General features: G+C 40.3%; 54 protein-coding genes and 2 rRNA genes. 1 reads left to right on the forward strand and 55 read right to left on the reverse strand.

Annotated features, from left to right (window positions below):
• Nucleotides 1-348: 348 nt before the first annotated feature.
• The 42 genes from lysS to metG form a co-directional block, all read right to left on the reverse strand.
• Nucleotides 349-1,839 carry a lysine--tRNA ligase gene (gene lysS, locus JOD45_RS12925; RefSeq protein ID WP_205004318.1) on the reverse strand — a complete coding sequence of 497 codons (1,491 nt, stop codon included), beginning with the start codon at nt 1,837-1,839 and terminating at the stop codon, nt 349-351.
• A gap of 180 nt (nt 1,840-2,019) precedes the next feature.
• On the reverse strand, nt 2,020-3,006 hold the full coding sequence (gene dusB / locus JOD45_RS12930) for a tRNA dihydrouridine synthase DusB (RefSeq protein ID WP_205004319.1): 987 nt from the start codon (nt 3,004-3,006) through the stop codon (nt 2,020-2,022).
• 12 nt (nt 3,007-3,018) lie between these two features.
• Nucleotides 3,019-3,228, reverse strand: a complete 210-nt coding sequence (locus JOD45_RS12935; protein ID WP_205004320.1) for a helix-turn-helix domain-containing protein — start codon at nt 3,226-3,228, stop codon at nt 3,019-3,021.
• Nucleotides 3,180-3,716 (reverse strand): 2-amino-4-hydroxy-6-hydroxymethyldihydropteridine diphosphokinase, encoded by a 537-nt coding sequence (gene folK, locus JOD45_RS12940; protein ID WP_239549274.1) that lies wholly within the window; start codon nt 3,714-3,716, stop codon nt 3,180-3,182. The genes JOD45_RS12935 and folK overlap by 49 nt, the downstream gene beginning before the upstream one ends.
• A gap of 2 nt (nt 3,717-3,718) precedes the next feature.
• Nucleotides 3,719-4,078, reverse strand: coding sequence for a dihydroneopterin aldolase (gene folB / locus JOD45_RS12945; protein WP_205004321.1), 360 nt, complete (start codon nt 4,076-4,078; stop codon nt 3,719-3,721).
• On the reverse strand, nt 4,071-4,922 hold the full coding sequence (folP, locus tag JOD45_RS12950; protein WP_205004322.1) for a dihydropteroate synthase: 852 nt from the start codon (nt 4,920-4,922) through the stop codon (nt 4,071-4,073). Before folP ends, folB begins: the two co-directional genes overlap by 8 nt.
• Nucleotides 4,923-5,004: 82 nt before the next feature.
• Nucleotides 5,005-5,589 (reverse strand): aminodeoxychorismate/anthranilate synthase component II, encoded by a 585-nt coding sequence (pabA, locus tag JOD45_RS12955; RefSeq protein WP_205004368.1) that lies wholly within the window; start codon nt 5,587-5,589, stop codon nt 5,005-5,007.
• Nucleotides 5,590-5,803: 214 nt separating this feature from the next.
• Complete coding sequence (cysK, locus tag JOD45_RS12960) at nt 5,804-6,724, reverse strand: cysteine synthase A (RefSeq protein ID WP_205004323.1); 921 nt, start codon at nt 6,722-6,724, stop codon at nt 5,804-5,806.
• 96 nt (nt 6,725-6,820) lie between these two features.
• The gene (hslO, locus tag JOD45_RS12965; RefSeq protein ID WP_205004324.1) at nt 6,821-7,696 is read right to left on the reverse strand and encodes an Hsp33 family molecular chaperone HslO; all 876 of its coding nucleotides are present in this window, start codon (nt 7,694-7,696) and stop codon (nt 6,821-6,823) included.
• A 27-nt stretch (nt 7,697-7,723) separates the two neighbouring features.
• Nucleotides 7,724-8,491: a type III pantothenate kinase gene (locus tag JOD45_RS12970; RefSeq protein ID WP_205004369.1), complete on the reverse strand. Its 768-nt coding sequence runs from the start codon at nt 8,489-8,491 to the stop codon at nt 7,724-7,726.
• A 90-nt stretch (nt 8,492-8,581) separates the two neighbouring features.
• Nucleotides 8,582-10,519 (reverse strand): ATP-dependent zinc metalloprotease FtsH, encoded by a 1,938-nt coding sequence (gene ftsH / locus JOD45_RS12975; protein WP_205004325.1) that lies wholly within the window; start codon nt 10,517-10,519, stop codon nt 8,582-8,584.
• Between the two features lie 74 nt (nt 10,520-10,593).
• Nucleotides 10,594-11,130, reverse strand: a complete 537-nt coding sequence (hpt, locus tag JOD45_RS12980; RefSeq protein ID WP_205004326.1) for a hypoxanthine phosphoribosyltransferase — start codon at nt 11,128-11,130, stop codon at nt 10,594-10,596.
• Nucleotides 11,130-12,548, reverse strand: a complete 1,419-nt coding sequence (tilS, locus tag JOD45_RS12985) for a tRNA lysidine(34) synthetase TilS (protein ID WP_205004327.1) — start codon at nt 12,546-12,548, stop codon at nt 11,130-11,132. Before tilS ends, hpt begins: the two co-directional genes overlap by 1 nt.
• An 86-nt stretch (nt 12,549-12,634) precedes the next feature.
• Entirely contained in the window at nt 12,635-13,600 is a 966-nt protein-coding gene (locus tag JOD45_RS12990) for a serine/threonine protein kinase (protein ID WP_205004328.1), read from the reverse strand.
• Nucleotides 13,566-14,300, reverse strand: a complete 735-nt coding sequence (locus JOD45_RS12995; protein WP_205004329.1) for a VWA domain-containing protein — start codon at nt 14,298-14,300, stop codon at nt 13,566-13,568. Before JOD45_RS12995 ends, JOD45_RS12990 begins: the two co-directional genes overlap by 35 nt.
• A gap of 64 nt (nt 14,301-14,364) precedes the next feature.
• Nucleotides 14,365-16,866, reverse strand: coding sequence for a stage II sporulation protein E (gene spoIIE, locus JOD45_RS13000; protein WP_205004330.1), 2,502 nt, complete (start codon nt 16,864-16,866; stop codon nt 14,365-14,367).
• Between the two features lie 255 nt (nt 16,867-17,121).
• Nucleotides 17,122-17,529 carry a S1 domain-containing RNA-binding protein gene (locus JOD45_RS13005; protein ID WP_205004331.1) on the reverse strand — a complete coding sequence of 136 codons (408 nt, stop codon included), beginning with the start codon at nt 17,527-17,529 and terminating at the stop codon, nt 17,122-17,124.
• Between the two features lie 68 nt (nt 17,530-17,597).
• On the reverse strand, nt 17,598-17,978 hold the full coding sequence (locus JOD45_RS13010; RefSeq protein WP_205004332.1) for an FtsB family cell division protein: 381 nt from the start codon (nt 17,976-17,978) through the stop codon (nt 17,598-17,600).
• A gap of 10 nt (nt 17,979-17,988) precedes the next feature.
• Nucleotides 17,989-18,558, reverse strand: a complete 570-nt coding sequence (gene yabQ, locus JOD45_RS13015) for a spore cortex biosynthesis protein YabQ (protein WP_205004333.1) — start codon at nt 18,556-18,558, stop codon at nt 17,989-17,991.
• Entirely contained in the window at nt 18,555-18,863 is a 309-nt protein-coding gene (yabP, locus tag JOD45_RS13020; RefSeq protein WP_205004334.1) for a sporulation protein YabP, read from the reverse strand. Before yabP ends, yabQ begins: the two co-directional genes overlap by 4 nt.
• 118 nt (nt 18,864-18,981) lie before the next feature.
• On the reverse strand, nt 18,982-19,242 hold the full coding sequence (locus tag JOD45_RS13025; RefSeq protein ID WP_205004335.1) for an RNA-binding S4 domain-containing protein: 261 nt from the start codon (nt 19,240-19,242) through the stop codon (nt 18,982-18,984).
• Nucleotides 19,242-19,514, reverse strand: a complete 273-nt coding sequence (locus JOD45_RS13030; RefSeq protein WP_205004336.1) for an HU family DNA-binding protein — start codon at nt 19,512-19,514, stop codon at nt 19,242-19,244. The genes JOD45_RS13025 and JOD45_RS13030 overlap by 1 nt, the downstream gene beginning before the upstream one ends.
• Nucleotides 19,515-19,614: 100 nt before the next feature.
• Entirely contained in the window at nt 19,615-21,075 is a 1,461-nt protein-coding gene (yabN, locus tag JOD45_RS13035) for a bifunctional methyltransferase/pyrophosphohydrolase YabN (protein WP_205004337.1), read from the reverse strand.
• Between the two features lie 4 nt (nt 21,076-21,079).
• Nucleotides 21,080-22,687 (reverse strand): putative polysaccharide biosynthesis protein, encoded by a 1,608-nt coding sequence (locus JOD45_RS13040; protein ID WP_205004338.1) that lies wholly within the window; start codon nt 22,685-22,687, stop codon nt 21,080-21,082.
• A gap of 224 nt (nt 22,688-22,911) precedes the next feature.
• Complete coding sequence (spoVT, locus tag JOD45_RS13045; protein ID WP_205004339.1) at nt 22,912-23,448, reverse strand: stage V sporulation protein T; 537 nt, start codon at nt 23,446-23,448, stop codon at nt 22,912-22,914.
• A 149-nt stretch (nt 23,449-23,597) separates the two neighbouring features.
• On the reverse strand, nt 23,598-27,137 hold the full coding sequence (gene mfd, locus JOD45_RS13050) for a transcription-repair coupling factor (RefSeq protein ID WP_205004340.1): 3,540 nt from the start codon (nt 27,135-27,137) through the stop codon (nt 23,598-23,600).
• Nucleotides 27,138-27,191: 54 nt separating this feature from the next.
• A complete protein-coding gene (locus tag JOD45_RS13055; RefSeq protein ID WP_205004341.1) occupies nt 27,192-27,422 on the reverse strand; it encodes an anti-sigma-F factor Fin in 231 nt (76 codons plus the stop codon).
• 63 nt (nt 27,423-27,485) lie between these two features.
• Nucleotides 27,486-28,046, reverse strand: coding sequence for an aminoacyl-tRNA hydrolase (pth, locus tag JOD45_RS13060; protein WP_205004342.1), 561 nt, complete (start codon nt 28,044-28,046; stop codon nt 27,486-27,488).
• 87 nt (nt 28,047-28,133) lie between these two features.
• Nucleotides 28,134-28,769 carry a 50S ribosomal protein L25/general stress protein Ctc gene (locus JOD45_RS13065; protein ID WP_205004343.1) on the reverse strand — a complete coding sequence of 212 codons (636 nt, stop codon included), beginning with the start codon at nt 28,767-28,769 and terminating at the stop codon, nt 28,134-28,136.
• A 59-nt stretch (nt 28,770-28,828) separates the two neighbouring features.
• Nucleotides 28,829-29,779: a ribose-phosphate diphosphokinase gene (locus JOD45_RS13070; protein WP_205004344.1), complete on the reverse strand. Its 951-nt coding sequence runs from the start codon at nt 29,777-29,779 to the stop codon at nt 28,829-28,831.
• A 20-nt stretch (nt 29,780-29,799) separates the two neighbouring features.
• The gene (gene glmU, locus JOD45_RS13075; protein WP_205004345.1) at nt 29,800-31,173 is read right to left on the reverse strand and encodes a bifunctional UDP-N-acetylglucosamine diphosphorylase/glucosamine-1-phosphate N-acetyltransferase GlmU; all 1,374 of its coding nucleotides are present in this window, start codon (nt 31,171-31,173) and stop codon (nt 29,800-29,802) included.
• A gap of 185 nt (nt 31,174-31,358) precedes the next feature.
• Complete coding sequence (gene spoVG, locus JOD45_RS13080) at nt 31,359-31,649, reverse strand: septation regulator SpoVG (protein WP_205004346.1); 291 nt, start codon at nt 31,647-31,649, stop codon at nt 31,359-31,361.
• A gap of 121 nt (nt 31,650-31,770) precedes the next feature.
• Nucleotides 31,771-32,145 carry a Rid family detoxifying hydrolase gene (locus JOD45_RS13085; RefSeq protein WP_205004370.1) on the reverse strand — a complete coding sequence of 125 codons (375 nt, stop codon included), beginning with the start codon at nt 32,143-32,145 and terminating at the stop codon, nt 31,771-31,773.
• A 184-nt stretch (nt 32,146-32,329) separates the two neighbouring features.
• Nucleotides 32,330-33,169, reverse strand: a complete 840-nt coding sequence (purR, locus tag JOD45_RS13090; RefSeq protein WP_205004347.1) for a pur operon repressor — start codon at nt 33,167-33,169, stop codon at nt 32,330-32,332.
• A gap of 95 nt (nt 33,170-33,264) precedes the next feature.
• Nucleotides 33,265-34,134, reverse strand: a complete 870-nt coding sequence (ispE, locus tag JOD45_RS13095) for a 4-(cytidine 5'-diphospho)-2-C-methyl-D-erythritol kinase (protein ID WP_205004348.1) — start codon at nt 34,132-34,134, stop codon at nt 33,265-33,267.
• Between the two features lie 82 nt (nt 34,135-34,216).
• A complete protein-coding gene (locus JOD45_RS13100) occupies nt 34,217-34,399 on the reverse strand; it encodes a small, acid-soluble spore protein, alpha/beta type (RefSeq protein WP_205004349.1) in 183 nt (60 codons plus the stop codon).
• Nucleotides 34,400-34,603: 204 nt separating this feature from the next.
• Entirely contained in the window at nt 34,604-34,861 is a 258-nt protein-coding gene (gene veg / locus JOD45_RS13105) for a biofilm formation stimulator Veg (protein WP_205004350.1), read from the reverse strand.
• 165 nt (nt 34,862-35,026) lie between these two features.
• Nucleotides 35,027-35,905: a sporulation peptidase YabG gene (gene yabG, locus JOD45_RS13110; RefSeq protein WP_205004351.1), complete on the reverse strand. Its 879-nt coding sequence runs from the start codon at nt 35,903-35,905 to the stop codon at nt 35,027-35,029.
• A gap of 192 nt (nt 35,906-36,097) precedes the next feature.
• Nucleotides 36,098-36,970 (reverse strand): 16S rRNA (adenine(1518)-N(6)/adenine(1519)-N(6))-dimethyltransferase RsmA, encoded by an 873-nt coding sequence (gene rsmA / locus JOD45_RS13115; protein ID WP_205004352.1) that lies wholly within the window; start codon nt 36,968-36,970, stop codon nt 36,098-36,100.
• On the reverse strand, nt 36,963-37,523 hold the full coding sequence (gene rnmV / locus JOD45_RS13120; protein WP_205004353.1) for a ribonuclease M5: 561 nt from the start codon (nt 37,521-37,523) through the stop codon (nt 36,963-36,965). The genes rsmA and rnmV overlap by 8 nt, the downstream gene beginning before the upstream one ends.
• A 162-nt stretch (nt 37,524-37,685) precedes the next feature.
• A complete protein-coding gene (locus JOD45_RS13125) occupies nt 37,686-38,462 on the reverse strand; it encodes a TatD family hydrolase (protein ID WP_205004354.1) in 777 nt (258 codons plus the stop codon).
• Between the two features lie 24 nt (nt 38,463-38,486).
• A complete protein-coding gene (gene metG / locus JOD45_RS13130) occupies nt 38,487-40,448 on the reverse strand; it encodes a methionine--tRNA ligase (RefSeq protein ID WP_205004371.1) in 1,962 nt (653 codons plus the stop codon).
• Nucleotides 40,449-40,825: 377 nt separating this feature from the next.
• Here metG and JOD45_RS13135 point away from each other — a divergent pair, with 377 nt between their 5' ends.
• A complete protein-coding gene (locus JOD45_RS13135; protein ID WP_205004355.1) occupies nt 40,826-41,104 on the forward strand; it encodes an AbrB/MazE/SpoVT family DNA-binding domain-containing protein in 279 nt (92 codons plus the stop codon).
• 96 nt (nt 41,105-41,200) lie between these two features.
• Here the strand turns inward: JOD45_RS13135 and rsmI are convergent, their stop codons facing one another.
• From rsmI to JOD45_RS13200, 13 genes are all read right to left on the reverse strand, one after another.
• Nucleotides 41,201-42,076, reverse strand: coding sequence for a 16S rRNA (cytidine(1402)-2'-O)-methyltransferase (gene rsmI / locus JOD45_RS13140; protein ID WP_205004356.1), 876 nt, complete (start codon nt 42,074-42,076; stop codon nt 41,201-41,203).
• Nucleotides 42,054-42,338: a GIY-YIG nuclease family protein gene (locus JOD45_RS13145; protein ID WP_205004357.1), complete on the reverse strand. Its 285-nt coding sequence runs from the start codon at nt 42,336-42,338 to the stop codon at nt 42,054-42,056. The genes rsmI and JOD45_RS13145 overlap by 23 nt, the downstream gene beginning before the upstream one ends.
• A complete protein-coding gene (locus tag JOD45_RS13150; RefSeq protein ID WP_205004358.1) occupies nt 42,325-43,062 on the reverse strand; it encodes a tRNA1(Val) (adenine(37)-N6)-methyltransferase in 738 nt (245 codons plus the stop codon). The genes JOD45_RS13145 and JOD45_RS13150 overlap by 14 nt, the downstream gene beginning before the upstream one ends.
• Nucleotides 43,063-43,143: 81 nt before the next feature.
• Nucleotides 43,144-43,503, reverse strand: coding sequence for a DNA replication initiation control protein YabA (gene yabA, locus JOD45_RS13155; protein WP_205004359.1), 360 nt, complete (start codon nt 43,501-43,503; stop codon nt 43,144-43,146).
• A 13-nt stretch (nt 43,504-43,516) separates the two neighbouring features.
• On the reverse strand, nt 43,517-44,347 hold the full coding sequence (locus JOD45_RS13160; protein WP_205004360.1) for a PSP1 domain-containing protein: 831 nt from the start codon (nt 44,345-44,347) through the stop codon (nt 43,517-43,519).
• The gene (gene holB, locus JOD45_RS13165; protein ID WP_205004361.1) at nt 44,337-45,344 is read right to left on the reverse strand and encodes a DNA polymerase III subunit delta'; all 1,008 of its coding nucleotides are present in this window, start codon (nt 45,342-45,344) and stop codon (nt 44,337-44,339) included. Before holB ends, JOD45_RS13160 begins: the two co-directional genes overlap by 11 nt.
• Nucleotides 45,345-45,357: 13 nt before the next feature.
• Nucleotides 45,358-45,801: a YaaR family protein gene (locus tag JOD45_RS13170; protein WP_205004362.1), complete on the reverse strand. Its 444-nt coding sequence runs from the start codon at nt 45,799-45,801 to the stop codon at nt 45,358-45,360.
• Between the two features lie 54 nt (nt 45,802-45,855).
• Entirely contained in the window at nt 45,856-46,185 is a 330-nt protein-coding gene (locus tag JOD45_RS13175; protein WP_205004363.1) for a cyclic-di-AMP receptor, read from the reverse strand.
• A 14-nt stretch (nt 46,186-46,199) separates the two neighbouring features.
• Nucleotides 46,200-46,853 carry a dTMP kinase gene (gene tmk, locus JOD45_RS13180; RefSeq protein WP_205004364.1) on the reverse strand — a complete coding sequence of 218 codons (654 nt, stop codon included), beginning with the start codon at nt 46,851-46,853 and terminating at the stop codon, nt 46,200-46,202.
• A gap of 28 nt (nt 46,854-46,881) precedes the next feature.
• Nucleotides 46,882-48,321: an aminotransferase class I/II-fold pyridoxal phosphate-dependent enzyme gene (locus JOD45_RS13185; protein ID WP_205004365.1), complete on the reverse strand. Its 1,440-nt coding sequence runs from the start codon at nt 48,319-48,321 to the stop codon at nt 46,882-46,884.
• 103 nt (nt 48,322-48,424) lie between these two features.
• Nucleotides 48,425-48,646 carry a sigma factor G inhibitor Gin gene (locus JOD45_RS13190; protein ID WP_205004366.1) on the reverse strand — a complete coding sequence of 74 codons (222 nt, stop codon included), beginning with the start codon at nt 48,644-48,646 and terminating at the stop codon, nt 48,425-48,427.
• 179 nt (nt 48,647-48,825) lie between these two features.
• Nucleotides 48,826-48,941, reverse strand: a 5S ribosomal RNA gene (gene rrf, locus JOD45_RS13195).
• A 59-nt stretch (nt 48,942-49,000) separates the two neighbouring features.
• Nucleotides 49,001-49,093, reverse strand: a 23S ribosomal RNA gene (locus JOD45_RS13200); the annotation flags it as partial.

A 49,093-nucleotide genomic window follows, 5' to 3' on the forward strand; every position in this document is an offset into this window, starting at 1 on the left:
TTAATCGTTATGATCCTTAGCTGTTTTTGAAAGTTGCCCTTTCAATCACGCTTGGCTTTTGTTTAGTTTTCAAAGAACAATCGTTATTTTTAAGTTGTTGCTGTTTGACAGCGACCTTCTCATTATATCAAACTGATAACATCTTGTCAACAACTTTTTTCTGTATCTTTTTCGCTTCATTTCAAAGCGACAATGTTAATTGTAACAACTTGTTCACAAAAAGTCAACAACTTTTTTCGTTTTTTCAAAAGCTGCTTCAGAAATGACAAGTTATATATTATCACCTGCCTGTTATTTAGTCAACAGCTTTTTTAAGTTAAAAAAAGAGCAGCATAAGCTGCTCTTAAATTAATCTCTTTTACGCATTTGCGGAAATAATAATACATCCCTAATAGATGGTGAATTGGTCAGCAGCATAACAAGGCGATCCACACCAATGCCTAAGCCTCCGGTTGGCGGCATGCCGTACTCAAGCGCTTCTAAAAAGTCTTCATCCATCATATGTGCCTCATCATTTCCTTCGGCCCTTTCTTTTACTTGTGCTTCAAAACGTTCTCTTTGGTCAATAGGATCATTAAGCTCACTAAACGCATTAGCATGTTCACGCCCGACAATAAACAGCTCAAAACGATCAGTGAAGCGAGGATCATCAGCGTTCTTTTTGGCTAATGGAGAAATGGCTACAGGATGTCCGTAAACGAATGTAGGCTGAATTAATGTATGTTCTACTTTTTGTTCGAAAAATTCATTAACGACATGGCCAAAAGTCATATTAGGTTTAACATCGACGCCATGCTGGTGCGCTAATTCACGCGCTTCACCATCAGTCATCTCTTTCCAAAAATCAACGCCCGTTTGTTCTTTGACAGCGTCAACCATATGAACCCGTTTCCACTCAGGTTTTAAATCAATCTCATGCTCTCCGTAAGTGATTTTTGTTGTACCTAACACTTTTTCGGCAATATAAGCAACCAAATTCTCAGTTAATGACATAATATCATGAAAATCGGCATATGCTTCATAAAGCTCTAACATTGTAAACTCAGGATTGTGACGTGTAGATACACCTTCATTTCTAAAGACGCGGCCAATTTCATAGACTTTTTCCAGTCCTCCGACAATTAACCGTTTAAGGTGGAGTTCAATGGCGATCCGCATATAAAGCGGAATATCTAAGGCATTATGATGAGTGATAAACGGACGCGCGGCAGCACCGCCTGGGATATTATGCATCATTGGTGTTTCAACTTCTAAGAAACCTTGTTCATCCAAATATTGACGCATGTATCGTAAAATCTTACTTCTCGTGATAAAAGTATTCTTTACTTCAGGATTCATGATAAGGTCAACATACCGTTGACGATAACGCTGCTCGACATCCTTTAAACCATGGAATTTATCTGGCAACGGGCGCATTGATTTTGTCAACAGTTTAAAATCGGAGACTTTAATTGATAACTCTCCAACTTTTGTTTTAAAGACAACACCTTTAATCCCAACGATATCGCCAATATCAATTGAGTTAAACAAATCGTATTGTTCATCGCCCACTGTGTCTTTACGAACATAAATTTGAATCTGCCCTGTTAAATCTTGAATATGTGCAAAACCTGCTTTCCCTTTACCGCGCTTTGTCATTATTCGTCCAGCTAAAGTAACGGAAACATCCTTTTCAGCGAGTTCCTCTTTTGTAAATTGATCATAAGCTTCTGCAACTTGCTCGGCGGTATGAGATCTCTCATATCGTTCTCCAAACGGATTAAGTTGATTTTCTAGGAGTGTATTTAATTTTTCTCTTCTCGAGCGAAGCAAATCATTTAATTCAACATCCTGACTCATAATAGCAGCTCCTTATCTCGGTCATATGTACGGACCTATTATTTAAAATGGACAATGCCTTTAGATTTCTAAAGCAATATGATTAAAAGACTGCCAGTACGCACCGGCAGCCTTGTATCTAGGTCGAATTATAGTTAAGCAGACAGTTAATGTCAACCTAAAGCGATTATATGATTTTATTTAAGACGCTTGTTCAACTGTTAATTTTTCAACAAAATCATATAAAATTTCTTTAAGCTCATCCGCTTTCTCACAAACATTGACCTTTTTGCGCACATTGTTGCTTCCGCGTATCCCTTTTAAATACCACGCTGCATGCTTCCGCATTTCTTTTACCGCTATATCCTCGCCTTTTAATTTGACTAATCGGTCGAGATGTAAGCAGCAAACATCGATTTTTTCTTTCGGATCCGGATCAGGCAGAAGGACGCCGGATTCTAAGTACTGAACTGTACGATACAGCATCCAAGGATTTCCCAACGCTCCTCTTCCTATCATAACACCGTCAACACCTGTTGTATCAAGCATGCGCTTGGCGTCTTCAGGCGTTACGACATCACCGTTGCCTATAACAGGAATGCTAACCGATTGTTTAACTTCCTTTATAATATCCCAGTCAGCTTGGCCTTCGTACATTTGAACCCTTGTACGGCCGTGAATAGCAACCGCTTGGCCGCCTGCTTTTTCAACGGCTTGGGCATTTTTCACCGCATAAATATGGTCATCATCCCAGCCTTTTCTCATCTTCACTGTAACGGGCTTTTCAACATTTTCTACAACAGCTGAAACCATTTCATAAATTTTATCCGGGTTCAGAAGCCATCTGGCACCAGCGTCACACTTTGTGATTTTCGGTACAGGGCAGCCCATATTGATATCTATGATGTCTGCGTTCGTATATTTATCTACATATTTCGCTGCTTCTACAAGCGTTTCTTTAGACCCGCCGAAAATTTGCAGGCTTAAGGGCTTTTCCCTTTCGTCAACATAAAGCATTTCCAGAGATTTTTTATTTTGATTGATAATCCCGCGGTCAGCAACCATTTCGGCACATACAAGTCCGGCTCCAAATTCTTTGGCAATTAAGCGAAAGGCTGGATTGCACACGCCGGCCATCGGTGCTAAAACCACTTGATTCTTCAATTCAATCGGCCCGATTTTTAACATGTTATCATCCCTTTAATTCTTTATTTCCATTAATTCATCAATAGATACACCGAGAGTATCAGAAATTTTTTTGACTAAATGATCTTCAGGCAAACGGTTGCCCCTTTCAATTTCACCTAAGACAGAGAGCGAGACATTTACTTCTTTTGCCAAATCTGCTTGGGTATAACCCTTTAGCTTTCGAAAAGCCCGAATTCTCCTTCCCCATTGTTCGGCCTCCATATGCGCACTCCTTCTTCACTTTTCAGTTTCTTATATAAGTTTTCGATGGATTCATTAATGTGGGGGACGATTAATTCTGCATTAATCTCTTTTAAAGGGGTTAATACAAATAGTCGTTTTGAAAGTTCAGGATGCGGCACTTTTAGATTTTCCTTCTCAATATTTTCTTTATTATACAATAAAATGTCAAGGTCAATCGTCCGGGGTCCCCAGTGTACATCTCTTTTTCTTCCAAGTGAGCATTCAATCGCTTGACAGACTTTTAGCAATGATTCGGGGGATAGACTGGTATGGACTTCAGCCGCCAAATTCAAAAATTCCCTCTGTTCAACAGGTCCATACGGTTCTGTTTCGTAAATTGAAGAACAGCAAGCGATGCTGATATTAGGATGATGATTTAATTTCTTTAATGCCTGGAATAAATAGCTGTCTCGATCCCCCATATTTGAACCTAGACCAATATATGCAACTGACTCTTCTTCCATCATCATTACCGGCTCCTTGTTAATTCAATAGCTACAGAATCATAATATCCCGGTATAGGCGGATCCGGTTTAGTTACTTTGATATGGCACTTTTGAATGTTCGGGAAAGTGGAAAGCAATGCTTCGGAAATATCTTCTGCAACACTTTCGACTAACTTTTTAGGCGGACCCTCAACAATCTTTTTCGTGATTTCATAAATATCCTGGTAATTGACCGTTTTATTGAGATCATCATTTTTTCCGGCATTTTTTAAATTCAGCTCTAAGATAACATCGACAAAAAAACGCTGACCCAGCTTATTTTCTTCGCTGAAAACGCCATGATAACCATAAAAAGCCATTTTATTAACATAAATCTTATCCAATCGGTTCACCTTCCGAAAGCATGATATCCATCATTTTAGCCATTTGTGCGATTGATTTAACATCATGAACCCTAACCATTTGACAGCCTTTAGTAATCGCTAAGCATACTGTAGCCCCTGTACCTTCCATTCGATCATTGACGGTTGTCCCCAGCGCTTTGCCAATAAACCTTTTTCTCGAAGTTCCCAGAAGCAGCGGATAACCTAGACTATGGAATGCCTCAAGGTTATTCATCACTTTTAAATTATCGTTGTACGTCTTAGCAAAACCGACGCCAGGGTCAATAATAATTTTATCATCAGCCAAACCGGCATTTTTAACCAAATTTATACTTTCTAACAGATCATTTTTCATATCTGTTAAAAGGTCTTGGTAATCTAAGTTATCTCTGTTATGCATGAGAATGATCGGAGCATTATAGCTCGCCGCAATAGAAGCCATGTTCGGATCTTTCTTCGCGCCCCAAACATCGTTAATGATATCGGCTCCGGCTTCTAAAGCTTGCTTTGCTGCTTCAGCTTTATACGTGTCTACGGAAATTGGAATATCAGACACTTTCCGTATCGCTTTAATCACCGGTATAATTCTTTCTAATTCAATATCAAGAGGGATGAAATCACTGCCCGGACGCGTGGATTCTCCCCCTATATCTATAATATCAGCCCCGTCGCGAATCATCTCCAGAGCATGCGACACAGCTACATCAATTCGATTATAACAACCGCCGTCAGAAAAAGAATCCGGCGTAACATTTAAAATGCCCATGATGATTGTTTTCTTGCTGAAATCAAGTGTATGATTGCGAATAATCATTTGATGGTTATGCTGCTTTATTGCTAACATGACTTTCACCGCCTGGCAGGATTTCTTATATATTTCTTTTAAAATGTTTTAATGTTACATGTGAAACAAATTAATGTTTGTTTTAAACATGTACTTTGCCAGCATAGTGCTGTAAAAATTGCTGCAGAACTCTCATGCCATTCTTTGTCATAATTGACTCAGGATGAAATTGAACCCCTTCTATCGGCAATGTTTTATGACGGATACCCATGATATCTCCTTCAGATGTCCAAGCGCTAACCTCAAACACTTCCGGCAATGAAGCTTTATCAACAATTAACGAATGATATCTCATCACTTCAAAGTCGGCGTCCAGATGTTTAAAAATGGTCTTTCCATCATGTGTGATGACTGATGTTTTTCCATGCATAAGTTTCTTGGCTCGGATAATCTGTCCGCCAAAAGCTTGGGCGATAGCTTGATGGCCAAGGCAAACACCAAGTATAGGAACGCTTCCGGCAAATTGACGAATGACTTCAAGACTTACCCCAGCCTCATTAGGCGTACACGGACCAGGCGATATGACAATATAATCCGGGCTCAATTCATTTATTTCTTGAACACTTATTTGATCATTCCGATATACCCTGATATCCTGCATCAAATGACCAAAGTATTGGACAAGGTTATAAGTGAATGAATCATAATTATCAATCATTAAAATCATCAGCTTCTCCTCCTCAGCTCTGCTCTCCTCTTCTTCACTCAACTGCCCTATTCCCAAAACAAATGACATATTATGACTTTACATATAAGCCTAAACCGGATCATGAAAACCGTCAATATCTTATACCAAACTTTTAGTATAAAAAATCAGGCTGTCGCAAAACGATCGACAACCTGACTTCTAAAACCTTCAACTTCAATTGTCTCATTACTGCTTATTCATCAAATTGATAAAGCGGCGTACTTAAATATCTTTCTCCATTACTCGGAAGTACAACAAGAACTTTCTTTCCTTTGCCAAGCTGCTTAGCGACTTGAATGCCGGCATATATCGCAGCGCCTGAGGAAATGCCTCCAAGAACGCCCTCTTTTTTCGCAGCCAAACGTGCATACTCAAAGGCCTGCTCAGTTGTTACAGTAATCACTTGGTCGTAAATTTGTGTATCTAAAGTATCCGGTATGAAGCCCGCGCCTAATCCTTGAAGTTTGTGCGGCCCAGGTTCACTTCCAGACAAAATAGCAGAATCAGCCGGTTCAACAGCGTATAGTTTTATATCTGAATAGTTTTCTTTTAAAACTTTTCCTGCTCCAGAAATCGTTCCCCCTGTGCCGATACCGGCAACAAAGGCATCCAGCTGATCGCCCATTTGTTCAACAATTTCCCTGCCTGTCGTCAGACGATGAACTTCCGGATTCGCCTTGTTTTTAAACTGCTGCGGCATAAAATATCCTTTTGCTTCTACTAACTCTTCGGCTTTTGCGATGGCCCCTTTCATGCCGCTTGGGCCAGGAGTAAGAATCAATTCGGCGCCATAGGCCCGCAGTAAATTCCGCCTTTCCATACTCATCGTTTCAGGCATAACAAGAATGGCGCGGTAGCCCTTTGCTGCGCACACCATTGCAAGGCCGATGCCGGTGTTTCCGCTGGTAGGCTCAATAATTGTATCTCCAGGCTTAATCTTTCCTTCTTTTTCAGCTGCCTCAATCATCGCTTTAGCAATACGGTCTTTGACGCTGCTTCCAGGGTTCATGTACTCAAGCTTTGCATATAAATCCGCTTCATTTTCACCTGTTAATCTGCCGAGTTTGACAATAGGTGTTTGACCGATTAAGTCTATAATCGAATTCGCAATCATATCGTTTCCCCTCTCGCATAAGAAATCCGAGTAATTGAGTTTGTTTTGTTGGAATTATCTTAACAAACCTTTTCACAGGGTGTCAACGAAAATTTACTAAATTGCCCGATAAATTTCCTGCAAATCATCTTCCGAGAAACGATAGGTCTCCCGGCAAAAATGACAAGAAGCTTCAGCACCGTGATCCTCTTCGATCATTGCCTTGATTTCTTCCTTGCCCAGGCCGATTAATGCATTTGCAATTTTTTCTTTGGAACATTGGCATTTGAATTTGACCGGCATCTTATCAATAACCTTATAATGCCCTTCGCCAAATAAAGTGTCGAGAAGATCTTCGGGCGTTTGACCGCTTTCGATCAATTTGGAAATCGGCGGAATTTCAGTCAGCCGTTGTTCAATTTTATCAATCAAAGTGTCGCTTGCTCCCGGCAGAACTTGAATCAAAAAACCTCCTGAAGCTTTAATGCTGTTATCAGGATTAACCAAAACACCAACACCTACAGCAGACGGAACTTGTTCCGAACGAGCAAAATAGTAAGTAAAATCATCGCCGATTTCGCCTGAAACGATCGGTACTCTGCCGGTAAAGTTTTCTTTCAAACCTAAATCCTTAACAACACTTAAAAAGCCGTTAGTCCCTACTGCCCTGGCTACATCGAGCTTTCCTTGCTTATTCAGCTCAAAATGGACCTGGGGATGGCTCACATAACCTCTTGTTTCTCCTTTTGCATTAGCATCCACAATGATGGCACCTATAGGACCTCCGCCTTCAATCGTGACAGTTATTTTCTCTTCGCCTTTAAGCTGTGCGCCCATCATCGTTGCTGCTGTCATAGACCTGCCAAGAGCGGCAGACGCCGTCGGCCATGTCTGATGGCGCCGCTGCGCTTCATTCACCATATCTGTCGTTAGAATAGTCATAGCCCTTATTTGCCCGTCGTAGGCAAGTGCTTTTATCAAGTAATCAGACAATGCGTTTGTCCTCCTTCCGGCTTTGAACTAAACTTTATTTCTTGTATAAATTAGATACAAACCTTTTAATGTTAGGAACGGATCAATATGATCGATCATATTTGTTTCTTTGCCAATTAATGAAGAGAGTCCGCCTGTTGCAATGACAATAGGCTCTTTCTTTGCTTGCTGCTTCATTCTTGTAACAATACCTTCGACTTGTCCGACATATCCATAGAGAATACCTGATTGCATGGCATTAACGGTGTTCCTGCCAACAATGTGCGGCGGTTTCATAATTTCTATTCTTGGCAGCTTTGAGGCTTGATTATAAAGCGCCTCGGTTGAAATATTGACACCGGGAGCAATCGCACCGCCGATATAATTGTTTTCTTCATCAATGTAGCAATAGGTTGTCGCGGTGCCAAAATCAATGATAATCATCGGAGCTTGATAATAGTGTATGCCCGCAACAGCATTTACAATACGGTCAGCTCCAACTTCTCTCGGGTTGTCATATTTTAAATTCAAACCCGTTTTAATGCCCGGCCCGACAACAATAGGCTTTTGCTTAAAATATTTTTCGCACATACGCTCTAAAGAAAACATAATCGAAGGGACCACTGATGATATAATAATGCCTTTAATTTGTTCAAATTTTAAATGAACATCCAAAAAAAGGTCCTTAATAATCATCGCAAATTCATCTTCTGTTTTATCGCGGTTTGTCGCTATCCGCCAATGATGAACCAGTTCATCGCCTTCATAAACGCCTAATACAATATTCGTGTTACCAACATCGCATACAAATATCATTTTGATCACCATACTAATTATTGTTTAAAACGCTTATATCTTACCATAAAAAATGGATGCCTCCTAATTTTGAGGCATCCATACGTTTGTTTATTCGTCTATTTTATTGTCTTCATCTGGGTTTTTATCCTCAGATTCTTCTTTTTTATTAATATTGACTTTCACATCTGCGTCATCTGAACTATATTTATTTTTATTTGCTTCAATCAGTTCGCCGCGTTCATACAGCGCACGAATTTGATCAGCCTCTAAAGTTTCAACTTCAAGAAGCGTTTGCGCAATAAGTTCGAGCTTATCTCTGTCTTTTGTAAGGATTTTCTTACAGCGCTCATAACATTCTTTAATAATACGCTGAACTTCCATATCGATTTCATAGGCAATCGCGTCACTGTAATTCGGTTCATTCTGAATATCGCGGCCCAAAAATACTTGACCGCTTTCGCTGGTTCCGAATTGCATTGGTCCCAGTTTCTTGCTCATACCAAATTCAGTTACCATTTTCCGCGCTAAGCCGGTAGCTCTTTGGAAGTCATTGCTGGCACCGGTACTTACTTCACCAAAAGTAAGCTCCTCAGCAACACGTCCGCCAAGCAAACCGGTAATTTTCTCTAGCAGCTCTGGTTCAGTCATGAAGTAGCGGTCTTCCTTAGGAAGGGTTACAGCATAACCGCCTGCTTGACCGCGCGGAACAACCGTTACCTTATGGACAGTTTCCGCACTTGATAAGTTAAGGCCGATAATGGTGTGGCCTGATTCATGATAAGCAACAATATTTCTTTCTTTTTCAGAAATAACACGGGATTTTTTGGCCGGACCGGCAATGACGCGTTCCACGGCTTCGTCTATGTCTTCCATATCAATTTGCTTTTTGTCGCTCCTTGCCGCAACAAGGGCAGCTTCATTAAGCAAATTCTCCAGATCGGCACCAGAGAAACCTGGTGTCAGTCTAGCAACGGTTCTAAGGTCAATTTCTTTAGCCAGCGGCTTGTTTCTTGCATGAACGCGCAATACAGCTTCACGTCCCTTAAGGTCTGGACGGCCGACAGGAACTTGCCTGTCAAAACGGCCGGGACGCAAGAGCGCAGGGTCTAGAATATCCGGACGGTTCGTAGCAGCGATAATAATGATGCCTTCATTAACGCCGAAACCATCCATTTCAACGAGGAGCTGGTTCAATGTTTGCTCGCGTTCATCGTGGCCGCCGCCAAGTCCTGCACCGCGTTGTCTGCCGACAGCATCTATCTCGTCAATAAAGATAATACACGGGGCATTTTTCTTTGCATTTTCAAACAAATCACGAACACGGGAAGCACCGACGCCGACAAACATTTCCACAAAGTCCGAACCGCTTATAGAGAAGAACGGTACGCCTGCTTCACCAGCTACCGCACGAGCCAGCAACGTTTTACCAGTACCAGGAGGACCGACTAAAAGAACACCTTTTGGAATCCGGGCGCCTAGAGCCGAAAATTTCCTTGGGTCCTTCAAAAATTCTACAACTTCGACGAGTTCCTGCTTTTCTTCATCTGCTCCTGCAACATCCTTAAATGTTACTTTCTTTTTGTCTTCTGAATATAATCGGGCTTTGCTTTTGCCGAAATTCATGACACGGCCGCCGCCGCCTTGAGCCTGATTAATCAAGAAAAAGAACAGAATAAAGATGATGGCAAACGGGATCATCGTTGTAAGAAAGTTTATCCACCCGCTGGTTTGCTCCTGGGGTTTAAAATGAACATCTGTTTGTTTTGCTTGATCTCTTATTTGATCAACCGCTTTTTCATTGAAAGGTACATATGTTTTAAAAGATGTATTTCTATCGTAATTTTTCAATTGACCTTGAGCAACATAAACGCTGCCTTCAGGCTGCAATGTCAGTGATTTAACATCGCCTTTAACTAAATGCTGTTGAAATTCACTATAACTCATGGAACGTACTTCTTGATTCGAAGTCGTAAAGAAGCTCACTATTCCAATTATAACTAAAAATATGAGCAAATATATAATGGTATTTCTAAATATTCGACTCATCCCTTACCTCCTCCCGCAATAAAAGGAAACCATATTTTATAGTACCATACTCATTTTAAATGTCACAAGAATTATCACTCATATACTTCGGGCTTCAAAACCCCAATGTAAGGAAGGTTGCGGTATTTTTCTGCATAATCCAACCCGTATCCTACCAGAAATGCGTCAGGGACTGTGAACCCGGTTAAATCCGGAACAATATCTACTTTCCGGCCTGTCGGCTTATCCAGGAGCGTGACAATTTTAATGGACTTTGCTTTGCGGTATTTTAATAAATCCACTAAATAACTAAGGGTCAGACCGCTGTCAATAATATCTTCTACAATAAGAATGTCTCGTCCCTCCACTGAGGTGTCCAGATCCTTAATAATCTTAACTTCCCCAGAAGAGACTGTAGAATTCCCGTAACTGGAAACATCCATAAAATCAATTTCCAAGTGTACATGTATCCGTTTAATCAAATCCGCCATAAATGGCAAAGCACCCTTAAGAATGCCGATCACAAGCGGAAACTTGCCTTCATATTCCCTTGATAGCGTTTCACCTAGCTCAATGACTTTATTCTGAATGTCATCTTCAGTATAAAGTATGTCTTGCATATCTTCCTTCATTACGCCTGCCTCCCAAAATTAGCTGTTGGTTCAAATGTTAATATTAGGTATTTTGTATTTTTCACATCCAAAGATGCTTTATTGCTATGTTTCAGCAAAGGTAACCATAAAACATATCCATTTGCATCAACGACAACCGGCCACACTTCTCTTAACCTGCGGTCTATCTTAGCATTGATGAAAATGTCCTTGATCTTTTGGGTGCCGCTCATCCCTTTGGGAGCTATACGGTCGCCATTTTGCCGCGATCTTACAATAAGCGGCTGTTCCGCTTGATCATACGGGCAAATAAAGCGGTTTAATCCCTTTTCATAACCATTAACATCATTTGTTACTTCTGCTGTAATCGTGCCTGCAGGAATCTGTGTAACGCCCGGAACGGCAAGTGCTTTTTCATAGTTCGCATGCCTGTTATGATCTTGCTTAAATGTGAACGTGCATTGATCATATGACCGGACAGCAATCAATTGATTAGGAAGATGTCTCGTTCCTGATGATTTATCAGAACGAAACCAATCCAATAATGTCTCAATATGTATTGATTGAAGTGATGGCTCAATATGTTTGTTATGGTAAAGATAGTTTAATATTAGATGAATAATTCTTCTTTGTAAAGGAATCGGAGTATGAAGAAAATGCTGTATTGCTATTGTTATTTGCTCTTGTCTTTTAATTGTCACAATATCAGGTAGCTTTTCCTGAGCTAATTGATCTAAATAGCGATTGTCATCATACAGCATTTCGCTGTCGTGTTGAAACCGCAAATGAACTTGAGGGTTTTCAGCCTTTAAAAAAGGAAGTATAACCTTTCTAAATCGGTTTCGTGTGTACTCATCAGATTCATTTGTTTTATCAACTCTTGGTTGAATGCCGTTTTCAAGGCAATATTTTTCAATTTCCTTCTTTGTGACAGTTAAAAAAGGCCGAATGATTTTTCCGTTCATAAATGAACGCGATACCGGAATCCCTGCCCGGGCAGCGCCGAAACTCCCTCTTACCTGCCTCATTAACATCGTCTCGATCTGGTCATCCCCGTGATGAGCAAGAGCAAGCGCTGCAGCGTTATATCGTTTCATGACGTCACCGAAAACTTTGTAGCGGCAAGCTCTCGCAGCAGCCTCTGTACTGATGCGGTGTTCCTTTCTATATTGGGGAACATTAATACTTTTACCTTCAAATAATATATCCTTTCGCTTGCAAAAAGATGCAACATATTCTAAATCTTTGCGGGAATCGCCGCCTCGCAGCATATGATCAACACAACAAGCGATTATTTTGATGCCCCACGATTCTTTCATCTTATTTAAATAATCAAGCAGCGCCATCGAATCAGGGCCGCCTGAAACTCCTACAACAATTGTGTCATGGCGATGGACTAATTTATGACGCTTTATAAACTGTTCAACAATATGCTCCAAGAAAAAGTCACCTTTGCTTTTGATTTAGTTCATTCGGGAGCCCCTCTGCTTTCATGAGCCCCCAGTCCTTATAAACATCATCCATTTTACATAACATATAACTTCAGGTAAAGAATATAAAGGCCTGCTGCGAACACTCCTAAAACTAACATTGCCATCCAGCCTCTTTTTCTCCTTCTTCTTTTTTGCTGCATTTTCCTGCTGGGTTTGACAGGCTTATTATAATAACGTGTTTGCGGGGATGAGGTTTCATTTATTTGCTGCAATAATTCATCTCTCATATCTTTTGCTCTAGTATATTTTCCCGTTATCGCTTTATTTAAAACCGTTTGCAATGAACTCAGCCTCTTGTGATTCTTTATATATTCGAGCAATTGCTTCTTGGAGTCTTGCTGTTTTTCAAAACGTTTGCGCCCTGCTGCATAAACTAGAATCATAGCAGCAGCAAACAAATCGTATTGAGGGTCGGCTTTTCGGTGTCCAAAACCCCAATAGCCGCGGTCGAAAAATTCAGTATACTCCTTGACTGACCGCCCTATTAAAGTAACGCCGCCAACATCAAGCCACCTTATTCGAAATCCGGGTTCTGAAACAATTAAATTTTCCGGCTTAAGATCGCCGAATATCCATCCCTCTCGGTGAAGTCTCTCTAAATCCTTTAAAAGTTGAATCATCAATATGCAAGCCCAATCAAACCCTTTGACTTTAAGGTATTCAACCAAAGGGAGACCGCGGATATACTCCATAGCATAAAAACTGATATTTCTTCCGCGGGCCACCCAATCATCGACATCATACAAAGAAGGTCCCAGGGGTTCTCCTTGGACCTTTTGCAATTCCTTCAATACATTTACTTCAGTTGTTGCCTGCGAGCGATCTTTGCTGAATTTAACAGCAACTCTGCCAGCCGGAGAGTGGGCTAAGTAAACCGTTCCTTGCGCACCGCTGCCCAAACATTTTATCACTTGATAGCTTTTCCCATGCCATTTACCTGTAATCATTGTGCCGGAAGCTAAATTAATATCCTGATTCTTCATAGAATGATTCATCATCGGATAAGAAACTCCTCCTAGATGTTTTGGAAAAGGTTTGAATGGCTTCCCTAATCGCTGGACCTGTTGGCGTAATGCCGCCGGAAGCTAACTTTGTAAAAACGCTGCTAATGCTGTCAATTTGCGGTGTCCAGGCCATAAGCTTGTTTGTAGCATGACGTTTCCCGGGAAATGAATACAGGCAAAACTGATTGTTTCCCATACGAGAATTTAAACTAATCGATAAATCTAGCAAAGCTTCTTGAACAGTCGGAAGCTTACTTTTCATACTAGCGCTTGTATCTACTAGAATACACACTTCTAAATCAACCGTTTCTCCTAATTCATCAACGACCTCCATGACCTTGCCGCGCTTCTCAGGCGGAAGATCTTCCATCGTTTCATGATCCCCGAGAATATTTTGCAATTCTTGGTTAATAACCCCCTTAATTGTTTGGGTCATCGCTTGTCTTGTAACCATCTGCACTGTTTGAGATAACTGCTTTGTGTGCACAATTTGACTGATGCCGCCGCCGGCCAGAGCAATATCCTCTATTTCCCGTATACCGCTGTCATCTGATTGATGGTCGTGTATAACGCCAATGACATTTACAGCAATGCCTTGTTCCTTTGCTAACGCGGCCATCGCAGCGGGGTCTTCTCCTTGATTTGAACAGCCATCAGTAATTAAAAGGATTTGTTTTAAAGTTCCTTTTTTCATTTCTGTTCACCCTCTCTTGACTTATCCACCATCATTGCCAAGAGATAAGTGTTTTATACAACGGCTATTGTGCTTTGCGACGAAGTATATTGTTTTTAGTGTAAGTTGGTATAGCTGCCCATTTAGGGGTATGGTGTTTGATTTTAGCAACAACAATCGTCATATCATCTTCAATTAATCCGCCTCGTGTTCGGATCACTTCTTCCATAATTAAATCTGCGATAGCTTGAGGGTCATCGGTCTCTAATTCTCTGATTTTCCTTTTCATCCAAAGCTCTTTGTTCTCAATGTGTTTAGGCCCTTCAAACACGCCGTCGCTCATCATAATCAAAAGATCACCCGCTTTTAATTGCTCCCCAACGATATCCACTTCAAAATCTTGGAGAATCCCCATCGGCAAATTGCTGGCTTCTACTATCATCACCTTATCGCCGCGTTTAATAAAACTTGGATTTGATCCAATTTTCACAAATTTAGCGCTTGCATTTTGCAAGTCAATCATGGCTAAGTCTAATGTTGAAAAGATTTCATCTGTCGTTCTTAATGAAAGAATCGAATTAATAGACTTAATCGCGATTGTTTCATCAATCCCCGATTTCAATACTTTTGATAATAGCTTTAATGTCTCATTGCTTTCTAAATAAGCTCTCTCACCATTGCCCATGCCGTCGCTAATAGCTAACGCAAATTTGCCGGCACCCAATTCAAAGGTAGAAAAATTATCACCTGATATCCATCCGCCGCCTTTTGCGGTATGGGCAACTCCGGTATCTATTTCAAATGCTCTTGCTGATGCAAAAACAACCTGGTAATATCCGCTTGGATTTGAATGGTCATTTGTTTTCTTTTTGACAATAATATTTTCCCTAAGAATATCAGAAAGGATAGGGGCAATGACTTTTTCACATTCGCCATGGCAGTCCATTGGAAGTGTCATTTCAATATCTACCGCCCCTTCCTCAAGACTGTATATATCTACGTTTTCAACATCTAGCCCTATCTCTTGAAGATTAATCATAATTTCTTCTTCTTGTTGTTGATGGGTATTGCTTTCTCTCTTTATTTCACGGGCAAAATCCCCCATAACCTGAGATACACCCATTAACTGTTCAGCGACCAGCCGCCTGGACTCCTTCATTTTTTGCTTCAGCATTTTATGTTTATTAAAATGCGCCTGTTCCTCAAAAATAGCTTGTGTTACTTTCTCAGGCTTCACACAATGCGCTTGCCACCTTCTGTTAAGATTAGCATCTTTTATTACCGGTTCTTCCTCAGTCTGTTCCATGATCTGGCTCATAAAGTCATAGGTTTCATCAAAATGTTTAACCCAGCAATATTCTTTCTTAAAGCACGTTTGACAAGTTTTTTCTGTCACATTGCTTAAAAACATATCTACTTCTTTTCCATAGCTCTCCTCCTCATTATAAAATTTGCCCGGAGAAAAACTGTTCGATAAAGTTTGAAACAGGTTAGAAAACTGCTCAACTCTATGCGCGGTCACATCACGGAGTTTCTTCGAATATTGCTGTTCCTGAGCATGATATTCCTTCGTACCGGGAATATACGAAGCAAGCTTTGCGGATACAGACTTCGGCGTCAATAAAAACAAGGCAGCAGCAATGAGGGAATCAATCATTGTACTGGGCAGCTGCTGATACCCCTGCCCGTACATGCCAATTAATAAAGTTCCGATAACCAGCCCCAGAGAAACGCCTATTTTTCTTCCATCTTTTAGAAGTCCGCCAAGCAAACCTGAGAATGCCAATAGACTCATTTGGTAAAGGCTGGTGACATTAGCCAGACTTAGTATCAAACCAACGACTACACCCACCGTCGATCCAATAGCAGCTCCGCCTACGTAAGAGAATAACAGTACAAAATAGCGTGAGAAAACATGTTCCATCGATACTTGGCCAAGGTGCCAGCCGATTGTTCCCGTTAAAACTGACGCAAGCATAATAATAAAACAAATAATTTCTTCATTTTTCAAAACCTTTGTTCTTACTTTTGAGGACAAGAGCGGCATACTTTGCAAAAAGATTAAAGTTAAAATAAATCCTAACCCCGACTCAACTAAGGCTATAAATAAACTGGATGTTTGCCATTGCTGCGTCATCATAAAATCATATGCAAGCCTTGCAGCAGCACTGCTCATAAAAACGAGATAAGGCAATGCTTTCAAATTGTCCTTTTTGATAAATCGGACAGCCGCCGCACGAATAAAAATATAAACAATAACAGACATGAGAACAAAGAGTCCATGCTTTGGCGAAACCGTGATACCCCCGGCCATTAAACTAACGAAAGCCAACCAATATTTGCTTCGCTTTAAAGCCAATACGGTTGCAAAAAAAGGAATAATGAATGGTGACATATTAGATAATATTAAAGCTCGTCCAAGCAAAAAGCCAATGATCATACAAAAAGTTTCCCACCGCACGAAAACCTTTACCAACGCTGCTTTTAAACTTAAAATGGCCCGCTGCAGATAGCGGCGTTGTTGTTTGGCCGCTGGCGTATAAGCACCTATTGCATGAGAATCAGGACTTTCAAAACGTTGTATCATCACTTGCACCACCCGTAAGTTATTATTGTATGTCCCATTAAAACACATTAGACTTTCGTATTTTGTCAAAATGTCAGTGAATATTCAAAAAACTCTTCGACTAAACACGCCAAACGATGCGTTAAAATATATATAGGGAAATTACCTTATTTGGCCGATTGACCATTTCTTAAAGCGCCGAAACTGAAACGCATAAAAAAAACACCCTATCAATGGGTGTTTGGCATCTATACTTAATCGCTTAAGACAGCAAGCTTAACCTCTTCTGGCGCCGCGTCCGCCGCGTTTTGATTCAGTTTGTCTTTTTAAAGCGGAAAGACGATCTTCACTATCCTTAAGGAAGCGAAGCATCTTATCTTCAAAAGATTGCTCTTTATTGAAACGCTTTCCCTTGTGCCCGCCTTTCTGTCTTGAATTAAATTTTGGCTTATCGACAGCTTTACGGATTGACAGACCAATCTTTCCGTCAGGCTCAACTTGGAGAACCTTAACTGTTACCTCGTCACCTACCGATAAAACGTCATTTATATCTTTAACATAGCGATCGGCTACTTCACTGATGTGGACCAAGCCTGTCTTGCCATCCGGCAGATCAACGAAGGCTCCGAAGTTTGTAATACCTGACACTTTCCCTTGCAGCTTGCTGCCTACTTCAATTGACATAAAAGAAATGCTCCTCCTAAAAAAGTATATATAATTTATATTATTATACATAATGAAAAAAGAGCATGTCAATGTTTGTCAGTCTCATGAGAAGGGAAAATAATTTCACCTTTTTTTGACAATAAAAAATCTTTGCGTGCTAATTCACCAATATAATCATCGTTATGTAAAAGACGAATCTTGCTTCGATAAGCCTTTTCACTATGTTTTTCTTCTTTTAATTTTTTTTCTAATTGTGCCCTTTCCGTTTCCTTTTTATTAATTTGACTTCTTTGAGATAAAATAACGGATACCATGCTTCCAACAACAACAGCCATAATAATCGCGAATACCGTTAGACGGCGAATTAATCCCTTCCGCCGTTTCTGCATCTTTCTTTCATATATCTCTTTTGAAGTAACATAATCGGTATTTATCGGCGTGACACCAAACTTCCCGGTTGGATTCATGGTACCCCTCCTACCTGAACTTTTTTGTGAAACGGTCAAAGAATCGTATGGCAATATAAAAAAATCTAACCAGTCTATCAATAAACGATTGCGGCACTAACAGCCTTACAGCCCATTTAAATGGAAAAACAATGACTGATACAATAAACAAAACAGCGCTCAGCAAAACGCTTATTAATATCTTACATGATCTATAGAGAAGCTTCAACAGTATCCAAACAGGTTGTACAATGAGCATCTTTATTGTCAAGTAAATCATCAGCGCCGTTTTGACAACAACATTGGTCAGCCATTCCAATATGCTCTCATAAATGCTTTGAAAGAGCGCTTTATATGCACAATACCCGATGGCCAGGGCTATAAAAATATAAAAGCGGATCAAACCTTCATTGACTTTCAAAAGAACAAAAAAAACAAACAAACCTTGGAAAGCCCAGAAAAGTGTATCGGTTATGATCATCATCCAACGCCATTTTTTCTTAGGGTGGACAAAACGATGATAAGTGGTTAAAGAAATGCCGATCCATACCCCCATGACAGTCATTGCAATGATTGTAGAGAATTGCTCATGCAGGCTCATTTAAACAATTTGCTGAAGAAACCTTTAGAATTTTCTCCGTCATGGTCATCAAGGTAGCTCATTTCAAAGATTTTCCCCTCAATGACCACTATGCCCTGCTCAACGTTCAAGTTTTGCATTTTCAAATGACTGCCTTTAATGGCTAAGAAACCCATAACCGTTTCTAGGAGAAATTCCTCATGATCAAAACTTTCAACATGTTTTACGCCGGTAATTTCAATCTTCTTCCGGCTTTTCATGATAATATCGTGGTTCGGTGATGGCTTGTCTTTATTATTCATAGGTTGAGAATAATAATGATCCATTGCTCTCCCTCCTCTTTGTTTCATTGTTATGAGGGAGAGGGTCATTTTAGAACAAGCTATTTGACATCCAAATGGCTTCTTTTCGTTTTAAAAAGAAGGGATAATCGCTTATCCCTTCTCATTTGTTCACCGGCTCTTCACTTACTATTTCATAAAGCGTCCCGGCTTCATCCTTCTTGACAGTTTCTTTAAGTTCAGTCACTTTTACCGTTAATACCTTTTGACCATAATGGATGCATAAGATATCGTTCACTTTAATGTCTGAACTCGCCTTTGCCTTTTGGCCATTAATGTCAACGCGGCCTTGGTCAGCCAATTCTTTGGCAACGGTCCGCCGCTTGATAAGGCGGGACACTTTTAGAAACTTATCAAGCCGCATTATTTTACAGCTTCTTTTAGTTTATTGCCGGCACGGAAGGCAGGAACAGTTGAAGCCGGGATTGTGATTGTCTCGCCAGTTTGAGGGTTTCTGCCGGTGCGGCTGGAACGCTCTCTTGTTTCAAAAGTGCCGAATCCTACAAACTGAACCTTTTCGTCCTTTTTAAGCGCTTCTGTAATTTGATCTAAAAGTTCATTAACAACCAATTCTACATCTTTTTTCGTTAGTCCGCTTTTTTCGGAAATATTGTTAACTAATTCATTTTTGTTCATCTTTAAATCCTCCTTTTGCCGCTTTAGTAATAAGGACCAGCTATACCATTTTACCAAAACTTATTCTCTGTTTAACAGCATAATCCTTCTTCATAAGAAATTATTTTCTCTTAGATTCTTCCCATAACTTGTCCATTTGCTCTAAGGTTAGCTCATGGATTGTCTTACCTTCTGACTTGGCGGATTGTTCAATATAAGTAAATCGTTCAAGGAATTTACGGTTTGTCCGTTCTAAAGCAAGAAAAGGATTTATACCTTTCCACCTTGCCAAATTAACGACTGAGAAAAGGAGGTCGCCAATCTCCAATTCCAGATGATCCGGCGAGGTTTCGCATGCATCTCTAACTTCTTTTAACTCTTCGTCGACTTTGGCCCATACAGACTGGATATCCTCCCAATCAAATCCTGCCTTGGCCGCGGTTTTTTGATATTCCAGGGCTTTTAAAAGCGGCGGCAGCGCTTTATTAATGCCGCTAAGCAGAGACGAATCGTTCTTCACCCCTTTTTCTTCGGCCTTAATTTGTTCCCAATTGGCGATAACCTCATCGGCACTTTCGACACTTTTATCAGAAAAAACGTGCGGATGTCTCCGTATCATTTTAGTTGTAATCGACCTAATGACATCATCAATGGAAAAATATCCTTCATCTTCTCCAATTTGCGCATGCAGCATGATCTGTAAAAGGACATCGCCCAATTCCTCTGCCAAATGTTCGTCATCTTGCTGATCTATCGCTTCAAGAACCTCATATGTTTCTTCAACTAAATATTTTTTCAATGACTCATGTGTTTGCTCACGGTCCCACGGACAGCCTTCAGGACTGCGAAGTTTGCGAATAACCTTTCTAAGCGCAGGAAAAGTATGATTTAATAAGTTTCGATCCTTTACCGGCGGCACGTAGACACTTGTCAAATTATCGACTTCGATATTATGGTCCAGTTCGTGAAGCGGAATATGAATCACTTTTTCGTCTTTGTGCCCGCATGCCGTAACAATTGATACAGGATAATCATAAGGAAGATGCTCAAGAAGAACCAGCTTAACCTCAGATGCAACAAAACTATCGTAGACTTGGCAAATGACTAAATGCTGATTAAAGTGAAGCTCATCACCATCAAGGTCCATAGCATTAACAAAATTTAATCCTTCTATAGGGTCAATTTTAAGTGCAGCAAATAATGGATCAAGAAAACTTTGCCCTCCTAAAATGTTTGTTGAAATCTCTTGATCGCCCTTAGCTTCATTCAGCAGCAGCTGAACCGTGCGTTCTGCTACCATAGGGTGTCCGGGCACCGCGTATACAACTTCATCGGATTGACGCACTTCCTTAAGCAGGACTTTAACAATTTGATCATAGACCCCTTCAAACGTGTCTTGCTCTGTATAAATATGATCGAAGGAATGATATTTAATGCCTTCATTTTCCAAATCCCGGACTACAGGATGATCCGCTGTTCTTAAATAGAGCTTGTCCGCTTCCTTCAGCTTTTTGTATATCCCAAGTGACAGCTGATCAATCCCCCCGGCTCCCAATCCTATAATCGTTAATTTTCTAATCATTACCTCACTCCTTAACCGAAGCATTCTTCACTTTGCCAAGCCATCTATCTATCATTGGCAATTTTTTAAGCTCTTTTTCATTAAAGAATTTCAATTGAACAATGGATAATAAAAAAACGGCTGCCCCGATTAATACACTTGACATAGCAACAACAGCAGCGTGAATACGGGATTGTTCATTAATATTTAAAATCATAAATAACGTTTTCAAAATAAAAATGGAAATGGCCATAAATGATATAGAAAGCGCTAGCTTCCATTTATGTTTTAAATCAAAAATGTGAATGTGATAGATCTTTTTCACTTGCTTTACATTTAAATAGGCACAGAATCCCATAGAAGCACTCGTAGCAACAGCGGCACCGGTAATACCAAACTCAGGTACAAGGATAATATTTAAACCGACCTTAATAATAAGAGCCGCTAATAAATATATAACGGGCCGCCAGATGGATGTCCCTCCTTGCAAAACACCTGCTGACGGTATAATCATTATCATCCATAAAAGGTTGAAAGACATGAAACAAATTGACAGGGTCCCTTTGGTATCTTTAAATAACATATGGTTTGTTTCGCCTGCAATCATCGCTAATCCTGCCGCAGCAGCTAATCCAAGCGTTATAAAAATGCGCAAGGAAAAACTAAGCTGGCCTTTCAGCTCGGCATCAGGCGTTTTTTTTCTTATTTGAGCAACCGCTGGTACAATCGCGGCTGTTAATGCCCCCGCTACAGTCGCCCCAATCTGGATGATTGGAAAAGACCGGTCGTAAACGCCTTCCAATGCTCTCGGATGAGACCAATGAAAATGCTTAAGAAGCGGTACAAGTGAAATCGTATCAATAAATTGAAATGAAACTAATGTCAAAGAGGTTAAAGTAAAGGCAGCCCCTTCTTTTAACAGCCTCTTTATTAAGCAGAAATCAAAATGTATATGTCCGGATCCTTTGACATCATCTTCAAAAGGCCGGATTCGTTGTTCTTTTTGTGTCTTAAAAAAATAAACAAAAAGGATAAAAACCGAAGCTGCCGGCGCTGCCATAGAACCAAAAGCTGCAGCGGTTCCAAACTGATAAGGCGTCCCGCTTTTGTAGAACAAGAGAACTGACAATCCTAAAATAACACCTACCCGCAATGCTTGCTCGCCTACTTGGGATGCGGCAGTAGGCGTCATATTATAAAAGCTGCCCTGAAAATAACCCCGCAACACGGCAAGAAAAGGAACGAAAAGATAAATAAAAGATATCGTCCGGATCGGTGTTGCTAAAAGGGGATCAGCCATCAGCTTAGCCACCTGTTCAGCCCCTGCGAATAAAATGATAAACAACAATAAAGAAATTCCGCTGACCGCTATACTGGCATTGGCAATGACATGACGCTGTCCCTTAGAATCATGAACTGATTGTTCAGCCATTAATTTAGAGATGAGGATCGGAAAGCTTGTCCCTCCCATCACAACAGCCAGAGAATAAAAGGGGTAAATTTGTTGATAAACGTAAAAGCCGATATCACCTGCCAAATTCTGATAAGGAAGCCTATAGACAGCACTGAGGACCTTTACTATCATCGCAGCGATGCTTAAAGTAAGAGCCCCTCTCCAGATATGATGCTTCATGATCCATTCACCTTTTCAATCCTTAAAAACGGGAAGTTCCTCCCGCTGTTTGCAAACCAACTTTTCTTAAACTGGGTCTTATTATATCAAAAATAGATAAATAAAACTCGCCCGATGGCGAGTTGGTATTAAATAATAATATATATTTTAGTGCTTCTTTCGCAGTTCGCAACTGACACTCAAAGAATGCTGCGGTATTGGCGTTTCATTCAAGAGAGTTATGGTCATGATTCCATTTGCCTTGCAAGAAAGCCCGCAGCAGTTTCGGCAAGCTTTAGCTCGACTTCCCCTAATGTATTATTGTCTTTGGCTATTAACATGACTGCGCCTATGGGATCGCCGCCGGAAATAATTGGCGAAATCACATAGGGGCCCGATACTTCTCCAGTACCTTCAACTAATTCAACGCTGCTTTTTTCTTCTTGAACAGATTTACGATTATCCATTACTTTTTCAACGGTACTGGAGATATTTTTATCTAAATAATCTTTCTTCGCCCCTCCGGAAACAGCTATGATAGCGTCACGGTCAGCAATTAACGCTACGCTCCCGGAATTCTCAGCCAATGCTTCAGCATATTCTTGTGCAAAATCCCCTAATTCGCTTATAGGAGAGTATTTCTTTAAAATGACTTCGCCTTCTCGGTCTACAAAAATCTCTAAAGGATCCCCTTCTCTTATGCGTAACGTTCTGCGAATTTCCTTTGGAATGACTACACGCCCTAAGTCATCGATACGACGTACTATTCCTGTTGCTTTCATATTCTAAGATGCCCTCGCTTTCGCTTTCAAAAATTATGACTAAGGATTATAAGTAAATATTGTAATATTTCTTGCTCTTATTATTTACGTCGTTTCCATAACTATGCATGCTTTTAAAATTATTACTAAGCCTGAAAGCTGGATGTGTATTAGTTTGCAACAGGAATGTGGGATTGCCCTTCATAAATTTTTTCGATCAAGTTATAGAAGTCGTTTAACTGCTTACTTGACGATGATTTATCGACTTTTAGCGTTAATTTAATTTTTTGGCCATCAGCGCCGATGCCCATTTGCCGTCCCCTCTCGCTGACGACTTCAAATAATTTAACGCGGTCAATTTTCTCAGATCCTTCTTCGGAGAAAATAAGCGTCAATTGATTATTGTTTTGTTTAATTGTTTCAATCCCCAATTCATGGGCAATGACATTCAATTTAGCAACAGTAAATAAATCGGCAACTTCTTGAGGATAATCGCCGAAGCGGTCGACCATCTCATCGTGAAGTTCATCAATGTCATTTAACGTTTCAATAGATTTAAACTTTTTATACATATCAATTTTCTGCAAGGAGTCTTCAATGTAGGTATCCGGGATATAGGCATCAGCATCAACTGAAATATTCACTTGATGTTCTCGTTTCGGCGCCGCAGACCCTTTTCTTTCCTCAATTGCATCTTTCAGCATTTTTGAATACAAATCAAATCCAACTGAATCAATAAACCCATGCTGTTGAGCGCCCAGCAAGTTGCCCGCGCCCCGAATCGAAAGGTCGCGCATCGCAATTTTAAATCCAGAGCCGAGTTCCGTAAATTCCTTAATAGCCTGCAAGCGCTTCTCGGCAACTTCATTAACTACTTTATCCCGTTGATACGTAAAATAGGCATAGGCCACACGGTTAGAACGCCCGACACGCCCGCGCAATTGGTATAACTGGGAGAGCCCCATTCGATCTGCGTCATAGACAATCAATGTATTGACATTAGGTATATCAACACCCGTTTCAATAATCGTTGTACTGACCAGCACATCATAGGCCCCTTCAAGAAAATCAACCATAACAGCTTCCAGCTCATTTTCTTTCATTTGGCCGTGGGCATAGACGACACGAGCATCCGGAACAAGGGCTGAAATCTGTTCAGCCATCCTTTGAATGGATTCGACACGATTGTAAAGAAAATATACTTGTCCATCCCTGGCCAATTCCCTTTCAATCGCTTCACGAACTAATGTTCCGCTGTATTCCGTTACGTAAGTTTGCACTGGGAAGCGATTTTCCGGAGGTGTTTCAATGATTGACAAATCACGGACGCCAAGCATCGACATATGCAAGGTTCGCGGTATAGGTGTCGCGGTAAGCGTCAATACATCAACATTAGCCTTCATTTTCTTAATTTTTTCTTTATGCGTTACACCAAATCTCTGCTCTTCGTCTACGATCAGCAAACCTAAATCTTTAAAAACAACATCCTTAGATAATAGTCTATGGGTGCCGACAACCATATCAATCGTACCCTTTTTTAGCCCTTTAATCGTCTCTTGATGCTCTTTCCGGGTGCCGAACCGGCTCAAGACTCTAATATTAACCGCGAAGCCTTCAAAGCGTTCTTTTGCCGTTTCATAATGCTGCTGAGCAAGGATCGTCGTCGGAACCAGAAACGCCACTTGCTTACCTTCAGCAATCGCTTTAAAGGCAGCCCTGAGCGCCACCTCAGTCTTACCGTAACCTACATCCCCGCATAACAAACGGTCCATTGGTTTAATGTTTTCCATATCTTTCTTGATTTCTTCAATCGCTTGCAGCTGGTCTTCGGTTTCTTGGTAAGGGAAAGCTGCCTCAAACTCGCGCTGTTCCGGGCCATCCTTTTGGAAAGCATGCCCTTGGCTCGCTTCGCGTTCCGCGTAAAGCTTAATCAGGTCATCAGCGATGTCTTGCACAGAGGATCTCGCTTTGCTTTTAACCCGCTTCCATTCACTTCCTCCAAGCGCATATAATTTAGGTTCCTTTCCTTCAGATCCTATATACTTCTGCACTTGGTCAATATTTTCAACCGGAACATACAGCTTATCATTGCCTTTATAAACGATTTGCAGGTAGTCTTTATGAATGCCATTGACTTCTAGAGTCTCAATCCCTATATATTTGCCAATCCCATGATCAACATGAACGACATAATCGCCTACTTTTAATTCATTGTAATTTTTCAGCCGCTCTGCACTTGAAATTTTCTTTTGGCGCCTTGATGTTTTCGGAGCCTTATTAGCAAAAATTTCTTTTTCAGTAATGACAACCAGTTTCTGCTGCGGGAGTTCAAAGCCGCCGTCGATATAGCCGATAATAATTTGCCTTTTTCCCGGCACCGGCCTTGTCTGATCTTCAACTACTTGGGCATCAATACCATAATCCTGCAAAACATTTTCCATACGCTTTGCGCGATCATGATTTGCCGCCAGCATCACTACCGCATAATTTCCCTTTTCCCATCGTTCGCACTCATGCTTTAATACATTGATTTGCCCATGGAAGTTTTGCATAGAACGACAGGATATATTAACAATGTTTTCCGGTTGGATTTGTCCATGATGCCGGAGAAATAAAGACATGTATAATACTGGATGTTTAAGCGCTTGGTGAAGATCTTGCCAACTTAAAGACAGGCTGACACCTGAAACAACCTCGCCTTTTTGCAATAATGCTGTTTGCCATTCCGCTTCTTCCTTATCAAGTTGTTCGGACATTTCTTGAACTCTACTAATTTCATCGGTAACAATAAGGGCATCCTTTGGCAAATAATCCAAAAGCGTTGCTTCAGTTTCATAAAAAAGCGTTGTATATTTTGCATTGCCTTGAAATGACTGGTGTTCTTTCAATTGTTCAATTTCATAGCCGACATGCTCCGTAAGCAGCTCTTTCACTTGCTTGTCTTTAACCTTATTTAATGTATTGGCGAGCTCGTTACCTAGCCTCTCAGCCGCCAATTCATATTGATCTTCATATAAAATCAATTCCTTGGCAGGTCCAATCGTGATCTCTTCTATTTTCTCTTCAGATCTTTGTGTATCGCTATCAAAATAGCGGATCGAATCAACTTCATCATCGAACAGTTCTATTCTTACTGGGTAATCTTCAGTTAATGGATAAATATCAATGATCCCGCCCCGGACACTAAATTCTCCGGGCCCGTTAACCATTGTTTCTCTTTCATAACCTATTGCAGTCAATGTCTTGATGATTGAATCAAGATCAATAGCACTGCCGACTTTCAGGTGAACGAGGCTGGATGCCCATAACTTTTCAGGGGCAAGGTATCTTTTGACAGCGGCTATCGGAGCAATAATAACGCCTTTCTTATTTTGGGCTAATAGATTTAATACTTCTATTCGCTGCCCGCGCAGTTCCGGACTGGCTATTGAAATTTCAGAGGCTATTAAATCATTTACCGGGTATAAATAGACCTCATCAGCATTCAGGCACTCCTCTAAATCATCATAAAGCTTTTGAGCTTGATACAGATTATGAGTAACAATGAGCAGCGTCTTTTTTCGCCTCTTGTAAACAGAGGCCATCCATAACGACTTAGCTGCGTTTGTTAATCCGGAAACAAGCTGCTGTTTCATGCCGCTGTTAAAACCATCAAGTATTGTATCTAAATCAGTTAAGTTGTCTGAAAAATATCGTTCCAACCCCAACATAGGAATCCCCTCCCTTTAAGCAGAAAAATGCTTTGGCTATAACCAAAGCGACTCTCACTGTATAAATGTATCCCACTGGTGAAATTCGGGGTTTCTTTCTAATGCTTCCTGACAATCTTCACATATAGTTTGTACATGAATATTGCCGCTATGATCATAGCGTATCATTGTTTCGCGTTCTTCAACGGTTAAATGATCGAACCCTAACTGATGAGCATGGAAAGCGTCGCCCTGGATATGTCCCACTTTCGTACCGCAATGGCGGCATGTATAGTAGACATCCATAGTATTCGACCTCCTAACATAGGTTCTGCTAGGAGTAGTATGGTCTTAATGCACTTTTTTTATTCAGCTATTAAAGCGATTCATAACGAGATCGAATGGATGTTTTGTCCAGTACACACAAGCTTCCTGAGCCTTTTTAATCACTTGAGAAATCGTGTCCATTTCGTCTTCGCCAAAGCGCTGCAATACATAGTCAATAACGGGCTGTCTGCCGTCCGGTCTGCCAATGCCGACTCTGATTCTTTTAAAATCTTGGGTTCCTAAATGGGCAATCAATGATTTTATGCCGTTATGCCCGCCGGCACTGCCTTTTTGTCGAAGTCTTATTTTTCCAACTGCCAAGTCCATGTCATCATAAATGACGAGTAAATCGTCCATTGATAATTTATAGAAGTTCATTAAAGGGGCAACGGCTTCACCGGACAAATTCATGTAAGTCAAAGGTTTTACAAGAAGAACATCTTCGTTATTAATCTTCCCTTTTCCATATAATGCATTAAACTTTGTTTTTGTTAAAGGCAGCTGGTGCTGTTCTGATAAAGCATCAATCACTTCAAAGCCTATATTATGTCTTGTGTGCTCATATTTAGAACCTGGATTCCCTAAACCAACGATAAGTTTCAATATAAGGCACTCCTCATGCAAAATTAAAAATCATGATACATAGTTAAACGGCGCAACCTAACAGGTTGCGCCTGTTGTTTAAAATATTTACTCTTCGTCTCCGTTGCCGCCTGAACCTTTTTCATTAATGACTTCCGGCTCTTCCGGCGCATCATCATCTGTTTCCTCTTTAAGCGTTGTCGGAGGCTGAATTGAGGCAATGACATCATTTTCATCATTAAGCACTTCTACATCAAGCTTATCCGAAATATCGGCAACCCTTATTGAATCGCCAATCTTGAGTTCGGAGATATCCGCTTCAATATGATTTGGAATATTGGAAGGCAGCGCTCTTACATTTAACTCAACCAGCGACTGCTCAACGATCCCGCCTTCTTTCTCGCCGACGGATTCCCCCTTTAATGTTACAGGAACAAGCGTATCGACTTCAGATTTCATATCGATTTTTACAAAATCAATATGAACAATTTCATCTTTTAAATGGTCAAATTGGATATCATGCGCCATAACAGAATAAGCCTGGCCATTATCCAATTCTAATTTAATAATAGCATTGCGTCCTTCGTTCCTTAATAGACGCAGCATATCGCCTTCATCCACTGCAATCGTTTGATTGCTGATATCTTTTCCGTATACAATAGCAGGTATCTTTCCTTTACGCCTTAAACCTTTCGTTATTGACTTTTTCTTTTTATCACGATTAATAACGTTCAAAGTTGACATAAAGACACTCCCTTTCTATTATATACTCTTACCCTATTTCTATCAGTTTCAAACCTATATTAATCAAACAATTTGCTTACAGATAATTTTTCGTGGACACGAATGACGGCTTCGCCTAAAAGCGGCGCTACTGACAACGGAGTAATCTTATCAATTTGCTTTTGTTCCGGCAATGGAATGGTATTTGTTACAACTAATTCACTGATGCAGGAATTATCAATTCTTTCAATGGCAGGACCTGAAAGTACGGGATGGGTGCAACAAGCAAATACTTTCTTAGCGCCATTTTCAATTAAAGCATTCGCAGCCAAAGTGATCGTTCCAGCCGTATCAATAATATCATCAATGATAATCGCTGTTTTTCCTTCAATATTGCCTATGATATTCATAACTTCGGCAACATTAGGCTTCGGTCTTCTTTTATCAATAATAGCAATCGGCGCTTTTAAGCGGTCAGCCATTTTTCTTGCTCTTGTTACGCCGCCATGGTCAGGCGATACAACAACTATGTCGTTTAACTCTTTTGTTAAGAAATAATCTGATAAAATTGGTACACCAAGCAAATTATCAACAGGAATATCAAAGAATCCTTGAATTTGAGTGGCATGTAGATCCATTGTAATGACCCGGGTTGCGCCCGCAGTTTCTAATAAATTTGCGATTAATTTGGCCGTAATAGGCTCTCTCGCCCGGGCTTTTCGATCCTGACGGGCATATCCGTAATATGGAAGGACCACATTAATTGTTCTAGCAGATGCCCTTTTTAAAGCATCAATCATAATGAGAAGTTCCATTATATGCTTATTAACAGGATCGCATGTGGATTGAATGACATAAACGTCACAACCGCGAACACTTTCCTCAATATTAATTTGAATTTCCCCGTCGCTGAATGATGACACTGAACACTTGCCAAGATTGATGCCTATATGTTCAGCCATCTCTTTAGCTAATTCCCGGTTTGAATTCAGAGAAAAAACTTTTAAATTTGGATCTAAATAACTGGCCATTCTTATGGTCCCTCCGTCGCTTATTTCTTTAAATTTAACTTTTCGACATAATTTTCTTTGTTCACTTGACGCGATCTGGCAATAGCAAGCGCTTTGTCATTAACCGTGCTGGTAATCGTAGAGCCTGCGGCCACAAACGCGTCTTTGCCAACCGTTACTGGAGCTACAAGATTTACATTACAGCCGATAAATGCCCCATCTTCAATTTTGGTTAAGTGTTTATTCTTACCGTCATAATTAACTGTAATTGAGCCGCAGCCCAAATTAACGCCGCTGCCCACTTCAGCATCGCCTACATAGCTAAGGTGAGAAGCTTTGCTTCCGTCGCCGACAGTTGACTTTTTCACCTCAACAAAGTTGCCGATTTTGACTTCATGTCCAATTTTGGAAAGCGGGCGTATATGTGCAAACGGTCCAATATTAACATCGTCGCCGATTTGGCTGTCATGGACGACAGATTGTTTAATGTGCGTCCTGCTGCCTATTTCACTGTCTTTGATTTCTGTATATGGGCCGATTATACAGTTTCCGGCTATCTTTGTCTCGCCCTTAATCGTGGTGCCCGGGTAAATGGTTGTATCGCTGCCGATAACAGCATCCGCTGAAATGTAAGTATCATCAGGATTAATGATTGTTACACCTTGTCTCATATGATACTCATTGATTCTTTTTCTCATAAATGATTCCGCTTGTGATAGGGCTATTCTATCATTAACGCCGATCGTTTCTTCAAAGGCATCAGCCATAAAGGCGGCAATTTTTTCGCCTTCATTCTGCAGAATTTCAATGACATCCGGTAAGTAATATTCGCCTTGAACATTATTATTATTTACCTTTTCGAGCGAATGAAATAGCTTTTGATTATCAAAGCAGTAAATGCCTGTATTAATTTCTTTAATTTCTTTTTCTTGCGGCAAGGCATCCTTATCTTCAACAATCCGTTCAACCAGCTGATTTTCATTGCGGATGACTCTGCCATAACCTGAAGGATTTTCAGCGAAAGCTGTTAAAATCGTTGCGGCAGCTGCTTCTTTTTCATGATGGCTTAAAAGGGCATCAATCGTCTCCCTCTGAATAAGAGGCGTGTCCCCGCAAAGGACAACCGTTGTTCCCTCAAGCCCTTTAAGAGCATCAGCAGCCTGCTTAACAGCATGTGCAGTTCCTAATTGTTCCGCCTGGAGGGCATATTCTACTGAATTTCCGAGCTGTTCCTTGACAGCTTCAGCACCGTGGCCTATGATAGTAACAATCTTTTCAAAATTTAAACCGCTTACTTGATCCACTATGTGTTGAATCATTGGCTTTCCGCAAACAGGGTGCAATACTTTGTATAGTTTTGACTTCATTCTTGTCCCTTGGCCGGCAGCAAGAATGACAGCGTAACGCTTAGACATTTGGAGACCTCCATTGTACACATGTTAAAAACTTATGAATACTTTTCTAACTGTTTGAATATCTATGATAAATACCTTTTCATCCATTATGACTATAGCTCAAATAAAGTGTTTTTTCAAGAAAACCCAAAAAAAGAGAAAGGAACCCAATAACAAAAATTAGGTTCCTTTCTCCTTTTTTAACCTTATGAAGCACCCGCTTCTTCGTAAGCGGATTCAACTTCACCTACACGCTGGTATTCTTCCAATACCGCCGTTTGTATTTTTTCACGAGTATTTGACGTGATTGGGTGAGCGATATCGCGAAACTCACCGTCTGGAGTGCGCTTGCTAGGCATAGCTACAAACATCCCGTTATTTCCGTCGATAACACGAATATCATGGACAACAAATTCGTTGTCAATTGTAATTGAAGCAATGGCCTTCATACGTCCGTCAGTATTCACACGACGTAATCTTACATCTGTTACTTCCATTTTTAGGCACCACCTTTTACCATAAATAAGAGACTATAACAATCATTCAACAAAAAGTGGCTAAATCCTTCAACAAAATGAAAAAAGTCAAAATTTTTATGACAGATGTGATTCTTTCTTCCTATTTCACAAGAGCTATAACTTCCATTTCAATCTTTACATCTTTAGGAAGCCTCGAAACTTCAACACAAGAACGGGCTGGAAGGTGTTGATTGAAATATGTGCCATAAATTTCGTTAATTGTTGGAAAGTCATTCATGTCTTTAATAAATAACGTTGTCTTTACAACAGTATCTAATGAAGCTCCGGCGCTTTCTAATACAGCTTTAATATTTGAAAAAACTTGGTGAACCTGTTCCTCAAGATTTTCACTTGCCAATTCGCCGTTTGGACGAAGAGGGATCTGTCCGGAGCTGTAAAAAATATTATTAACAATGACTCCTTGAGAATATGGTCCGATTGCAGCCGGAGCTGAGACAGTATGGGTTGATTTCACATTATTTCCTCCTTGCAGCTTGTCTAAAGAGATGGGGATAATTGGCGAATGAGCGATGTTGTCATGTATGAAGAGGTCTCCCGTTCTTTTATTCAAAACAACTGTCCTCCACTCATCGCCGCTTGCAGCCGTTTGAAACTTTTATTCGGCTGCTTCGCCAATATTTATTCCGCTTTTGGGCTCGTTATTTCGAGAAGATGCGTTCGTTGTAGTATTGAAAGTAGTTGCCATGTTCAATAACAAACTTTTCTTCTTCCTCCGTCATAGATAATTTTAAAAGTGATAAGTAATTATCTACAAGCTTTGGTTCTTCACTTTTTGTTTCGACCAGAACAGCCATTCCAGCAACTTCAGCATCAAACTCCTTAAGTAAATTCGCCATGCCTTTCATTGTTCCTCCAGCTTTCATAAAATCGTCAATAATTAATACTTTTGAACCGGGGATTAAACTCCTTCTAGGCAAAACCATAGTTTGTATGCGTTTTGACGAACCAGAAACGTAATTGATGCTTACAGTGGAGCCTTCAGTGACTTTAATGCTTCGTCTGACGATAATGACCGGAACGTTAAGTTGAGAAGCCGCTGCAAACGCCAAAGGAATCCCTTTGGTTTCCATTGTCATGACAACATCAATGGAATGGCTGGAATAGACAGAAGCAATCATTTTGCCAATCTCGTTGATGAAAGATGGCTGCCCAAGGATATCCGTCATGTATAAATAACCGCCAGGCAACAAACGATCGGTTTGTGATAATTGTTCACTTAACAATCGCAAAAAGGCTTCAGCATCCTTTTTATCCATGAATGGAATATATTTCACGCCGCCGGAAGCACCGGCAATCGTCTCTAACCGTCCTATGCCCTGTGATTCAAAATTTTCTTTGACGATGCTTAAATCTTCGCTGATAGACGACTTCGCTGAATCATAACGATCTGAAAAATAGGAAAGCGAAACAATTTGATGCGGATGTTGCAATAAATAGCCGGTCATATCAATTAACCTGCTGCTTCGCTTAAGCTTCATTTTCATCCTCCAAATCAAGTGTTACTTAAAAGAGGTTAAATCTTCTCCTCACTCCGAACACGTACTTAAATTAAATCTTACACCTACAGTATGGTTTATTCAAGCTGTTCCATTCCACCGCACAAGTGAACAGCATATACATAAGGACAATATCCTTTAAGACTGTTATAAATTCTTTGCATTCTGGATTCATAGCGTGTTAAGCCAAATACAGTTGGTCCGCTTCCGCTCATTAATACACCATCAGCGCCCATTTGTTTCATATGTTCTTTAATTTGGCTCACTTCTTGGACTTTAGAGAGCGTCACCGATTCTAGTGTATTGCCTAATAAGGCGCAAATCTTTAAGTAATCCTGATTTTCGATAGCTTTTACCATTCCCTCAACATCCGGATGAGGCGCTGTACTTAATGACAATGACCTGTAAATTTCAGCTGTTGATACAGATACTGAGGGTTTCGCTAATATGACCCAGCAAGGCGGCGGGGAAGCAATTGGAGTTAATTTTTCGCCCCGGCCGGCAGCTATTGCGGTACCGCCAATGACACAAAAAGGAACATCTGAACCTACTTTCGCTCCAAGATCCATCATTTCCTCAATTGACATTTTCAGATCCCACATTTTATTTAAAGCGCGAATGGTGGCCGCTGCATCGCTGCTGCCGCCGGCTAACCCTGCTGCTACAGGAATTTCCTTTGAAATATTAATCATAACGCCTTGACGGATGTTATATTTTTTCTTAATCAGCTGGGCGGCTTGGTAAGCGAAGTTTCTTTCATCTTCCGGCACAAAAGCAGCAGAAGAATTGATTTTTATTTGATCTGTATCCAACGCCGTACATTCTATTCTGTCACATAGGTCAATCGTGGTCATGACCATATTCACTTCATGGAAGCCGTCATTTCTTTTTCCGATAACGTCTAGAGATAAGTTGATTTTAGCTGGCGCCCTCTCAATGACTTTCACATTTGTCCCCCGCTTCGATTAATTTTCCTTATATTAATATAAAAAATAAAAAGCCGGAGCACAAGGCTCCGGCTGCTCAACATTATTTATTATCATTTTTCAGCATTTGCTCTTCTGCCATTTCAATGGCTCTTTTAACCATATTTCCGGCGTCGCGGGCTCGAATGCCGCCCCAACCTTCCTTTTGTACGGTCTCATAAAAACCGAGCTCTTTTGCTATTTCTTCTTTCAATTCATCGGACATAATGCCACGGCGTCTGCCCATAGCAAGCCAGCCCCCTTCAATGTTGAGCATTTTTATTATTTGAAGAGAACGGACGTTATATGAATGACTAATTCAGCCAAGATTTATATAATAAGGCATAAAAGCCAGCTCCTGCGCCGCAGATTATTCATAGAGGCCGAACCTGCTTCCTGCCGCAGCTATTTGCGGCCGCCATCTCAGGACAACAAAAAACAGCAAGTGGGCTTACTGGCCGCTTGCTGCTGCTTCTTCTAGGAATGTAATTTCAACTGTTTCAGTCAAAACATCCGTATAGCTGTATGATACCCTTTCATAAGCATTGGTGTCTTTGTCAAGCTTAATAATGAATACAGATGGATAGGTTTCTTCTAAAACACCTTCGCGTTGAATCGTTTTTCGTCTGCCGCCATTTGCTTTTAAAGCTAAACGTTTTCCGACTCTTTCATCTAAAGCGCACTTGATATCTTTAATGGTTTTTCCCATTTGAACAATCCACCTCGCTTAACCAAATTATAACATTGTCATATCAAAATGTCAAACAAGATCAAAAAAGAAAAAATTATATCAAGAATTGTGATATGTTGTCAATTATTATCGCTGTTAATGGTGATATTATGTGCATAGCCTTAAATAAATATGTAATATCTCTTAATTTTTTTCAATTTGAGACGACGGATATGGCATGCCTGTTCGAAGTGATCCTCTTGTTTCCACTCCGCCGAGGCCATCGGAGCCGGACAGCGTGTTTCTTAAAACATCCCAAACATTTACATAATCCATAAATGACGTAAAACTAATTTTCGATACGAGGTAAACTGGATCTAAAGCGTGGATATTAATTCTTGTTGGTGAGCTGGCAAAGTTGGCGCCGGCCCGTATCAGCAATTCAAAATGGGATTGGCACGCGCCTGCAAAAATAACCAATTGATCTAGGTGAGGAAAAAGAAACCGAACCTCCTTAACTGTTCGGATAAAATGCGCCGAATGGCGATAAGCTTTAATGTCGTCCTCAGTTCCCTTACTTTTCATATAGGCATCATGGCCTGTTAATACTAAAATATCTGGATGTATTTGCTGTACTAAGCGAGGAACTTTCTCAGGCATTTCTTCTTCTTTCATATGTTTGCCAAGCACTGGAACACCGAGTTTTTCATAGACCCGCAGACATTTTTTTAAGTAATGAGGATCACCGTCAATGTGAAGAACCCGGCCGGGCATTTCAAAATAAGCCGTACGCGAGCGATAGCCATTTGTCGAGGTATACTCTCTTTTGAGTTTAAGTTTTTGATAATCTTGCCGAAATAAACGATAGGAATGATCTTCAAGCTGACGCTTCTTTTTCTCGTGCATGCGCCGTTCATCTTCCGGTATTAAAGTTAAATCACTGATAGGCGAATCCGCATATAACCGAAGATCTTCTCCTGCTAATTCCGCTATTTCCTTATCTGGGTCGATTTTGACAACACGAAAGCAGATATCACACTTATAAGACAATCTTCCTACGATATCTCCAACAGTGATCTTCATGGATATCCTCCTCACATATACTGAGGCAACGCAACTAATGGCCTTAATATCAGCATATGCGGGGATTTCCAATTCATGATTATTATTTGGTATGCAATAGAATAGGGTGATACTGGCTTAAACATCTTATCCATGCGACAGCTTCAAACCAGTATCAACAGCTATTTTTCCCGGAATTCTTGAACAGTTTCTTTATTTGATCTTCATCAATGCATCGCTTAACTTGGCAAATTCCTCAATAGAAAGTGTTTCTCCCCTTCTCTTCGGGTCAATATTAATCTCTGACATCACATTGTTTAACGCTTCTTTTTTTTCTTTTGTAAAAAGGTTATTGAGAAGATTATTCATGAGGGTTTTTCTTCTTTGCGCGAAGCTTGCACGGACAACTTTAAAGAAAAAATCTTCATCTTCAACATTGACCTTCTTTTGTTCGCGTATATTTAATCGAATGACTGACGAATCAACGTTCGGTTGAGGTATAAAAACAGTCTTCGGTACGGTCATGACGACTTTAGGATCACTGAGGTACTGGACAGCAATAGATAATGATCCGTAACTTTTTTCACCTGGTTTTGCTTCTAATCGATCGGCAACTTCTTTTTGGATCATGACAACAATTCCCCTGATAGGGAGTTGATCAGTTAATAATTTCATCAATATTGGTGTTGTAACATAATATGGAAGATTGGCGACTACCATTATGTCATCATTTTTTGTGAATTCCTTTTCAATGACTTGTTTTAAATCCGCCTTTAAAATATCCTCATAATAGACCTTGACGTTAGCTTTATCTTTTAACGTTTCCGCCAAAATCGGCTTTAGACGCTGATCTATTTCGAAAGCAACCACTTTGTCCGCCTGTTCCGCTAAAAATTGTGTTAGCGCCCCGGCACCGGGTCCGATTTCGATCACGCCGCTGTTCGGCGTTAGTGCAGCCGCTGAGACAATTTTTTTCAAAATGTTTTCGTCAACAAGAAAGTTTTGGCCCAAACTTTTCTTAAAAGAAAACTGGTGTTTTTTTATGACATCTGTCGTTTTTCTAAGATGGGATACCTTGTTATCCATTTCGTTCCTCCTCTATAATCCTTTGGATGGCTTCCTTGAATTCCGCTTCGGTCACTTGAAACATTTTCAAACGCTTATAAAGCTGTTTGCCATTTGTATAACCAATCTTTAACGCCTCGCCAAGCTTTTCACGGCGGCTTTTTGAATGAGCCCCGCCGGTTAAGCCATATTCCCTCAGCATGTTAAGCGGAATGCGCTCGGGCTGTTCCTCTGCCTCTGTATAAACTTTTGACAGCGCTTCTCTTATTGCATCGCGGGAAGCATGTTCAATCCCCAAACTGCAATTTTCCCCGCCAAAAGCTTCCTTTCTAGTTAAAAAGGCGTGTTTGCAGCCGGGGACCTCTTGACTGATCGTTTTTCTGATTTTTTCTCCCGGAAAATCCGGATCTGTAAAAATAATCACCCCGCGTTTTTGCTGTGCGAGGCGAATCGCCTCAATAACACTTGCATTTACCGCAGATCCGTTTGTCTCGATAGTATCTGCTTGGACGGCTTGATTTATTGCCAGTGTATCACTTTTGCCTTCGACGACAATAATTTCTTTTATATGCATAGAGACCTCCCGAACTCAAACTCATCACTTATTATTCCTCATGCTTAACGGGCGGTATTACCCACTTGAATCATGGGAAATGACCGCCCGTATTCATTACTTTATCTATATTATTTTTTGATGATCGCTCAAAAACAATGACGGCATCTATCCAAGTTGGAACTAACTCGATGCCTTAATGCCAAAGCATCGTTTCGCATTTTCGGTTGTCAGTTTCGCTAGCTCCTCATAAGACATCCCTTTTAATTCAGCAATTTTTTCAGCAACCAACTTGACCCGGGCAGGCTCATTTCTTTTGCCCCGGTAAGGATGAGGGCTTAGATAGGGGCAATCTGTTTCAATAAGCAGTTTATCATCAGGGACTTTGACTGCAACTTCTTTCGGAAGACTGGCATTTTTGAATGTAACGGGACCGCCGAATGAGATATAAAAATTCATGTCAAGGCATTGCTTGGCCGCTTCCCAGTCAGCGCTGAAACAATGCATAATACCGCCGACTTCTTCGGCGCCTTCTTCTTTTAGAATCTGAATAATATCATCTGTTGCCTCACGATTATGGATAATGATAGGCAACTGCACCCGCTTAGCCAAATCAATTTGCTTTCTAAAGACATCCTTTTGGATATCTTTAGGAGATTTGTCCCAATGATAATCCAGCCCCATTTCTCCGAGCGCTACAACTTTAGGATGCTTTGATAATTCTTCAATCCACTGCAAATCTTTATCTGTCATATCAACAGCGTCAACAGGATGCCAGCCTACAGCACCATAAATCGGCTCATATTCATCGATGATTTTAACGGCATCTGCAATGGTCGGCCGATCAAAACCAACCACCAGCATATTCGATACCCCTGCTTCTTCCGCTCTTGTTAAGACATCATTAAAATCATCTTTAAATTCTCTGGCATTAATATGCGTATGCGTATCAAAAAGCATAGACTTCCTCCTTGAACAAATAGGCTATTTCACTTTAGCGCCGTTCGGAACGGAGGCATCGATCGTTACCACTTTTAAGACGCCATTTTCCTCACCGGATAATATCATGCCTTCTGATATTTCCCCTCTTAATTTTACAGGCTTTAAGTTCGCTACAACGACGACCTTTTTACCGATTAATTCTTCAGGTTTATAGAATTTGGCAATGCCTGAAATAACTTGGCGTTTCTCGTATCCAAGATCCAATTGGAATTTCAATAACTTATCTGCCTTTTTCACTTTTTCTGCATGAAGAACTTCGGCTACACGAAGATCAACTTTTGAAAAATCATCGATATTGATCTGATCCGTTTTCTCTGCTTTTGAATGATCTTTTTTATTTTCTTCCGAGTCGTCCTTAAGCCCTTTCATCAAGCCGACAATGTGTTCGACTTCCTCTTCAACATCCAATCTTGGAAAAATCGGCTCACCTTTTGACACTTTCCAATTTCCTTCGCTTAAGGCAAACTTATGGACGTTATCCCAGTTTGCCAAGAATTCCTTGTCTATCCCCAATTGTTGAACAATTTTTTCCGGGGCTTCAGTTAAGAAAGGCTGGATCATCGTAGCAATGATTCTTAACGATTCAACAAGATGGGTCATAACAGATGCCAATTCATTGCGCTTTTCTTCGTCTTTAGCCAGCACCCATGGCTCTGTTTCATCTATATATTTATTTGTTCGGCTCACAAGCTGCCAAATCGTAGATAAAACAACAGAGAACTGTAAATTCTCCATTTCTTTTTCAACTTTTTCGCAGGTATCTTTAACAAAGCTCTCTAAGCTTTCATCATAAGCTGTCACATAGCCTTGGTAGGCAGGGACATGACCATCAAAATATTTATTAATCATCGCAACTGTTCGATTTAATAAATTCCCTAAGTCATTGGCCAGGTCGTAATTTATTCTCTCAACAAAGCCCTCAGGGGTGAAAACACCGTCCGAACCAAACGGCACTTCTCGGAGCAGATAATATCTAAGCGCATCCAATCCATAACGGTCAATAAGCGATTCAGGGTCAACGACATTGCCCTTCGACTTCGACATTTTACCGTCTTTCATTAACAGCCAGCCGTGAGCAAATACTTTTTTTGGCAATGGCAGATCCAAAGCCATTAAAATAATCGGCCAATAGATCGTATGGAACCTGACAATTTCTTTTCCTACTAAATGAACATCAGCCGGCCAAAATTTCTTGAATTTTTCATCATGGTCAGTTCCAAAGCCCAAAGCGGTGATATAATTAGAGAGCGCATCAATCCAAACATATACAACATGCTTTGGATTCCCGGGTACTTTAACTCCCCATTCAAATGCAGTCCTTGAAACAGCCAAATCCTCAAGTCCAGGTTTAATGAAATTATTAATCATTTCTTTTTTTCTGGATTCCGGCTGGATAAAATCAGGATGTTCCTCGTAGTACTTTAATAATCGATCGGCATACTTGCTCATTTTAAAGAAGTAGGATTCTTCTTTTACCCTTTCGACATGACCGCCGCAATCCGGACATTTGCCATCCTGAAGCTGTATTTCTGTAAAATAAGATTCACACGATGTACAATACCATCCTTCGTATTCTCCTAAATAAATATCCCCTTGATCCAACAGCTTCTTAAAGATCTTTTCGACAACTTTTTTATGGCGGTCCTCAGTAGTCCTAATAAAATCATCATTAGAAATGTCTAATTTACGCCACAGTGTTTGTATGCCTTCTGCCATTTTATCTACATAAGCTTGAGGAGAAACTCCCGCCGATTCAGCTTTTCGCTGAATTTTCTGCCCATGTTCATCAGTGCCGGTCAGATACATGACGTCGTAGCCCCGCAAACGCTTATAACGCGCCATAGCATCTCCCGCCGCTGTTGTATAAGCATGTCCAATATGTAACCTTCCGCTTGGATAATATATCGGTGTCGTTATATAAAATGATTGACGTTCTTCCACTATGCCTACCTCCTCAAATTATCAATCAACAACACGTCCGAGAGGCTCAAAAAAACCTCTATCTCTTTCACAAAACTATACTAATGAGCTTAGTGAATGTCAAGAATGGCAAGGTTTTGAGCTTATTGTCGAATATTGTCAATGCAGAAAAATCGATACTATTATAAAAATACCATTTAAACGTATGATAAATCCATTTTTTTAAATAGCTTTAAATTCATAAAAACTCCCATTTCATAGTTCTTATGGCTTATATTATAGAAATCTATAAAAAAATTGATCTAAACACATTGACGAGTTTCGGAAACACTGGTATTATAAGTAAAAATAAAATCTTGTCGAATTATGACGGACTTTATCATTCGGGAGGAGAATTCAGTATGAAATCAACAGGTATTGTTAGAAAGGTTGACGAACTTGGACGCGTTGTTATTCCGATTGAATTGCGCCGCACACTAGGAATCAATGAAAAAGACGCTTTAGAAATTTATGTTGACGATGATAAGATTGTTCTTAAAAAATATAAACCTAGCATGACTTGCCAAATTACTGGCGACACTGATGAAAATAACTTAAGTATCGACGGCGGCAAATTGATACTCAGCAAAGAAGGCGCTGAGCGCGTTCTTAAGGAAATTCAAGATTATCTTGAGAAATAAGGTGATGACTATGTCTTCACCTATTTTTTTATTCTTTTATACATGAAAGCAGGCGGCAAATCTGCACCGCCTGCTTTCATGTCCACCGCCGCAGCATTATTTATCAATATGATAAGCTTGGTACACTTCCCTTTTAGGCATTTCCCTTTCTTTAGCTACTCGTTTTATAGCTTCTTTGCTTGTTTCCTTCTTAACTTTTACGTAATAGTCAACATGCTCTTCGATACTTAAGTCCTTCCACCAAGCTTCATTCAATTGATGCGCTTCACTTTCCCCTTCTACAATCAAGCAGCATTCACCTTTTAATGTTTCATTGTCCAGCCATTCTTTAATTTCTTCAACACTGCCCCTTACAAATGTTTCATATTTCTTAGTTAATTCTCTGCAAAGCGCCATTTTTCTATTCCCGAGCACATTGAATATCATTTCTAAAGTATCTTTCACCCGGTGAGGCGATTCATAAAAAATGATGCTGTAAGGATTTTTTTCTAGATCAAGTAACGCTTTCTTCTTGTCTTTCTGATGCCTTGGCAAAAATCCATAAAATATAAAATGATCGGTGGGAACTCCCGATGCAATTAAACCTGTGATAGCAGCATTAGCCCCTGGCAAGGGAATAACGGGAATATGCTCACCGATGCATTGGACAACCAATTCATACCCCGGGTCAGAAATTGCCGGTGTACCCGCATCGGTGACTAATGCGATATCAGCGCCCTCTCTCAGTTCCTTAAGAAGCTTTTCCCCGCTTGTCTTTTTATTATGTTCGTGATAGCTCACTAGCGGCGCATGAATGCCAAAATGACTGCAAAGCTTCATTGTTTGCCTGGTGTCTTCTGCAGCAATCATGTCGACGGATTTTAAAATATTGAGTGTCCGAACTGTGATATCTTCTAAGTTGCCAATGGGTGTAGGCGCTAAATACAGTACGCCGCCTGCTCTGTCATCTTTAAAGCTTTGTTGAATCCACATTGTCTTTCTCTCCTCCTTCTACAAGTATTTTTTTCTCAGCTCTTGTTAGTTGCTTGATTGCATATTCACGTTTGAGCGCATCTGACTTGCTTTCATACTTTTCTTGATGCACCAATTTCAGCGGCCGTCTCGAACGTGTATATTTAGAAGCCTTGCCTTGTTCATGCATGGCCATTCTCCGATTAATATTCACAGTATAACCAGTATAATAACTGCCGTCAGCACATTCCAAAATATAAACAATATATTTACCTTCGCTCATATTCCAATACATCCTCAGTATAATGCCCTTGCTCGTCGTAAACGTATACAGGGGGCAAAATTTTCAAGCCTTCTTTGCCGTCCTTTGTACCTTCAATCAGTAAAATATTTGCCTCTTTCCCCTTTTTCGGATAAACAAATTGCACCCTTTTCGGCTCTAAGCGATGTTTGCGCATATACATCATAATGTCCATTAACCGATCAGGCCGATGAACAAAAGCCGCTTTTCCCTTTTGTTTCAACAGTTGGCTTGATACCGCAATGACATCTTCTAATGTAATAAATATTTCGTGACGAGCTATAGCCAAATGCTCATTCAAATTCCGATCACGCGCTTGATGCTTTGGAAAATAAGGAGGGTTGCAGGTTACGATATCATATTGGTGTTTTCCGAGCTTTTCCGGAGCTGTTTTAACATCATCACAAAGAAATGACACCTGCCGTTCCAAGCCGTTTAAAGCAGCGCTTCTTTTTGCCATCTCGTAAAGTCTTGGCTGAATTTCAATGCCGGTTATATGGCCTTTTGTACGTGTTGTAAGCATGAAAGGAATCGCGCCGTTCCCGGTGCATAAGTCAACTAATGAACCTTTTTGAATAGGTACGTATACAAATTTGGCTAACAACACAGCATCTAATGAAAATGCAAAAACATCTGGACTTTGAATGATTTTCAAATTAGTATCAAACAAATCATCTATTCGTTCATTTTTACCAAGAGTGACCATACGTTTCAATCATCCCTTTTAATTCTGTTCAGTTTTGATCAGCTTTAACGGCAAAAAAATTGCCTTTCCAATAGGAAAGGCCTACTTCTTATTTAGGAAGGATAAACAAAATAAGCAGTCTCCTTCTTTTCTAATACTGCCGTAGTGAAGATTACAGATATGAAACCCCTCTTGATACAAGCGGGCAAGGTTGTCATATCCTTCTCCGACATCAGGTTCCGCAACCTTATGATTAACTGATTTGCCTTTTTGCGATTCAGACTTCTTCTCTTTCTGCAATGTTTCAATATGACGCCGCAAGTTGCGGTTTTCTATCGTCAAATGCTGATTTTCTTCTAAGAACTCTGCTAATTGAGCCTTCAAGTCTCCAAGCTCACTGTATAAGTGACCAATCTGTTCTTCCAAACGCAATACTTGTGAAAAAATGTCTTTCTTCTCCAAGTTCATCCACCTCTTATTTAGTGGCTTGTGAAGAGACGGCACCTACTTCGATTAGCTCATCTAGTGTATACTCTATCACTTTTTGTTGTTCATCCAACTCAACTTGGACAAGCCGTTCCAAAATGTTAAGTCCAACGACGCGACCTTTGCCATAATTAACTACAATATTTTCGCCAATATCCGGGAGTTCTTGTTTCGCGGATTCATATTGATCGTTTTCGTACTTTAAGCAGCACATTAGTCGTCCGCAAACCCCGGAGATCTTAGCTGGATTTAATGAAAGATTTTGGTCTTTTGCCATTTTTATCGAAACGGGTTCAAAATCTCCTAAAAAGGTTGAGCAACATAGCATCCTGCCACACGGGCCGATCCCGCCAAGCATTTTAGCCTCATCTCTTACACCTATTTGCCTTAATTCTATTCTAGTCTTGAACACAGCAGCTAAATCTTTGACTAATTCTCTAAAGTCAACACGTCCATCAGCTGTGAAATAAAAAATAATTTTATTGCGATCAAAAGTGTATTCAACATCGACTAACTTCATATCTAATTGATGATCATTTATTTTTGCCAAACAAATGTCTAATGCTTCCTCAGCATCCGCACGGTTTTTCTCAACCTGAATTCTGTCTTCCTCAGTCGCTACACGAATGACTTTTTTCAAGGGAAGTACAACATCATCTTCATCTACTGACTTTTTCTCAATAACAGCTGTACCGTATTCAATCCCTCTGGTCGTTTCAACAATAACAGGAGCATCCTTTGGAATATCAAAATCACCAGGATCAAAATAGTATATTTTACCCGCTTTCTTAAAACGGACACCTACAATATCATACTGCATGATGCGATCCTCCTTGTAACCTGAGCACGAGCTGTTCCATAACGCTTTGCAGATTTACGTTTGCACTCAGACGTTTCTTTGCAGCTAATACGGCTGACATTTTCCCTGTAATCTGCTGCATCGAGGACTTTAACGCTTGATTCTTTAATATATCTATTTGATCAATGAACACAATATCCTTCTCATTTTCCAAATGAATGGCTAATATATCCCTAAGCCAGTAAAGAATAAAATCGAGTCCAATGTCCAGTTTATGGACTTCGTCAAAATGAGGAAAGAATTGATCATAAATCATTAATAAAGGTGAATGGGATTGTCCCATTGTACCTTCCATTAATTGTATCACTAGTTGTCTTGCCTTAGCAAACCATTCATCATGGCAATAATCGACAGCCTCATCTATATCATTAGTTACAGCAGCACTAAGTTTGGCCAGCGGCTCGCTGATATTTTGTTGAACAAGTTGTTCCGCAATCTGTGCCTCAGGCAACGGAATAAAGGTCAACGTTTGACAGCGGGATACAATGGTATCTAAAAGCTTATGGGCTTGTTCGGTAATTAATACAGCAATCGTTTGCGGAGAAGGCTCCTCTATAAATTTAAGAAGGCTGTTGGCGGCCTGAGCCGTCATTTTATCCGCCTCTTCAATAACAAAGAATTTCCTGATGGATTCTACACCCCTATAAGAAAATTCTTTGAGAAGGTTCGATACTTGCTCTTTTTTAATGGATTTTCCATCCGGCTTTACCCATACAAGGTCAGGATGATTGCCTGATAAAATCCGCCGGCAGTTGACGCATTCTTGACAAGGCTCAATCGTATCGTCATTTTTAGTTTGGCAAAAATACGCTTGGGCTAACAGGCTTGCCGCTTGCCGCTTGCCTGTTCCCTTTGGGCCTTCAAAGAGATAAGCATGGGCAAGCTGGTCCCTCCTTAATGCATTTGTTAAAATACGTGAAACTGTCTTTTGTTGTTTTGCAAGGTCATGAAATCCCATCCATATCACACTTTCAAATACATAAATTAATAAGCAATCCCTTAATTTCGCCAAGCTTTGCTAAGAGACTGATGCTGTCTGTATGTTTATTTAATACCTCATCAGTTAATTGGATTAATTTTTGATCGATTTTTTTCACCAGCGCCTGCCTGTGCGCTGACGATGGGTGCCAAGATTTGGATTGTTTCATTTCCAATCCTGACTGAAGCACTTCTTTAATCAATTGCTGAATATAACTTTTATACAATTGTACATCTTTTATGGTTTGCGAGACGGCTAACCGGTTAGCTTGTCCTTCTATTTTATTAAGAAGCTGCCCGAGGATTTCCTCTTGCAGCTTCCCTTGTTGTCTTTTTATATTTTGTTGAAACGACGTTTGGGTTTTGCCAGTCGCTTGCAGCTCTGGGTTTTTAAGAACATTCCTTATAAGCTGTTCTTTTGATACTTTAACCGACATATTTGACTCCTATTTATTTTTTTTAGGGCGCGAAAACTTCCTGAGCTAAATTTATTAGAATCGCTTAAACTCATCAACTGATAAAACAAACACCGTTGCACCGCCAACCTCAACTTCGACAGGATGCGGAATAAAAGAATCGGCATTGCCTCCCATTGGAGATACCGGAGCAACAAGCTGTTCACGGCTTTCGCAATTTTCCTTAATAATGTTTAAAAGGTCATCGACTTTGTTATCTTCAACCCCGATCAAAAAGGTTGTATTTCCTGACCTTAAAAATCCGCCCGTACTTGCAAGTTTTGTCGCTTTAAAACCAGCCTTTACAAGTGCTGATGACAGTCTATTGCTGTCTTTATCCTGTACTACCGCCATAATCAGTTTCATTTTCTCCTCACCTCTTATTTGAAATATCGGCCGTTAATCACTTGCATAACATCATTCTTAATATCTTCAAAAACTTGATCTTGGCTTCGGTCGCCATCTATAAAACAAATACGATGTTTATTTTCTCTATAAATATTCGAAAACCCTTCACGAACTTTACAATGGTATGCGTAGTGCCTTTGTTCTATTCGGTCCAATCCTTCTTCGTACTCAGTTTCAGCCCGCTCTAACATTCTATTTCGTGCATTTTCAGGTGAAATATCGAGTAAATACGTTCTGTCCGGGGTTAAGCCCTCCGTTGCAAATTCATTAATTGATTTAACTGTTTTTATTGGTATACCCAGTCCGTACCCTTGATAAGCTATTGATGCATCTACAAAGCGATCACATAAAACAATTTTTCCCGATTCAAGAGCGGGTTTAATTTTTTCTCTGACATGCTGCGCTCTCGAAGCTGCATAAAGTAATATCTCCGTTTCATCGGTTAATTCATTATATGCAGGGTTAAGAATAATTGAGCGAATATCATCACTGATTTTCGTACCGCCCGGTTCTCTCGTTAAAATATAAGGGATCTCTTTTTCCTTTAAATAATTTGCCAATTTTCGAATCTGAGTGGTCTTTCCTGATCCATCAGGACCCTCAAACGTAATAAATAAACCTTTCACTCATCATTCTCCTTTAAAAGAAGCCTCTTCATAAGTCGAACACGCTTATCTTTCCTTCTTGTACTGCTTTGCCGCTTTGAAAACGCGCGCCGGCATGCCGCCAGTATTGAATCATTTCAATTGATCTATCCGTCAATCTTTCACCTTTTAAAACAATCGGGATGCCCGGCGGGTAAGGAATAATATCTTCTGCAGAAATGCCGTTCTCCGCTTCCGTTATAGGCCGGTGGATGCTTGTTAAGTGTTGCATTTGATCATAATTTAAAGCCAATGACGCCATAGGTTCAGGCATACATTTCTTGCCGTTTGGCTGCCTTCTGCGGCTGGGCAAGTCGTTTAGGGCTTGCTTTATGATATGGGGCACCGTGGAATAAGCCAATTGATCACTAATGCCTAAGATCAATAGAACATGCATAGGGTCAGCAAGTTCTGGATAAATGCCATATGACATGAACCTTTTCTGAAGCATATATCCGGAAACATCAGAAGATGATTGCAGCAAAATTTTAAACGGATCCCTTTTATAACGGTATCCTTCTCCTGTAACGACATGTATTTGCGGTATTTCTTGCAATTGGCTTTCTAATTGTTTTATATGGGCTAATATCCTCTGCAGCATTCTTTCGGGAATACTCGCCATATAATGTCTAGCCAAATCTAGAGAGGCCATAATGGGATAAGAAGGGCTTGAAGACTGCAGCATGCTTAAATATTTTTCAACAGAATCTGTTAAGTCCCGGGCATCCCGATGGATATGTAGATATGATCCCATCGTCATAGCGGGAAGCGTTTTATGAGCAGAATGGACAACAATATCTGCCCCAAAAGTTAATGAACTTTCCGGCACGGGCTGTCCAAGCTTAAAATGGGCGCCATGCGCTTCGTCAACCAATACCCTTAGCCCCTTGTCTTTAGCCGTTTCGATCACTTCTTGACAGTCTTCTGCCGCCATTCCGTAATAGTTGGGATACGTTAAGATCAGCGCTTTGGCATCAGGATATTTATCAAGTGCCTCTAGCACAACTTTTTTAGTTATACCAACTGGAAGTTCCGTTTCTTCATCGATTACCGGTGATAGAAAAACGGGATTGGTTTGAGAGAGCTGGACAGCATTAAAAATAGACTTATGGGAATTCCGCTGAACAAGCACTCGATCTCCCGCACGGCATGTCGACAAAATCATTGTTAAATTGCCGACTGTTGAACCGTTGACAAGGAAGTAACTTTTTCCGGTTTGATAATAATCAGCCAGCAAATTCTGCGCCTCTAAAATTGGCCCCTGGGGTTGATATAAATCATCCAGCCCTTCTAGTTCGGTACTGTCTATTGATAATAATTTTTGAAAAGTGTCCTTGCCTTTTTTGGGAAAAACAATGCCATCCTTATGGCCCGGAACATGAAAAGACACTCGTTGTTTTTTCTGGTAACCAAGTAACGCGTCTAATAAGGGTGTTCTATTTTGATCCATTGTTCATCCTTAATATATCTAATCTTTAATATTTATATTTTATCATATGATAGAACATCCTTCACTTTATCTATGTACATGTTAAAAACAAAAACAGACACCCCTAAGAAGAATGCCTGCTTTCAACTGCATCTTTAAGCGTCAAGCTTAATTTCGATAATTTTTTTAAGATATATCGATATTTTATATCGCTAACATCTGTTTCTATTATATGTTTTTGGCAAGAATCACAGATTAATTGTTCACAAATATGAATCCCGCTTCTTTTTTGTTTTTCACATATAATACACGTTTCCCCCGCATGTTTGTTCGTTATTGCAGCCATGTCAATCCACCTCCAATAGTCATCCTTGCCCAACTTTTAAGAAAATATTCATGCTCCCTTTATTTATAAAAAGAATTTTTATATTATATGGAGTTTTTATGTTGTTCGTGTTTGTCAATAAAAAAAAGTTTGAAACCAAAAAAGGGCAGGTATATGATACCTGCCCTTTTTTGGCTGATGCCTGGCGGCGTCCTACTCTCACAGGGGGAAGCCCCCAATTACCATCGGCGCTGAAGAGCTTAACGACCGTGTTCGGGATGGGAACGGGTGTGACCTCTTCGCCATTGCCGCCAGACATGTTATGCAGTTGAAGATTGAACCTTCAAAACCAGTAGCGAATATAGACATGTGAATTTGGTTAAGTCCTCGACCGATTAGTATCTGTCAGCTCCACGTGTCACCACGCTTCCACCTCAGACCTATCAACCTCATCATCTATAAGGGGTC

It is taken from the genome of Scopulibacillus daqui (assembly GCF_016908855.1).
Taxonomy (GTDB): Bacteria; Bacillota; Bacilli; order Bacillales; family Sporolactobacillaceae; genus Scopulibacillus_A; species Scopulibacillus_A daqui.

Excerpts from the sequence above, each read along its gene's own strand:
- lysS (WP_205004318.1), bottom strand. The coding sequence starts at position 1,839 with ATGAGTCAGGATGTTGAATTAAATGATTTGCTTCGCTCGAGAAGAGAA.
- dusB (WP_205004319.1), bottom strand. The coding sequence starts at position 3,006 with ATGTTAAAAATCGGGCCGATTGAATTGAAGAATCAAGTGGTTTTAGCA.
- JOD45_RS12935 (WP_205004320.1), bottom strand. The coding sequence starts at position 3,228 with ATGGAGGCCGAACAATGGGGAAGGAGAATTCGGGCTTTTCGAAAGCTA.
- folK (WP_239549274.1), bottom strand. The coding sequence starts at position 3,716 with ATGATGGAAGAAGAGTCAGTTGCATATATTGGTCTAGGTTCAAATATG.
- folP (WP_205004322.1), bottom strand. The coding sequence starts at position 4,922 with ATGTTAGCAATAAAGCAGCATAACCATCAAATGATTATTCGCAATCAT.
- pabA (WP_205004368.1), bottom strand. The coding sequence starts at position 5,589 with ATGATTTTAATGATTGATAATTATGATTCATTCACTTATAACCTTGTC.
- cysK (WP_205004323.1), bottom strand. The coding sequence starts at position 6,724 with ATGATTGCGAATTCGATTATAGACTTAATCGGTCAAACACCTATTGTC.
- JOD45_RS12970 (WP_205004369.1), bottom strand. The coding sequence starts at position 8,491 with ATGATATTTGTATGCGATGTTGGTAACACGAATATTGTATTAGGCGTT.
- ftsH (WP_205004325.1), bottom strand. The coding sequence starts at position 10,519 with ATGAGTCGAATATTTAGAAATACCATTATATATTTGCTCATATTTTTA.
- hpt (WP_205004326.1), bottom strand. The coding sequence starts at position 11,130 with ATGAAGGAAGATATGCAAGACATACTTTATACTGAAGATGACATTCAG.
- JOD45_RS12990 (WP_205004328.1), bottom strand. The coding sequence starts at position 13,600 with ATGATGAATCATTCTATGAAGAATCAGGATATTAATTTAGCTTCCGGC.
- JOD45_RS12995 (WP_205004329.1), bottom strand. The coding sequence starts at position 14,300 with ATGAAAAAAGGAACTTTAAAACAAATCCTTTTAATTACTGATGGCTGT.
- spoIIE (WP_205004330.1), bottom strand. The coding sequence starts at position 16,866 with ATGATACAACGTTTTGAAAGTCCTGATTCTCATGCAATAGGTGCTTAT.
- JOD45_RS13005 (WP_205004331.1), bottom strand. The coding sequence starts at position 17,529 with ATGTCAATTGAAGTAGGCAGCAAGCTGCAAGGGAAAGTGTCAGGTATT.
- JOD45_RS13010 (WP_205004332.1), bottom strand. The coding sequence starts at position 17,978 with ATGAATCCAACCGGGAAGTTTGGTGTCACGCCGATAAATACCGATTAT.
- yabQ (WP_205004333.1), bottom strand. The coding sequence starts at position 18,558 with ATGAGCCTGCATGAGCAATTCTCTACAATCATTGCAATGACTGTCATG.
- yabP (WP_205004334.1), bottom strand. The coding sequence starts at position 18,863 with ATGGATCATTATTATTCTCAACCTATGAATAATAAAGACAAGCCATCA.
- JOD45_RS13025 (WP_205004335.1), bottom strand. The coding sequence starts at position 19,242 with ATGCGGCTTGATAAGTTTCTAAAAGTGTCCCGCCTTATCAAGCGGCGG.
- JOD45_RS13030 (WP_205004336.1), bottom strand. The coding sequence starts at position 19,514 with ATGAACAAAAATGAATTAGTTAACAATATTTCCGAAAAAAGCGGACTA.
- yabN (WP_205004337.1), bottom strand. The coding sequence starts at position 21,075 with ATGATTAGAAAATTAACGATTATAGGATTGGGAGCCGGGGGGATTGAT.
- JOD45_RS13040 (WP_205004338.1), bottom strand. The coding sequence starts at position 22,687 with ATGAAGCATCATATCTGGAGAGGGGCTCTTACTTTAAGCATCGCTGCG.
- spoVT (WP_205004339.1), bottom strand. The coding sequence starts at position 23,448 with ATGAAAGCAACAGGAATAGTACGTCGTATCGATGACTTAGGGCGTGTA.
- mfd (WP_205004340.1), bottom strand. The coding sequence starts at position 27,137 with ATGTTGGGGTTGGAACGATATTTTTCAGACAACTTAACTGATTTAGAT.
- JOD45_RS13055 (WP_205004341.1), bottom strand. The coding sequence starts at position 27,422 with ATGGATGTCTACTATACATGCCGCCATTGCGGTACGAAAGTGGGACAT.
- JOD45_RS13065 (WP_205004343.1), bottom strand. The coding sequence starts at position 28,769 with ATGTCAACTTTGAACGTTATTAATCGTGATAAAAAGAAAAAGTCAATA.
- JOD45_RS13070 (WP_205004344.1), bottom strand. The coding sequence starts at position 29,779 with ATGGCCAGTTATTTAGATCCAAATTTAAAAGTTTTTTCTCTGAATTCA.
- glmU (WP_205004345.1), bottom strand. The coding sequence starts at position 31,173 with ATGTCTAAGCGTTACGCTGTCATTCTTGCTGCCGGCCAAGGGACAAGA.
- spoVG (WP_205004346.1), bottom strand. The coding sequence starts at position 31,649 with ATGGAAGTAACAGATGTAAGATTACGTCGTGTGAATACTGACGGACGT.
- purR (WP_205004347.1), bottom strand. The coding sequence starts at position 33,169 with ATGAAGCTTAAGCGAAGCAGCAGGTTAATTGATATGACCGGCTATTTA.
- JOD45_RS13100 (WP_205004349.1), bottom strand. The coding sequence starts at position 34,399 with ATGGGCAGACGCCGTGGCATTATGTCCGATGAATTGAAAGAAGAAATA.
- veg (WP_205004350.1), bottom strand. The coding sequence starts at position 34,861 with ATGGGAAAAACCATTAAAGATATCAAGTGCGCTTTAGATGAAAGAGTC.
- yabG (WP_205004351.1), bottom strand. The coding sequence starts at position 35,905 with ATGAAGATCACTGTTGGAGATATCGTAGGAAGATTGTCTTATAAGTGT.
- rsmA (WP_205004352.1), bottom strand. The coding sequence starts at position 36,970 with ATGGATAACAAGGTATCCCATCTTAGAAAAACGACAGATGTCATAAAA.
- rnmV (WP_205004353.1), bottom strand. The coding sequence starts at position 37,523 with ATGCATATAAAAGAAATTATTGTCGTCGAAGGCAAAAGTGATACACTG.
- JOD45_RS13125 (WP_205004354.1), bottom strand. The coding sequence starts at position 38,462 with ATGCTTTTTGATACGCATACGCATATTAATGCCAGAGAATTTAAAGAT.
- JOD45_RS13135 (WP_205004355.1), top strand. The coding sequence starts at position 40,826 with ATGAAATCAACAGGTATTGTTAGAAAGGTTGACGAACTTGGACGCGTT.
- rsmI (WP_205004356.1), bottom strand. The coding sequence starts at position 42,076 with ATGTGGATTCAACAAAGCTTTAAAGATGACAGAGCAGGCGGCGTACTG.
- JOD45_RS13145 (WP_205004357.1), bottom strand. The coding sequence starts at position 42,338 with ATGAGCGAAGGTAAATATATTGTTTATATTTTGGAATGTGCTGACGGC.
- JOD45_RS13150 (WP_205004358.1), bottom strand. The coding sequence starts at position 43,062 with ATGGTCACTCTTGGTAAAAATGAACGAATAGATGATTTGTTTGATACT.
- JOD45_RS13160 (WP_205004360.1), bottom strand. The coding sequence starts at position 44,347 with ATGCAGTATGATATTGTAGGTGTCCGTTTTAAGAAAGCGGGTAAAATA.
- holB (WP_205004361.1), bottom strand. The coding sequence starts at position 45,344 with ATGGGATTTCATGACCTTGCAAAACAACAAAAGACAGTTTCACGTATT.
- JOD45_RS13170 (WP_205004362.1), bottom strand. The coding sequence starts at position 45,801 with ATGTCGGTTAAAGTATCAAAAGAACAGCTTATAAGGAATGTTCTTAAA.
- JOD45_RS13175 (WP_205004363.1), bottom strand. The coding sequence starts at position 46,185 with ATGAAACTGATTATGGCGGTAGTACAGGATAAAGACAGCAATAGACTG.
- JOD45_RS13185 (WP_205004365.1), bottom strand. The coding sequence starts at position 48,321 with ATGGATCAAAATAGAACACCCTTATTAGACGCGTTACTTGGTTACCAG.
- JOD45_RS13190 (WP_205004366.1), bottom strand. The coding sequence starts at position 48,646 with ATGGCTGCAATAACGAACAAACATGCGGGGGAAACGTGTATTATATGT.